This is a genomic window from Cellulosimicrobium sp. NPDC057862, from assembly GCF_042797035.1.
Lineage (GTDB): Bacteria > Actinomycetota > Actinomycetes > Actinomycetales > Cellulomonadaceae > Cellulosimicrobium.
In genome coordinates, this window is sequence record NZ_JBHVMH010000011.1 from 57,672 (window position 1) to 115,342 (window position 57,671).

The 57,671-nt window shown below is 73.1% G+C and carries 49 protein-coding genes and 1 tRNA gene (1 of these 50 only partly in view); 6 read left to right on the forward strand and 44 right to left on the reverse strand.

What is annotated here, in order from left to right; translation table 11 throughout:
* The 3 genes from nrdE to nrdH all read right to left on the reverse strand — a co-directional run.
* On the reverse strand, positions 1-2,136 hold the 5' portion of the coding sequence (nrdE, locus tag ACFVN3_RS14320) for a class 1b ribonucleoside-diphosphate reductase subunit alpha (RefSeq protein ID WP_378233569.1). The gene continues 24 nt to the left of window position 1, outside the view; 2,136 of the gene's 2,160 nt are visible here — the first part of the coding sequence; its start codon is at positions 2,134-2,136; the stop codon falls past the left edge of the window.
* Positions 2,133-2,564, reverse strand: coding sequence for a class Ib ribonucleoside-diphosphate reductase assembly flavoprotein NrdI (gene nrdI / locus ACFVN3_RS14325; protein WP_378233570.1), 432 nt, complete (start codon positions 2,562-2,564; stop codon positions 2,133-2,135). Before nrdI ends, nrdE begins: the two co-directional genes overlap by 4 nt.
* 79 nt (positions 2,565-2,643) lie before the next feature.
* On the reverse strand, positions 2,644-2,889 hold the full coding sequence (gene nrdH, locus ACFVN3_RS14330; RefSeq protein WP_047232913.1) for a glutaredoxin-like protein NrdH: 246 nt from the start codon (positions 2,887-2,889) through the stop codon (positions 2,644-2,646).
* Positions 2,890-3,603: 714 nt separating this feature from the next.
* Between nrdH and ACFVN3_RS14335 the strand changes: the two genes are divergently transcribed.
* Positions 3,604-5,088 (forward strand): APC family permease, encoded by a 1,485-nt coding sequence (locus ACFVN3_RS14335; protein ID WP_378233571.1) that lies wholly within the window; start codon positions 3,604-3,606, stop codon positions 5,086-5,088.
* Entirely contained in the window at positions 5,085-5,531 is a 447-nt protein-coding gene (locus ACFVN3_RS14340; protein WP_378233572.1) for a hypothetical protein, read from the forward strand. Before ACFVN3_RS14335 ends, ACFVN3_RS14340 begins: the two co-directional genes overlap by 4 nt.
* A gap of 46 nt (positions 5,532-5,577) precedes the next feature.
* Here the strand turns inward: ACFVN3_RS14340 and ACFVN3_RS14345 are convergent, their stop codons facing one another.
* The 11 genes from ACFVN3_RS14345 to ACFVN3_RS14395 form a co-directional block, all read right to left on the reverse strand.
* A complete protein-coding gene (locus tag ACFVN3_RS14345; protein ID WP_378233573.1) occupies positions 5,578-7,080 on the reverse strand; it encodes an MFS transporter in 1,503 nt (500 codons plus the stop codon).
* Between the two features lie 144 nt (positions 7,081-7,224).
* A complete protein-coding gene (locus tag ACFVN3_RS14350; RefSeq protein WP_378233574.1) occupies positions 7,225-8,715 on the reverse strand; it encodes a GH1 family beta-glucosidase in 1,491 nt (496 codons plus the stop codon).
* A gap of 159 nt (positions 8,716-8,874) precedes the next feature.
* A complete protein-coding gene (yicI, locus tag ACFVN3_RS14355; protein ID WP_378233575.1) occupies positions 8,875-11,172 on the reverse strand; it encodes an alpha-xylosidase in 2,298 nt (765 codons plus the stop codon).
* 89 nt (positions 11,173-11,261) lie between these two features.
* On the reverse strand, positions 11,262-12,191 hold the full coding sequence (locus ACFVN3_RS14360; protein WP_378233576.1) for a carbohydrate ABC transporter permease: 930 nt from the start codon (positions 12,189-12,191) through the stop codon (positions 11,262-11,264).
* On the reverse strand, positions 12,191-13,180 hold the full coding sequence (locus tag ACFVN3_RS14365; RefSeq protein WP_378233578.1) for a carbohydrate ABC transporter permease: 990 nt from the start codon (positions 13,178-13,180) through the stop codon (positions 12,191-12,193). Before ACFVN3_RS14365 ends, ACFVN3_RS14360 begins: the two co-directional genes overlap by 1 nt.
* Before the next feature lie 94 nt (positions 13,181-13,274).
* Positions 13,275-14,576 (reverse strand): ABC transporter substrate-binding protein, encoded by a 1,302-nt coding sequence (locus tag ACFVN3_RS14370; RefSeq protein ID WP_378233579.1) that lies wholly within the window; start codon positions 14,574-14,576, stop codon positions 13,275-13,277.
* Between the two features lie 71 nt (positions 14,577-14,647).
* Positions 14,648-15,703, reverse strand: a complete 1,056-nt coding sequence (locus ACFVN3_RS14375; protein WP_378233581.1) for a LacI family DNA-binding transcriptional regulator — start codon at positions 15,701-15,703, stop codon at positions 14,648-14,650.
* Positions 15,704-16,080: 377 nt separating this feature from the next.
* On the reverse strand, positions 16,081-17,358 hold the full coding sequence (locus ACFVN3_RS14380) for an N-acetylglucosamine-6-phosphate deacetylase (RefSeq protein ID WP_378233582.1): 1,278 nt from the start codon (positions 17,356-17,358) through the stop codon (positions 16,081-16,083).
* 80 nt (positions 17,359-17,438) lie between these two features.
* Positions 17,439-17,960, reverse strand: coding sequence for a DUF1990 family protein (locus tag ACFVN3_RS14385; RefSeq protein ID WP_378233583.1), 522 nt, complete (start codon positions 17,958-17,960; stop codon positions 17,439-17,441).
* Positions 17,957-18,973 (reverse strand): YndJ family protein, encoded by a 1,017-nt coding sequence (locus tag ACFVN3_RS14390; protein ID WP_378233584.1) that lies wholly within the window; start codon positions 18,971-18,973, stop codon positions 17,957-17,959. The genes ACFVN3_RS14385 and ACFVN3_RS14390 overlap by 4 nt, the downstream gene beginning before the upstream one ends.
* On the reverse strand, positions 18,970-19,701 hold the full coding sequence (locus ACFVN3_RS14395; RefSeq protein WP_378233585.1) for a TetR family transcriptional regulator: 732 nt from the start codon (positions 19,699-19,701) through the stop codon (positions 18,970-18,972). The genes ACFVN3_RS14390 and ACFVN3_RS14395 overlap by 4 nt, the downstream gene beginning before the upstream one ends.
* Positions 19,702-19,890: 189 nt before the next feature.
* On the opposite strand from ACFVN3_RS14395, the gene ACFVN3_RS14400 reads away from it, so the two are divergent.
* Positions 19,891-23,271, forward strand: a complete 3,381-nt coding sequence (locus ACFVN3_RS14400) for a glycosyl hydrolase family 65 protein (RefSeq protein ID WP_378233586.1) — start codon at positions 19,891-19,893, stop codon at positions 23,269-23,271.
* A gap of 107 nt (positions 23,272-23,378) precedes the next feature.
* Here ACFVN3_RS14400 and nucS read toward each other — a convergent pair whose 3' ends face one another.
* From nucS to argS, 29 genes are all read right to left on the reverse strand, one after another.
* Positions 23,379-24,074 (reverse strand): endonuclease NucS, encoded by a 696-nt coding sequence (gene nucS, locus ACFVN3_RS14405; RefSeq protein ID WP_378233587.1) that lies wholly within the window; start codon positions 24,072-24,074, stop codon positions 23,379-23,381.
* A gap of 64 nt (positions 24,075-24,138) precedes the next feature.
* Entirely contained in the window at positions 24,139-24,555 is a 417-nt protein-coding gene (locus tag ACFVN3_RS14410) for a DUF2550 domain-containing protein (RefSeq protein ID WP_047232904.1), read from the reverse strand.
* 13 nt (positions 24,556-24,568) lie between these two features.
* Positions 24,569-24,835 carry a F0F1 ATP synthase subunit epsilon gene (locus tag ACFVN3_RS14415; RefSeq protein ID WP_047232903.1) on the reverse strand — a complete coding sequence of 89 codons (267 nt, stop codon included), beginning with the start codon at positions 24,833-24,835 and terminating at the stop codon, positions 24,569-24,571.
* Positions 24,836-24,937: 102 nt separating this feature from the next.
* Complete coding sequence (gene atpD, locus ACFVN3_RS14420; RefSeq protein WP_378233588.1) at positions 24,938-26,419, reverse strand: F0F1 ATP synthase subunit beta; 1,482 nt, start codon at positions 26,417-26,419, stop codon at positions 24,938-24,940.
* Positions 26,420-26,510: 91 nt separating this feature from the next.
* Entirely contained in the window at positions 26,511-27,407 is an 897-nt protein-coding gene (locus tag ACFVN3_RS14425) for a F0F1 ATP synthase subunit gamma (protein WP_047232901.1), read from the reverse strand.
* 2 nt (positions 27,408-27,409) lie between these two features.
* Positions 27,410-29,041, reverse strand: coding sequence for a F0F1 ATP synthase subunit alpha (gene atpA / locus ACFVN3_RS14430; RefSeq protein WP_378233589.1), 1,632 nt, complete (start codon positions 29,039-29,041; stop codon positions 27,410-27,412).
* Between the two features lie 109 nt (positions 29,042-29,150).
* Positions 29,151-29,966 (reverse strand): F0F1 ATP synthase subunit delta, encoded by an 816-nt coding sequence (locus ACFVN3_RS14435; protein ID WP_378233590.1) that lies wholly within the window; start codon positions 29,964-29,966, stop codon positions 29,151-29,153.
* Positions 29,966-30,568 (reverse strand): F0F1 ATP synthase subunit B, encoded by a 603-nt coding sequence (locus ACFVN3_RS14440; protein WP_378233639.1) that lies wholly within the window; start codon positions 30,566-30,568, stop codon positions 29,966-29,968. The genes ACFVN3_RS14435 and ACFVN3_RS14440 overlap by 1 nt, the downstream gene beginning before the upstream one ends.
* A complete protein-coding gene (locus ACFVN3_RS14445) occupies positions 30,568-30,801 on the reverse strand; it encodes an ATP synthase F0 subunit C (RefSeq protein ID WP_141389322.1) in 234 nt (77 codons plus the stop codon). The genes ACFVN3_RS14440 and ACFVN3_RS14445 overlap by 1 nt, the downstream gene beginning before the upstream one ends.
* 108 nt (positions 30,802-30,909) lie before the next feature.
* Complete coding sequence (gene atpB / locus ACFVN3_RS14450; RefSeq protein ID WP_378233640.1) at positions 30,910-31,767, reverse strand: F0F1 ATP synthase subunit A; 858 nt, start codon at positions 31,765-31,767, stop codon at positions 30,910-30,912.
* A gap of 166 nt (positions 31,768-31,933) precedes the next feature.
* Positions 31,934-32,428, reverse strand: a complete 495-nt coding sequence (locus ACFVN3_RS14455; protein WP_378233591.1) for a hypothetical protein — start codon at positions 32,426-32,428, stop codon at positions 31,934-31,936.
* The gene (locus ACFVN3_RS14460) at positions 32,425-33,681 is read right to left on the reverse strand and encodes an MraY family glycosyltransferase (RefSeq protein ID WP_378233592.1); all 1,257 of its coding nucleotides are present in this window, start codon (positions 33,679-33,681) and stop codon (positions 32,425-32,427) included. The genes ACFVN3_RS14455 and ACFVN3_RS14460 overlap by 4 nt, the downstream gene beginning before the upstream one ends.
* Positions 33,678-34,406, reverse strand: coding sequence for an L-threonylcarbamoyladenylate synthase (locus ACFVN3_RS14465; protein WP_378233594.1), 729 nt, complete (start codon positions 34,404-34,406; stop codon positions 33,678-33,680). The genes ACFVN3_RS14460 and ACFVN3_RS14465 overlap by 4 nt, the downstream gene beginning before the upstream one ends.
* Entirely contained in the window at positions 34,403-35,371 is a 969-nt protein-coding gene (gene prmC, locus ACFVN3_RS14470) for a peptide chain release factor N(5)-glutamine methyltransferase (protein ID WP_378233641.1), read from the reverse strand. Before prmC ends, ACFVN3_RS14465 begins: the two co-directional genes overlap by 4 nt.
* A gap of 76 nt (positions 35,372-35,447) precedes the next feature.
* Complete coding sequence (prfA, locus tag ACFVN3_RS14475; protein ID WP_378233595.1) at positions 35,448-36,551, reverse strand: peptide chain release factor 1; 1,104 nt, start codon at positions 36,549-36,551, stop codon at positions 35,448-35,450.
* Positions 36,552-36,714: 163 nt separating this feature from the next.
* Positions 36,715-36,933 (reverse strand): 50S ribosomal protein L31, encoded by a 219-nt coding sequence (rpmE, locus tag ACFVN3_RS14480; protein WP_047232891.1) that lies wholly within the window; start codon positions 36,931-36,933, stop codon positions 36,715-36,717.
* Positions 36,934-37,099: 166 nt separating this feature from the next.
* A complete protein-coding gene (rho, locus tag ACFVN3_RS14485; protein ID WP_378233597.1) occupies positions 37,100-39,238 on the reverse strand; it encodes a transcription termination factor Rho in 2,139 nt (712 codons plus the stop codon).
* Between the two features lie 262 nt (positions 39,239-39,500).
* On the reverse strand, positions 39,501-40,427 hold the full coding sequence (thrB, locus tag ACFVN3_RS14490) for a homoserine kinase (RefSeq protein WP_378233598.1): 927 nt from the start codon (positions 40,425-40,427) through the stop codon (positions 39,501-39,503).
* Positions 40,427-41,530, reverse strand: coding sequence for a threonine synthase (thrC, locus tag ACFVN3_RS14495; RefSeq protein ID WP_378233599.1), 1,104 nt, complete (start codon positions 41,528-41,530; stop codon positions 40,427-40,429). Before thrC ends, thrB begins: the two co-directional genes overlap by 1 nt.
* Positions 41,530-42,885, reverse strand: coding sequence for a homoserine dehydrogenase (locus ACFVN3_RS14500; protein ID WP_378233600.1), 1,356 nt, complete (start codon positions 42,883-42,885; stop codon positions 41,530-41,532). The genes thrC and ACFVN3_RS14500 overlap by 1 nt, the downstream gene beginning before the upstream one ends.
* A gap of 176 nt (positions 42,886-43,061) precedes the next feature.
* A complete protein-coding gene (locus tag ACFVN3_RS14505; RefSeq protein WP_378233601.1) occupies positions 43,062-44,342 on the reverse strand; it encodes a WxL protein peptidoglycan domain-containing protein in 1,281 nt (426 codons plus the stop codon).
* Positions 44,343-44,350: 8 nt separating this feature from the next.
* Positions 44,351-45,733 (reverse strand): hypothetical protein, encoded by a 1,383-nt coding sequence (locus ACFVN3_RS14510; protein ID WP_378233602.1) that lies wholly within the window; start codon positions 45,731-45,733, stop codon positions 44,351-44,353.
* Between the two features lie 165 nt (positions 45,734-45,898).
* Positions 45,899-47,269, reverse strand: coding sequence for a hypothetical protein (locus ACFVN3_RS14515; RefSeq protein WP_378233603.1), 1,371 nt, complete (start codon positions 47,267-47,269; stop codon positions 45,899-45,901).
* Entirely contained in the window at positions 47,266-48,651 is a 1,386-nt protein-coding gene (locus ACFVN3_RS14520) for a hypothetical protein (RefSeq protein WP_378233604.1), read from the reverse strand. Before ACFVN3_RS14520 ends, ACFVN3_RS14515 begins: the two co-directional genes overlap by 4 nt.
* Complete coding sequence (locus ACFVN3_RS14525) at positions 48,648-49,469, reverse strand: heme ABC transporter ATP-binding protein (protein WP_378233605.1); 822 nt, start codon at positions 49,467-49,469, stop codon at positions 48,648-48,650. The genes ACFVN3_RS14520 and ACFVN3_RS14525 overlap by 4 nt, the downstream gene beginning before the upstream one ends.
* Positions 49,466-50,539, reverse strand: coding sequence for a FecCD family ABC transporter permease (locus tag ACFVN3_RS14530; protein WP_378233642.1), 1,074 nt, complete (start codon positions 50,537-50,539; stop codon positions 49,466-49,468). The genes ACFVN3_RS14525 and ACFVN3_RS14530 overlap by 4 nt, the downstream gene beginning before the upstream one ends.
* Before the next feature lie 65 nt (positions 50,540-50,604).
* On the reverse strand, positions 50,605-51,687 hold the full coding sequence (locus tag ACFVN3_RS14535; protein WP_378233606.1) for a hemin ABC transporter substrate-binding protein: 1,083 nt from the start codon (positions 51,685-51,687) through the stop codon (positions 50,605-50,607).
* A 307-nt stretch (positions 51,688-51,994) separates the two neighbouring features.
* Positions 51,995-53,383, reverse strand: coding sequence for a diaminopimelate decarboxylase (gene lysA / locus ACFVN3_RS14540; RefSeq protein WP_378233608.1), 1,389 nt, complete (start codon positions 53,381-53,383; stop codon positions 51,995-51,997).
* Positions 53,380-55,065: an arginine--tRNA ligase gene (gene argS / locus ACFVN3_RS14545; RefSeq protein ID WP_378233609.1), complete on the reverse strand. Its 1,686-nt coding sequence runs from the start codon at positions 55,063-55,065 to the stop codon at positions 53,380-53,382. Before argS ends, lysA begins: the two co-directional genes overlap by 4 nt.
* A gap of 202 nt (positions 55,066-55,267) precedes the next feature.
* Here argS and ACFVN3_RS14550 point away from each other — a divergent pair, with 202 nt between their 5' ends.
* The 3 genes from ACFVN3_RS14550 (at position 55,268) to ACFVN3_RS14560 (ending at position 56,987) form a co-directional block, all read left to right on the forward strand.
* Entirely contained in the window at positions 55,268-56,071 is an 804-nt protein-coding gene (locus ACFVN3_RS14550) for an oxaloacetate decarboxylase (protein ID WP_378233610.1), read from the forward strand.
* 101 nt (positions 56,072-56,172) lie between these two features.
* A tRNA-Arg gene (locus ACFVN3_RS14555) sits at positions 56,173-56,245 on the forward strand.
* A 109-nt stretch (positions 56,246-56,354) separates the two neighbouring features.
* Entirely contained in the window at positions 56,355-56,987 is a 633-nt protein-coding gene (locus tag ACFVN3_RS14560; protein WP_378233611.1) for a CYTH domain-containing protein, read from the forward strand.
* A gap of 70 nt (positions 56,988-57,057) precedes the next feature.
* Here ACFVN3_RS14560 and ACFVN3_RS14565 read toward each other — a convergent pair whose 3' ends face one another.
* The gene (locus ACFVN3_RS14565; RefSeq protein WP_378233613.1) at positions 57,058-57,621 is read right to left on the reverse strand and encodes a hypothetical protein; all 564 of its coding nucleotides are present in this window, start codon (positions 57,619-57,621) and stop codon (positions 57,058-57,060) included.
* Between the last annotated feature and the right edge of the window lie 50 nt (positions 57,622-57,671).

A 57,671-nucleotide genomic window follows, 5' to 3' on the forward strand; every position in this document is an offset into this window, starting at 1 on the left:
CTCGACCTCCGTGCCCTCCAGGGCCATCTGGCGGAGGCGGATGTAGTAGAGCGTCTTGATGCCCTTGCGCCACGCGTAGATCTGCGCGCGGTTGACGTCGCGCGTCGTGACCGTGTCCTTGAAGAACAGCGTGAGGCTCAGGCCCTGGTCGACGTGCTGCGTCGCGGCGGCGTACGTGTCGATGATCTTCTCGTAGCCGATCTCGTACGCGTCCTCGTAGTACTCGAGGTTGTCGTTCGTCAGGTAGGGCGCCGGGTAGTAGACGCGCCCGATCTTGCCCTCCTTGCGGATCTCGATCTTCGACGGCACCGGGTGGATCGACGACGTCGAGTTGTTGATGTAGGAGATCGAGCCCGTCGGCGGGACGGCCTGGAGGTTCTGGTTGTAGATCCCGTGCTCCATGACCGAGGCCTTGAGGGCCTTCCAGTCGTCCTGCGTCGGCACGTGCACGCCGGCGTCGGCGAAGAGCTGGCGCACGCGCTCCGTCTCGGGCTCCCACACCTGGTCGGTGTACTTGTCGAAGTACTCCCCCGACGCGTACTTCGAGTCCTCGAAGCCGCCGAACGCGCGCCCGCGCTCGATCGCGAGGCGGTTCGACGCCGCGATCGCGTGGTAGGCGACCGTGTAGAAGTAGATGTTGGTGAAGTCCACGCCCTCGGTGGACCCGTAGTGGATCCGCTCGCGCGCGAGGTAGCCGTGGAGGTTCATCTGGCCGAGGCCGATCGCGTGGCCCGCCTCGTTCGCCCGCTTGATCGACGGGACCGACTCGATGCTCGTCTGGTCCGAGACCGCGGTGAGCGCGCGGATCGCGGTGTCGATCGTCTTGGCGAAGTCGGGCGAGTCCATCGTCTTCGCGATGTTCAGCGAGCCGAGGTTGCAGGAGATGTCGCGGCCGACGTGGTCGTACGAGAGGTCCTCGTTGAACGTCGACGGCGTCGAGACCTGGAGGATCTCCGAGCACAGGTTCGAGTGGGTGATGCGGCCCTTGATCGGGTTCGCCTTGTTCACCGTGTCCTCGAACATGATGTACGGGTAGCCGGACTCGAACTGGAGCTCGGCGATCGTCTGGAAGAAGTCGCGCGCCTTGATCTTCGTCTTGCGGATGCGCGAGTCGTCGACCATCTCGTCGTACTTCTCGGTGACCGAGATGTCGGCGAACGGCTTGCCGTAGACGCGCTCGACGTCGTACGGCGAGAAGAGGTACATGTCCTCGTTCTTCTTGGCGAGCTCGAACGTGATGTCCGGGATCACGACGCCGAGCGACAGCGTCTTGATGCGGATCTTCTCGTCCGCGTTCTCGCGCTTGGTGTCGAGGAACCGCAGGATGTCCGGGTGGTGCGCGTGCAGGTACACCGCGCCGGCACCCTGGCGCGCGCCGAGCTGGTTCGCGTAGGAGAACGAGTCCTCGAGGAGCTTCATCACGGGGATGACGCCCGACGACTGGTTCTCGATGTGCTTGATGGGCGCGCCGTGCTCGCGGATGTTCGAGAGCAGGAGCGCCACGCCGCCGCCGCGCTTGGAGAGCTGGAGCGCGGAGTTGATGCCGCGCGCGATGGACTCCATGTTGTCCTCGATGCGCAGCAGGAAGCAGGACACGGGCTCGCCGCGCTGCGCCTTGCCGACGTTGAGGAACGTGGGCGTCGCGGGCTGGAAGCGGCCCGAGATGACCTCCTCGACGATGTCGAGCGCAGCCTGCTCGTTCCCGTCCGCGAGGCCGAGCGCGACCATGCACACGCGGTCCTCAAAGCGCTCCAGGTACCGCTTCCCGTCGAACGTCTTGAGCGTGTACGACGTGTAGTACTTGAACGCGCCGAGGAACGTCTCGAACCGGAACTTCTTGGCGTACGCGAACTCGAACAGCGACTTCACGAACGCGCGGTCGTACTTCGCCAGCACGGCCGGGTCGTAGTACTTGTTCTCGACGAGGTAGTCGAACTTCTCCTGCAGGTCGTGGAAGAACACCGTGTTCTGGTTGACGTGCTGGAGGAAGTACGCACGCGCGGCCTCGCGGTCCTTGTCGAACTGGATCTCGCCGTTCGGGCCGTAGAGGTTCAGCATCGCGTTGAGCGCGTGGAAGTCGAGCTGCGCGCTCGCCAGGGGCACCTGGGCGACCGTGCCGCCCCCTGCGACGCTCACGCCGGAATCCGTGACTGTCGTTGCCAAAATCGTCCCAATCCGTCGCGGACGCGCGTGGCGTCCTCGGCTGTTCCCAGGAGTTCGAAGGCGTACAGGTAGGGCACCTGGCACTTCGCGGAGATGATGTCGCCGGCGATGCAGTAGGCCTCGCCGAAGTTGGTGTTGCCCGCGGCGATGACGCCGCGGATCAACGACCGGTTGTGCACGTCGTTGAGGAACTTCACGACCTGGCGCGGGACGGCACCGCCCTCGTTGCCGCCCCCGTAGGTCGGGACCATGAGCACGTACGGCTCCTCGACGCGCAGGAAGCCCTCGGTCGGACGCAGCGGGATGCGCTGCACGTCCATGCCGAGGGCCGGCAGGTCGAGCCGCTGGACGAACCGGTGCGTGTTCTCGCTGACGCTGGAGAAGTACACGAGCGACCCCACGGGGACGCACCTCCGTCCTGCCCTGCTCCGCCTGCTTCCGTACGTGGTCGGGGCGCCTCACGGCGCCCCGGGAGGCCGGTCAGGCGACGACCGGCGAGACCTTCTGCGCGAGGGCGTTGATCTGGTCGGGACGGAACCCGGACCAGTGCTCGTCCCCGGCGACCACCACGGGCGCCTGCAGGTAGCCGAGCCCGCGGACGAGCTCGAGCGCCTCGGCGTCCTGGCTGATGTCCACGACGGAGTACTCGATGCCCTTCTTGTCCAGAGCGCGGTACGTCGCGTCGCACTGAACGCAAGCCGGCTTGCTGTAGACCGTGACGCTCATGGGGTGACTCCTCGTCTCTCGCGCTCTGTCCGGGACGGTCCTCGGGGAGGGAGAAACGTCTCTGACCTCGAAGGACACCGGTGGAACTACGTCTGTGTGATTCACCAGAAGGCCTCCGGCCCCCTGGGTGTGCAACCACTATACCTAGTGGTCGACACCGCGCCACCGCACTAGATGTCGTGGTCGAACTTCACCCGTCGGCGTGTGCTAGGAGCCATGGATCCATGATCCCACCCCCCTCTGACACGCCTCGGGAGGGCGTCGTCCACAGCCCGTCGTCCACCGCCCGGAGGTGTCCGGAACGGCTCGTTCCCGCGCTCCGCGACGCGCCGTCCACAGGGTGGGGACGGCGTCGGTCCACACCCTGTGCGACCCGCGGCCGCCGCTCCGGGACGCCTGTCGAGCGTCGGGGGACCCGCGGACCTGGTGCGACAAAACATCTCAATACGGACGCGGAAGCTCGTGATTCTCTCGGCGTGTCGTGCCGTCGGCGTGTCGTACGCCATGTCCGGACGCAGTCGCCGAAACGCGCACCCGGCTCGCGCGCTTCGCCCCGGTATCGCCCGACTGCCAAGTCACCCGATGCAGGTGATCCGCCCGCGCGCCGCCCAGGTGGACGATCGCCTGGTCGGACGTCCCCGACTGCGCCGAGGAGGCGGTCGAGATGCACCCAGAGCACGCAGCAGTGCACCGCAGCGACGAGGAGCGGGCGGCATGAGCGCGGCAGACGCCGCCGCCGAAGGGCCTGCGGTTCCCGCCGCGACGTCCCGGGCGCGCACCGCCATCCCGGCGAGCAGCTACATCTCGTGGATCGCCCTCGCGATGATGACGACGAGCTCCGTGGCGAGCCTGCGCGCCGCACCCACGATGGCCGTCTACGGGCTGGCCTGCGTCTTCCTCTACCTCCTGCCCGCCGTGGTGTTCCTCCTCCCCACGTCGCTCGTCTCCGCCGAGCTGGCCTCCGGCTGGAGCGGCGGCGTCTACAAGTGGGTGTCCGAGGGGATCTCGAAGCCGATGGGCTTCCTCGCGGTCTGGTGCCAGTTCGCGATGACGATCTTCTACTACCCGAGCCTGCTCGGGTTCGTCGCGAGCACGCTGGCCTACGTCATCAACCCGAGCCTCGCGAGCAGCGGCGTGTGGACGGCGATCGTCATCGTCGTCGTCTACTGGTCCGGCGTGTGGGTGTCGTCGCGCGGCACCAAGGGCGTCGCGGGGCTCGCGAGCGGCGGGCTCATCATCGGCACGCTCATCCCGGGCGTGCTCCTCGTGACGCTCGGCGTCGTGTTCCTCGGGCAGGGCAACGCGTCCGCCGCGCCGATGGACGCCGAGCACCTGCTCCCCGCGTGGGCCGGCCTGTCGAGCCTCGTGCTGATCGTCAACAACTTCCTGTCGTACTCCGGCATGGAGATGAACGCGGTGCACGTCGGGTCGCTGCGCAACCCCGCACGCGAGTTCCCGCGCTCGATCTTCCTCGCCATGGGCATGGTGCTGCTGATCTTCATCCTCCCCGCGCTCGCGATCAGCTGGGTCGTCCCGGCTGAGCAGCTCTCCCTGACGGCGGGCATCATGCAGGCCTTCGACGCCGTGTTCGCCTACTTCGGCTCGCAGTGGCTCACGCCGATCATCGGGATCATGCTCGTCACGGCGTCCGTCGCCGGCATGCTCACGTGGTTGGCCGGCCCGTCCAAGGGCCTCCTGCTCATCTCGCGCCAGGAGGGCTACCTCCCGCCGTTCCTGCAGAAGCTCAACAAGAACGGCGTCCAGCAGAACATCCTCGTCACGCAGGGCGTCGTCACCACGGTGATCGCGCTCGGCTATGCGCTCATCCCGAGCGTCTCGAGCGCGTACTGGATCTTCTCGGTCATCACGACCCAGGTGTACCTGATCATGTACCTGCTCATGTTCGTCGCCGCGGTCCGCCTGCGCCGTCAGCAGCCCGACCACGCTCGCGGGTACCGGGCGCCGATGCTCGGCGCGCTGTGCGGGGTCGGCTTCGTCGCGTCGCTCGCCGCGCTGCTGGTCGGGTTCATCCCGCCGTCGCAGTTCGGGTCGGGGAGCCCCGGCTCCTACCTCGTCATCGTCGCCGGCGGGGCCCTCGGCCTGGGCCTCCTGGTGCCGTACCTGTTCTACCGGTTCCGCAAGCCGTCGTGGAGGCTCCCGGACGCGACGACGCAGGAGACGGAGGCGAGCGCGCCATGAGCGAGGTCACCGAGCGGCAGCCGCGCCGCGAGCGCGGGACCATCTACGTCGTCGCGGCCGTCGTGGTCGTCGCGCTGGTCGTGGTCGCGCTGCTGGTCCGCGGCGAGCGGCAGACGACGACGGAGGCCGAGCAGAAGGCGGAGCAGCTTCTCACCGCGCTCGCCGCCGCGGGCGCGCCGACACCGCAGGTGGACCAGGTCGTGCGGGTCCTCGGCGACGACGGCGGAGCCACGTGCGAGGACCCCGGGAGCGCGCTGAGCCGGGCGACCCTCCTGGGTCAGCTCGTCAACGGTGCCGCGGGTCCGGGCATCCGACCCGTCGTCGCGGACAACCGCGTCGTCCAGGGACAGCTCCTCGTCATCCAGATCTACTGCCCGGACGAGCTCGCCGGGTTCCAGGACCTCGTGGACGGTCTGAACCTCGACGACACGGTCAGGGGCTGACCCGCGCCCGGGCCGACACGGTACGGGGCCGGCGCGAGGGCGACGGTCAGTCCGTCGCCCTCGCGGCGACCGGTGTGGCCGACGTGGGCAGGGTGTGCGTCACCGCAGCGGCCGCCGACGCGGCGTCGTGCACCGTGCCGCGCTCGGCCCGATACCGCCGGCCCATGACGACCGCCATGACGACCCCGAGCGCGCTGGTCCCGGCCATGACCCAGGACGCGGTGCCGAGACCGGACGCGAGGGCGTCGGCCGTGGTCGCGCCCGCGGCGGTGCGGTCCGCGATCACGGCGGCGTAGATCGAGGCCACGACCGCCGTCGCGACCGCGGCGCCGACGTAGCGCGCCATGTTGGAGACGCCCGACGCCGCCCCCACCTCGTTCGCGGAGACGCACGCCGTGGAGGCCGAGGACGCCGGGCCGTTGGACAGCCCCATGCCGACCGCGATCGCGATGAGCGGGAGGACGAAGGCGCCGTACCGCCAGTCGGCCTGGACGACCCCGACGACGCCGAACCCGACGGCGGTGAGCAGGAATCCGAGCCCGATGACCTGCCGCCCGCCGATCTTCGCGGCGAACCGCGGCACGAGCGGGGCCACGATCACGAGACCCGCGGTCGCGGGGAGCGTCGCGAGCCCCGCCTCGAGCGGGCTCAGGCCCAGGGTGGCGGGGTCCTGGAAGTAGATGCTGAGGAGGTACATGAGCCCGTTGATCGTGCCGGAGCCGATGAGGATGGCCACGGTCGCGCCGACGAGCACGCGGTTGCGCAGGAGGGCGAGGTCGAGGAGCGGGACCGCGACGCGGCGCTCGACCACGACGAACAGGCAGCCTGCCACGACGGCGACCGCGAGGCTGCCGAGGGTCGCGAGCGAGCCCCACCCCCAGTCGCTGCCCTTGCTCAGCGCGAGGATGAGAGGAGCGAGGGTGAGCGCGACGAGCACGGTGCCCGCGTAGTCGATCGAGCGCGAGCGGTCGGGGTCGCGCGACTCGGACACGACGAAGAACGTCAGGACGACGCACGCCGCGGCGACGACGGCGTCGACCCAGAACAGGCCCTGCCAGCCGGTGAGGTTGACGAGCACCCCGCCGAGCAGAGGCCCCGCCGCGGCACCGACGGCGGACGCCGCACCCCACAACGAGACCGCCCGGAGCTGGGCGTCGCCGCTGTTGGCCACAGAGAGCAGGCTCAGCCCGCACGCCACGATGGTCGCCCCGGCCGCGCCCTGCACGAAGCGCCCGGCGATGACCATGCCGCCCGACGGGGCGAGCGCGATGAGCACGCAGGACGCGACGAAGAGCAGGAGCCCGAGCTGGAACACCCGCTTGCGGCCGAACACGTCGCCCAGGGCTCCCGAGGTGACGATCACCGCCGCCCCGACGAGCGAGTAGCCGGTGACTGCCCACTGGAGGGTCGTCACGCTCGTCCCCGTGTCCTCGCTGATCGCGGGGAGCAGGATGCTCACCGCCGACGTGTTCGCGTTGACGACCAGCGTCGACAGGCACGCGGCGGCGAGCACCCCGCCCGTCCTGGCCTTGACCTCGACATCGCTCATGGCTGCGAGGCTAGGGAAGGTCACCCGGGTCGCGCCTCACCCCGTCCGGGCGAGACCGGAGCCCGCCCGCACCCACTGCGGTGCACGGCGAGGGCCCGCCCGGTGCGACCGGACGGGCCCTCGCGCGGGCGACGAGCGGGCTCGTCAGGCGGTCTCGTCGACCGCGGGGAGCGCGTTCGACGTCGCGAGCCGGCGGTACCAGTGCGCCGAGTCCTTCCACGTGCGCTCGAGCGTGTCGTAGTCGACGCGGATGATGCCGAACCGGCGGTCGTAGCCGTAGCCCCACTCGAAGTTGTCGAGCAGCGACCACGCGAAGTACCCGCGCACGTCGGCGCCCGCGTCGATCGCGGCGCCGACGGCGTCGACGTGGTCGTGCAGGTAGGCGACGCGGCGGTCGTCGTGGACGCGGGCGGTCCCGTCGGCGTCGACCGTGACCTCGTCGGCGAACGCGGCGCCGTTCTCGGTCACCATCATCGGCTGGTGCGGGTAGGTCTTCGCGACGGACACGAGCAGCTCGGTCATGCCGGCCGGCTCGATGTTCCAGCCCATCGCGGTGTACGGGCCGGGCTGCTGGACGAACTCGACGTCGTCGACGCCGATCCACGGGCTGTGCTTCGACGCGCCGTGGCCGTCGTTCTCCGACCGCTCGCCGTCGCCGGAGAAGTGGCGCACGCGCACGGTCGAGTAGTAGTTGACGCCGAGGATCGACAGCGGCTGGCGCACCGTCTCGAGGTCGCCGTCCTGCACGAACGACCAGTCGCTCACGTGCGCGGTGTCGGCGAGCAGGTCGGCGGGGTACTCGCCGTCGAGCATGGGCGCGAGGAACGCACGGTTGGCGAGGGCGTCGATCTTCCGCACGGCGTCGAGGTCGCCCGCGGACGTCGGGTCGTCGGGCCGGATGACGTGGAGGTTGAGCGTGACGGACGTCTTCGCGTCCTCGCCCAGCTCGTCGCGGATCGCCTGGACGGCGAGGCCGTGCGCGAGGTTGAGGTGGTGCACGGCCGCGAGGGCCGCGGCCGGCTCGGTGCGGCCGGGCGCGTGCACGCCGGAGCCGTAGCCGAGGTAGGCGGAGCACCACGGCTCGTTGAGCGTCGTCCAGGTGTCGATCCGGTCGCCGAGCTCGCGCGCCATGTGGCGGGCGTACGCGGCGAACGCGTACGCCGTCTCGCGGTTCGCCCAGCCGCCGGCGTCCTCGAGCTCCTGCGGGAGGTCCCAGTGGTAGAGCGTGACGACGGGCTTGACGCCCTTCTCGAGGAGCGCGTCGACGAGGCGCGAGTAGAAGGCGACGCCCTCGGGGTTGAGCGGGCCCGTGCCGCCGGGCTGGACGCGGGACCACGAGACCGAGAAGCGGTACGCGCCGAGGCCGAGGTCGGTGATGTGCTGCACGTCCTCCTGCCACCGGTGGTAGTGGTCGTCGGCGACGTCGCCCGTGTCCCCGTTGAGCGTGCGGCCCGGCGTGTGGGAGTAGGTGTCCCAGATGGACGGCGTGCGGCCGTCCTCGGCGGCGGCGCCCTCGATCTGGTACGCGGCGGTGGCGGAGCCCCAGAGGAAGTCGGTCGGGAACGTCCGGCGGCCCGACGGCGCGGGCGCGGCCTGCGCGTCGACGGCGTCGGGTGCGGTGGTGTCGGTGGTCACGAGGGTCCTCGCTGCTCGGTCGTCGGACGACGCGGTCCGCGACGGGTGGTCGGTGGGTGCTCGTGCGTCTCGGTGGGTGCGAGCGGGGCACGCGCGGGAACTACGGGGGCGAGCATGCCATGGGAGCGCTTCCATGACATGCTCGCCCAGGATACGTCGTCAGCCGAGGTCGATCGTCACGCTCGTCGCACCGTGCGCCTCGGCCACCGCGGAGCCGGCCCGCACGGACCAGGCCGCCACGGCGTCGTCGGACGAGACCGTGAGCGTCGCGCCCGACCGGCGCACGCGGAACGTCGCCCCCGGCGCCCCGTCCGCCGGCGGGACGACCACGAGCTCGTCGTACCCCTCCGGCAGCTCGAACGCGTGCAGTGTGACGCCGTCGGCCCAGTCGTAGTCCGGCCGGTCGGTGCGGGCACCCACCGGGAGGACGGTGCCCGGGCGCACGAGCACCGGGAGCGAGTCGAACCCGTGGGTCTCGGTCACCCAGCGCGGGCCGGTCACGGTCTCGCTCAGGGCGGGGCCGTCGTCGGGCTGCACCAGGCGCGTCCACGTGCCCTCGGGCACGTAGTACTCGACGCGGCCGTCCGCGCGGAAGACCGGCGCGACGAGCAGCGCGTCGCCCAGCAGGTACTGCGTGTCCGCGGTGAACCCCGCGCGGTCGTGCGGCAGCTCGAGCGCGAGCGGGCGCATCATCGGCACGCCGTCGGTGTGCGCCTCCTCGGCCACGCGGCCGAGGTAGGGCATGAGCGACAGCTTGAGGTGCGTGAACTTGCGCGTGACGTCGACGGCCTCGTCGTCGAACGCCCACGGGACGCGGACCGAGCCCGAGCCGTGCAGGCGCGAGTGCGACGACAGCAGGCCGAACGCCGTCCAGCGCTTGAACACGCCCGGGTCGGGCGTGCCCTCGAAGCCGCCCATGTCGTGGCTCCAGTAGCCGAAGCCGGACATGGACATCGACAGGCCGCCACGCAGCGACTCGGCCATCGACGCGTACGTCGAGTCGCAGTCGCCGCCCCAGTGCACCGGGAACTGCTGGCCGCCCGCCGTCGCGGACCGCGCGAACAGCACCGCGTCGCCCTCGCCGCGCTTGCGCTCGAGCAGCCGGAAGACCGCCTCGTTGTAGAGCTGCGCGTAGTAGTTGTGCATCTTGCGCGGGTCGGACCCGTCGTGCCACGCGATGCCGTCGACGGGGATGCGCTCGCCGAAGTCGGTCTTGAAGCAGTCGACGCCCTGGTCGAGCAGCCCCTCGAGCTTGCCCACGTACCACGCCGTCGCGTCGGGGTTGGTGAAGTCCACCAGGCCCATGCCCGCCTGCCACAGGTCCCACTGCCACACGGACCCGTCCTCACGCTTGACCAGGAAGCCCTGCTCCGCGGCCTCCGCGAAGAGCGGCGAGCGCTGTGCGACGTACGGGTTGATCCACACGCACACCTTGAGCCCGCGGTCGTGCAGGCGGCGCAGCATGCCCTCGGGGTCGGGGAACGTGCGCGGGTCCCACTCGAAGTCGACCCACTGGTACTCGCGCATCCAGAAGCAGTCGAAGTGGAACACCGACAGCGGCAGGTCGCGCTCGGCCATGCCGTCGATGAAGCCGTTCACCGTCTGCTCGTCGTAGCTCGTCGTGAACGACGTCGTGAGCCACAGCCCGAACGACCACGCCGGGACGCGCGCGGGGCGGCCCGTGAGCGCGGTGTACCGGCGCAGCACGTCCTTGGGGGTCGGTCCATGGATGACCAGGTACTCCAGCGCCTGGCCCTCGACGGAGAACTGGACGCGCGTGTTCACCTCGGACGCGACCTCGAACGAGACCTTCTCCGGGTGCTCGACGAACACGCCGTAGCCCTTGGTCGTCAGGTAGAGCGGGACGGACTTGTACGCCTGCTCGCTCGACGTGCCGCCGTCCTCGTTCCAGATGTCGACGACCTGGCCGTTCTTGACGAACGGGCCGAACCGCTCCCCCAGCCCGTAGACGAGCTCGCCCGGCTCGAGCGCGAGCTGCTCGTGCGTCCAGGCGCGGCCGTCGTCGGCCGTGACGTGCCCGACCGACTTGGGCAGCGAGGAGGTCAGCACCTCGCCGTCCGCCTCGAAGTCGACGCGCCACCGGTCGCCGCGGTGCACGCGCACGGCGAGGTCCTTGGACCGCAGGACCGCGACGTCGTCGTGCACCTCGACCTCGGGCCGGAACCCGGGCTCGCCGGTCACCTGGAACGCCGGCCCGCGGCGCACCGCGCCCTGGTGGTGCTCGACGCGCACGCGGATCACGCCGGGCGCGGGCGAGGAGTACGTCGTCGTGAGCATCGGGCGGTTGAGCGTGTCGCCGCGACCGCGGATCTTCGCCGTCGGCGCGTACACGGTGAGCGTGCCGGCCGCCTCGTCCGCGCGGACGTCGTCGACCTCGACCGCGTAGAGCGGGTGCATCCCCGGTCGGACCTGCCAGTACCCGTCGGTGAACTTCATGGGTGGTGCTTCCTTCGTCGGTGCGTTCAGGAGTCTCGGTGACCGCCCGGGGACGGGCCCCGGGGCGGTGCGGCGTCACGCCGCAGGCGTCACTTCACGGCGCCGGCCGTGACGCCCCGGGTGAGCGTGCGCTGGAAGATGAGGAAGAAGATCAGCGCGGGGATGAGCGAGACGAGCGCGCCCGCGTTCGTCGTCGGGGCGTCCATCATCCGGTCGCCCTGGAGCGACGCGAGGGCGATGGGGATCGTCTGGGTGTCGTTGGTCGTCAGCATGACCAGCGGGATGAAGAACTCGTTCCACGTCCAGATGAAGAAGAAGATCATGAGGACGCCGAGCGTGGGCTTGACGATCGGGTAGACGACCTGCCACAGGATGCGCCAGCGGCCGGCGCCGTCGAGCTGGGCGGCCTCCAGCAGCGCGGGCGGGAACGTGCCGAGCACGGACGCGAGCAGGTACGTGCCGAACGCCGCCTGGATGACGGTGAAGATGATGATGATCGACCACTGCGAGTTCGACAGGCCCACCTTCTGCGCCATGTCGAACAGCGGGTAGATGAGCGCCTCCTGCGGCAGCATGTTGGCCACGAGGAAGAGGGTGACGATCCAGAGGCGGCCCTTGATGCGGCCGACGCCGATCGCGTAGGCGCTGAGCAGCGACAGGAGCGTCCCGAACACGGCGACGAGCGCCGAGATGAAGACGGAGTTCCAGAGCTTCTGCGGGAAGTTCGTCCGCGTCCAGAAGTTCTGCACCCCGTCGAGGTAGAGCTCCTTCGGGATGCTCAGCGGGCCGTCCTGGGAGTACTCGGCCGGCGACTTGAACGCGTTGAGCAGCATGATGACGAACGGCGACAGCATGAGCAGGGCGACGACGATCGCCGCGGCGAGCACGAACCAGCGGCCGACGCCGCGACGGTAGCGCTCGTCCTGGCGCGTGGCCCGCAGCGGGCGGCGCGACCCGGACGACGACGCGGGCGCCGTGGGCGTGCCGCCCGCGGTCGGGGTGGTGGTGACGGTGGACATCAGCGGCCCTCCTGCTCACGACGCTCGGCGCGGCTCTGCAGCGCGAGGATCACGACGGCGACGACGATGATGACGAGGGTGAGCACGGTCGCCACCGCGGCGCCGTAGCCGACCTTCGACTTGTCGAAGAAGTTGAGGTACGAGTAGTAGCTCGGGACGAGCGTCGAGCTCTCGGGCCCGCCGCGCGTGAGCACGTAGATGGGACCGAAGACCTTGAGCGCGGCGACGGTGCACGTGAGCGTGACGACGAACGTCTCCGGGCGGATCTGCGGGATCGTGATGGCCCCGAAGCGGCGCCACCAGCCCGCCCCGTCGAGCTCGGCCGCCTCGTACAGCTCGGGGTCCACGCGCTGGAGCGCGGACATGAAGATGACGACCGGGTAGCCGATCTGGACCCAGATGAGCACGAGCATGACGCTCGGCAGCGCGGTCGTCGTGTCGCCGAGCCAGTTGGGCGGGTTCTCGATGCCGATCCCGCGCAGGATCACGTTGAGCGCGCCGGTCTGGGCGTTGAGGATCCAGTTCCACAGCACGCCGGCGACGGCGACGGGCAGGATCTGCGGCAGGTAGTACGTCGCGCGCAGGAACGCCGCGACGCGCGGGCCGAACCGGCGGCCGAGGTAGTCGAACAGCACGGCCGCGAGGACGAGGCCGATGAGGGTCGGCGCGACGACCATCGCGAGGATCATCGCGATCGAGTTCTGGAACGAGGTCCAGAACGCCGAGTCGTTCATGAGGTCGGCGTAGTTGCCCAGCCCGTACCAGCGCATCGGCGCCATGCCGCCGCGCCACTTGAACAGGCTGTAGTAGACGTTCATCACGAACGGGTAGCCGATCACGACGACGAACGCCACCGCGCCGGGCAGGAGGTAGGGCAGGTACGGGAGCCAGGCGGGCCGGCGACGGCGGCGGGGCGCCGCGGTCGCGCGCGACGCCTCGCGCGCGGGGCCGGGCCCGGCCTCGGGCACGGTGTCGGTGCGGGTGGTCATGACGGTCTCTTTCGCGGGAGGTCCTCGGGTGGGGTGCCGGGCCGGCCGGGGCGATCGTGGGATCGGCCCCGACCGGCCGGGCGCGTGCGTCCGCTCAGCTGTCGAGCAGGTCCGCCTTGCCGTCCACGTACGCGGACTCGAGGCCGTCGAGCACCTCCGTCGGCGACTTCGACTGGTTGATGAGCGACTGCAGCTCGCTGACGATCACGTCGTAGTAGCCGGGCACGGGCCAGTCGGGGTAGAACGCCAGGCCGTCGTCGTCGAGGATCGCCTGGAAGTTCTCGGTGAGCTGCTGCGTGCGCTCGTCCGTGATGACGGACGCGTCACCGGCGACGGGCAGGCCGCCCTTCTCGGCGAGGATGTTCTGCACCTCGGGGCGCAGCGTGATGTCGATGAACTCCTCGGCGAGGTCGGGCGAGTCCGCGTTCGCGGGGACGACCCAGAGGTTGCCGGACGAGCCGACCTGGAGCGTGTTGCCGGGGAAGTTGAACTGGCCCCAGTCGGCGTCCATCTCCTCGACGATGCGGCCGAACCACCACGAGCCGGAGACCATCATCGGGTAGGTGCCGTTGATGAACGACACGCCCATGTCCTCGGCGGTCAGCGCGGCGGAGTCGGACGCGACGTAGCCGTCCTTGATCCAGGAGTCGAGCTTCTCGGTCGCCTGCGTCATCTCGGGGCCGTGGAAGTCCGGGTCGCCGTCGAAGAGCTGGTACTGGTCGATGAAGTCGCGCTCGGAGTTCGCGAGCACGAGCTCGTACCAGAGCTGGCCCATCGGGTACTCGGCGCCGGCCTCGGCCAGCGGGGTCACGCCCTGGTCCTTGAAGGCCTGCATGACGGTCTCGAGCTCCTCGAGCGTCGTCGGCACCTCGAGCCCGTACTGGGCGAACATGTCCTTGTTGTAGTAGACCTGCACGAACTCGCCGTAGTTCGGGACGCCGTACCACTCGCCCGAGCCCATGAGGCCCTGGTCGTCGTAGGTCGCGGTCGTCTGGAGCGAGCCGCTGAGCTTCTCGTCCCAGCCGCGCTCGGTCGCCGCGTCGGTGAGCGGGGTCAGCAGGCCCTGCGCCGCGAGCTGGCCGGCGGTCGCGTTGCCCTTGTTGTACTCCATGACGTCGGGCACGTCGTTGCCGGTGAGGACGATCTTGGCGTTCTTCTGGATCTGCTCGAACGTCTGCTTCTCGACGACGACGTCGACGTCCGGGTTCTCCTCCTCGAAGATCTCAATCGCCTTGGCCCACGCCTGGCCCATGGCGGAGTCCTCGTTCTCGTAGTGCCAGATCGTCAGGGTCTGGTCGTCGGACCCCCCGCTGCCGCCGGTGCCCCCGCACGCCGCCAGGGCGAGTGGGAGCGCTGCCACGGCAGCGACGAGCGAGATCTTCCGGGATCGCAGCATGTGCGTGTCCTCCTCATCGAGTTCCGGCGCTGGAGCCGGAGGGTGACCGGGGCATCGCCCGGCCGGTCGGTTCAGCGAGCCTCGGGCTCGCGGTCGTCGTCGTCCGGTGCCCGGCCGGCCGCGGGGGCGACGCTGCTGCCGGGTTCGAGGACGCACGGGATGAGCACGTTCGGCGTGCTCGGACGGGAGCCGTCCACGAGGGACAGCAGCTTCTGCACGCCCAGGCGGCCGAGCTCGGCCCCGGGCGCGTGCATCGTGGTCAGCGGCGGGTTGCTCATCTCCCCGACGCCGGGCGACGTGACGATCGACAGGATCGACATGTCGGCGGGGATCGCGACGCCGCGCTGCTGGAGCTCGGCGACGACGCCGAACGTCGCGATCTCGTTCATGGTGACGAACGCCGTGAGGCGCGGCTCGAGCTCCAGGAGCGTCGCGACGGCGTCGCGGCCCGCTCGCGGGGACTCGTCGACGCGCAGCGCGACCGGCTCGAGCCCGCGGCGACGCATGGCCGCCTCGAAACCCTCCTCGGCGCGGAACGTCGGCGCGTAGCCGTCGTCCGCCGTCGCCTGCGAGTGGTTCACGAGGGCGACGTGCCGGTGCCCGAGGTCCACGAGGTGCTGGACCGCGTCGTCCGTCGTGCGCTCGAAGTCGATGTCCACGGACGGCCGGTCCGTGACGTCGCGCGTCCGGCCGATCATCGTGTACGGGACCCCGGCCTCGTCGAGCACGTCGACCCGGTCGTCGTCGAGCGCGACCTCCATGAGCAGGACGCCGTCCGCCATCCCCTGGCGCACGAGGTCGCGGACCTCCGGCGCCTGGGTCGTGCGGAAGGGCCACAGCACGAGGTGGTAGCCGTTCTCGCGCGCCGTCTCCGCCGCGGACGAGACGAACTCGGCGACCGTGCCGCCGAGGCCCTTCTCCATCGCGGGGTAGATCAGCGCCAGTACGTGGCTCCGGCGCGACGCGAGACCGCGGGCCATCGCGTTGGGCTGGTAGCCCAGGTCGGCCATGGCGTCCTCGATGCGGCGCCGCGTGGCGTCGGAGACGGGACGGGTCCCGGACAGCGCGTAGGAGACCGTGCTCAACGAGACCTGCGCGCGTCGCGCCACGTCCTGCATCGTCGCCATCGTCACCACTCCCCTGTGGTCCGGTCCGGCGCCTCGTCCGTCGAAGCGCTTCGTCGAAACGCATCGTCGAAGCGCTTCGCTGTTACGAGTATTGGATGAACAAATGAGGAGAGTCAAGCCCGTGGAGCAAGAACACGCTCTCCCGTTCGAGGCTTGCGCCCCGACCTGCGGCGACGCCGGAGACGATCCGCCAGCCCTGCGAAGCGCCGAACCCGGGCATACCGGTGGGTTCGACCCGCAGATCGCCCGCAACCCCGGGTTCGCCGAGCTCCCCCGACCAGACGAACCCGGGGTCGCTCCTCATGGGACGGGCTGGGTGAGGAGCGACCCCGGGTTCGGCGGTGGGGTCGCGCGGTGCGACGGGTTGCGCGCGAGGCTCAGAGCGTGAGGTCGACCGGGTCGCCCGCTCGCAGGACCTCACGCACGCGCAGGTCGGCGTCCGTCACGACGACGTCGGCGCGGCGGCCCGCGACGAGGCCGCCGCGGTCGTCGAGGCCGAGCACGCCCGCGGGGGTCCACGACGCGGCACGGACGGCGTCGACCAGCGGCACACCCGCCTCGACCGTCTCGCGCACGACGTCGAGCAGGTGGTAGGTGCCCCCCGCGATGGCGCCGCCCTCGGTGAGCCGTGCGACGCCGTGCGCGACGGTGACGCGCATCGGCCCGAGCTCGTACGCGCCGTCGGCCATGCCCGCCGCGGCCATCGCGTCGGTGACGAGCGCGACGGCGTCCGGCCCCGCGACGGTGCCGTCGGCCCCGACGTGCGACCCGACGAGCTCCACGACGCTGCGGATCGTGCCGTGCGCGAGGTGCGTGCCGTCGGCCACGAGCTCGACGACGAGCTCGCCGCGCGCAGCGGCCGCGAGGCACGCCGCGATCGGGCCGGGCTCACGGTGGTGCAGGGGGCGCATGCCGTTGAACAGGTGCGTCGCGGTCAGTCGCGCCCCCGGCCGCCCGGCAGCCGCGAGCGCCGCGACGCCGGCCGCGATCGCCGCCTCGGTCTGCTCGGTGCTCGCGTCGGTGTGGCCGATCGACGGGAGCGCCCCGACCTCGACGAGCGTCTCGATCACTCCCCCGGTGCCGACGACGCCGGGCACCTCGGGCGCGACCGTCATGGTGCGCAGGTAGCCGCGGGCCGCCGCGGCGATCGCGCGGACGAGCTCGGGGTCGCCCTCGAGCATGTCGTGCGGGTTCTGGGCGCCGCACCGCACCTCGGAGAGGAAAGGCCCCTCGAGGTGGATGCCGACGATCTCGCCCGCGTCGGCGAGGTCCGCGAGGTTCGCGGTGCGCTCGAGCAGCACGTCGCGCGGGGCGGTGACGAGCGAGGCGACGAGGCTCGTCGTCCCGTGGCGGAGGTGCTCGCGCGCGGCGACGCGAGCCGCGTCGAGGGTCTCCGCGTCGGGGAAGCTCGACCCGCCGCCGCCGTGGTCGTGCACGTCGACGAGTCCCGGGAGCAGCGTCGCGCCGTCGCCGTCCGGCAGGTCGGCGTACCCGGCGGCCGCGGCGTCGGCCCGGGCGCCCACCCACGCGACCCGCCCGTCCTGCACGGCCACGACGCCGTCGTCGACCACTCCCGTCGGGGTGACGACGCGGCCCACGAGGACGCGCGCGGTACCGGGCTGCTGGTCGGGACGAGGGCTGCGGGCGTCGGTCATGGGCCCATTCTGGCGCACTTCGTACACCCGGCGTGCAAACTCGTGCGGCCGTGGACGCGGACGGGCCGGGAGGCGAGACGTCAGCGGTCGCGCGACGTGAGCAGCCGCCGCGCGCCGCGGCCGAGGTGCAGGGCGAAGAGCCGCTGGAACGTCGGCACGGCGAACGCGAGCGGGCGCACCCACCACAGCACCGGGCGGCTGAACACGTCGATGCTCCACCACAGGTCGCCCGCGTCGTCGCGCTCGACGGCGAAGCGCTCCTCCCCCACGAACGCGTGCCCGGGCAGGGTCCCGTACGCGAACGCGACCCGGTGCGGGGACCGCTCGACCCACACGACCTCGCACGGCTCGTGGAGCCGCACGCGCCCCACGCCGAGGAGGGTTGTGACGCGCACCCCCGCCTCAGCGACCGGGGCGTCGGTCTCGAGCCGCACGCGCGCCGCGGCGTGCACACGCCACGTGAGGAGCTGCTCGCCGAGCCACGCGAGGTCGTCGGACGTCCGGGGCCGGTCCGAGATCCGCCGGCGCACGTGCAGGTGGCGATACCCCGCGGGCCAGGTGTCCGTCCGGGTCGCGCCGACCTCCGGGTACGTGAACGTCATGCCGCACTCCCCTCCGGGGCCCGTCCGGGCCCGCGTGTCGTGTCTTGTCCTGCGTCACAGCGCTCCTCGTCCGCGCCCTCCACCTCGTGCGGGAGCGCCGACCGGGCCGCGAGGACCCGTAGCCCGAGGAGGGTGCAGAGCACGAACCCGAGCGCGTTCGCGACGCCGTGCGTCGCCGCCATGACGTCGAGGCTCGGGTGCGCGAGACCGAGCGCCTCGCCCGCGGCCCACCAGAGCGCGAGCAGCATCGACAGCCCGACGACGACCGCACCGGTGCCGAGCAGCGCACGGGCGCCCGCCTCGCTCGCCCAGCCCCCGGTAGCGGTCGGCTGCCCGCTGTCGGCCGGGTGCGCCGGACCGGTGGGCCGCACGAGCGACCGGACCGCCGCGACCGCCGTCGCCCACAGGGCGAGCGTGAGCACGCCCGCCCCGACGAGCTCGGCCACGTCGCCGAGGAAGTAGCCGACCAGCACGAGCACCGTCCCGAGCGGCACGCCCCATGCCCCGGCGGCCGCGAGCCGGTCGGTGGCCGCGAGGCGCGCGACCGTGCCCGCGACGAGTGCCGCGCCGAACCCGGCGTAGAGCATGTGCGGGACCGTGAGCGCGAGGTACGTCCCGGAGAACCCGAGGAACCCCCACCCGGCGCGCTCGGCGACCAGCGCGCTCGCGCCGACCGCCGGCATGACCAGCGCGGTCACGGTCGCCGCGCGCGACGCGCGACCCACCGCGAGGGCCCGTCCGTCGCGCACGTCGCGCGCCGTGCGCACCGCCAGACGTGCGCCGGCGCCGGCGAGCACGGCGGTCGCCGCCGCGAAGACGAGCGCGAGAAGGACGGACGCGGTGCCGTGCGGCAGCACGACCCCGGCGGCCCCCGCGGCCCCCGCGAGGGGCCATGCCACGCTGCGCGCTGCAGGGACGACGTCGGGTCCCAGGAGCCGGAGGCCGAGCGGCAGGACCACGACCATGCCGAGGATCACCAGGCCCGAGACGAGGGCCGCACCGGCGGGGCTCACGCGCCCACCTCCGGCTCGCCCGCGCGCTCGCGGGCCGCACCCTCCGGGACCGACGCCCAGGGCGCGCCCGGGTGGACCGCGCGCACGAGGCGCAGGACGTCGTCGACCACACCGCGCGCGACGGGCAACCGCGCGAGCCGGACGAGGCTGCCGACGAGCGCCGCCCCGCCGTCGACGAGCCGACGGGTGCGCGCGAACCCGGGCGAGGTGTCGTGGACCCAGTAGAGCGTGATGCCGAGCTGGGCGAGCCACAGGAGCTCGGGGAGCTGGGCGCGCAGCCGCTCGGGGACGCGCGTCGACGCCCCGGCGACGACCTCGTCGAAGAGCGCGCGGGAGAGGTCGCGCGACGCGGTGGAGGCCCCTGAGAAGGGGCTCGCGTCCGAGCCGGGTCGGATCGCCACGGACACGAACTCGCCGCCGAACGCGTGGAACGGGGCGAACGCGTCGACCGACGCCCCCCAGACGCCGCGCAGCCGGTCGGTGAGCGGGCCGCCCGCCGCGAGCACGGGAGCGGAGCGCTCGGCGTGCTCGCGCTGCACCTCGAGGTAGAGCTCCTGGACGAGCGCGTCCTTGGACGGGAAGTGGTAGTACGCGTTCCCGGTGCTCACGCCCGCCTCGGCGGCGACGGCGCGCATGGTCGTGCGCTCGTACCCGACGTCGCGCAGCATCCGGACGGCGACGTCGCGCAGGTGCGCGCGCGTGCGCTCGGACTTCGGCGTCGCACTCATGCGGGTACCGCATTTTTGAACATGTTCAAAAACTACCACGGGGCGACCGGCGCCCTGGCGCGCGACAGGCCACCCGCGGCCGCCTGTTGTTTTCTGTTTGCTCTTGTGGGAATCTGTGGCCGACAGCGCAGTCAGGTCCCCGCGCCCGTGACCCGCGCGGGACCCGCTCTTCGACGACGAAGGACACGCATGCGACGACCACGCTCGACGGGCGCCCTGGCGCTCGCCTCCGGCCTCCTGGCCCTCGCCCTCGCGGCACCGGCGGTCGCGGCGACGACGCCGGTTCCCGCGGCCGCCCCGGCCGCGTCCCCGGGCGCCACGACCGACGACCCGACGACGCCCCTCGACCGGCCCGAGGTCGGGCCGGGAACGTCGTTCGTCGACGTGGGCGAGAAGCTCGACGGCTACGCCGACCCCGACTGGTACGCGGCCAACGTCCCCGTCGTGGACCTCCCCGACGCGGACGCCGAGGCGGTGTACTACTACCGCTGGCGCGTGCTCAAGGAGCACCTGCGCTACACCGAGCCCGGCACCGGCTGGGTCCTCACGGAGTTCCTCGACTGCTGCGGCTACGCCGCGCCGTTCCAGGCCATCAACGCGGCGGCGGGCCACCAGCTCGCCGAGGGCCGCTGGCTGCGCGACCAGCGCTACCTCGACGACTACGAGGACTACTGGCTCACCGGGCCCGGCCAGATCGAGCCCGCGCAGAACCCCGAGGCCGCCGACTGGGCGCACCAGTACTCGTTCTGGGCCGTGTCCGCGATCGTCGAGCGCGCGAAGGTCACCGGGAACCTCGACCGCCTCCGCGCGCTCCAGCCCGAGCTGGAGAGCTTCGTCGAGGACTGGGGGAACCAGTTCGACGCCGACCTCGGGCTCTACTGGCAGACGCCCGAGTACGACGCCAAGGAGAGCTCGCCCGCGTCGTACGTGACCGACCGTGACTACGCGGGTCGCCACACCTTCCGGCCGTCCATCAACGCGTACCTCTACGGCGACATGCTCGCGCTCGTCGAGGTCGCGACGCTCAACGGCGACGAGGCGACGGCGACGGAGTACCGCGATCGTGCCGCGGCGCTGCGCGAGGCCGTGGACACCTACCTCTGGGACGACGACCGCGACTTCTTCTACGACGTCGTGGACTGGGAGAACCCGGACCACGAGCCGCTGCGCGACCGGCTCGACGTCGGGTTCGTCCCGTGGAAGTTCGGCCTCGCCTCGCCCGAGCAGGCCGTCGCGCTCGACCAGCTCCTCGACCCGCAGGGGTTCGCGGCGCCGTACGGCCCGACGGTGACCGAGCGCCGCTCCCCCGACTTCTGGCGCTCGTCCGACCAGGGCTGCTGCAAGTGGGACGGTCCGTCGTGGCCGTTCTCGACGTCGCTGACGCTCGACGGCGTCGCGACCGCGCTGCGCGACGACGCCGCGGGCGACCTCACGCGCGTGGACTACCTCGACCTGTTCGACACCTACGTCCGCACGCAGTTCCGCGACGGCGAGCCGTACGTCGCCGAGGCGCACCACCCCGACGAGGACCGCTGGATCTACGACGGGAACAACCACTCCGAGGACTACCTGCACTCCAGCTTCGTGGACCTCGTGCTCCAGGACGTCCTCGGCCTCCAGCCGCAGTCCGACGACTCGCTCGTGCTCGACCCGCTCGTGCCCGCCGACTGGGACTGGTTCGCCGCGGAGAACGTGCCGTACCACGGGCGCAACGTCACGGTCCTGTTCGACCGCGACGGCTCGCGCTACGGGGCGGGTGCGGGCCTGCGCGTCTACGTGGACGGCGAGCAGGTGCTGCACGCCGGCGCCGACGCGGTCGCCGCGGGTGCCGACCCGGTCGAGGTGCCGGTGCCGAGCGGCGACCCGCAGCGGCTCCCCCACGCCGTCAACACGTCGGCGAACCCCCTCAAGAACGCCTACCCGCGACCCGTCGCGTCGTACACGTGGCGCTACGACGACGCGTGGCGCGTCCTCGACGGCAAGGTCTGGTACGACGAGGTGCCGCAGAACACGCGCTGGTCGAACTACTCCTCCCCGAACGCCCGCGACTGGCTCGGGGTCGAGTTCGCCGGACCGACGACGATCGGCGACGTCCGCTTCCACGGCTACCAGGACGCCGACGCCGTCCAGCCCGCCGCCGGCTACGAGCTCGAGTACTGGGACGGCGCGGCCTGGCAGGTCGTCCCCGGCCAGACGCGCGTGCCCGAGCAGCCCGTGGGCAACGGCCTGAACCGCATCACGTTCCCGCCGCTCGAGACGACGAGCTACCGCGTCACGTTCGACGCCGCGCCCGGCAAGTCCGTCGGAGTGACCGAGCTCGAGTCGTGGAGCCCCGTGTCACGGGCCGTCTCGGCGCGGGTCGAGGCCGCGGAGCCCGCCGTCGGACGCGCCTCGCGCGTCGACGTGACGATCTCGTCGCGCGACGACGCCGTCGCCGGTGCCGAGGTCGCGCCCGACCTGCCGACCGGCTGGACGGCCGTCGCCGTGGGCGAGGCCGGCCCGCTCGACCTCGAGGCGTGGGACCGCGCGACCCGGTCGTGGGACGTCACGCCCGGGCCCGACGCCGTCCCCGGCAGCGAGGCGCGGATCGGCGCCGTCGTGCGCTGGGGCGGGTCGAGCTTCCCCGAGGAGGCACGCGCGACCACGACCGCCCGGCTCGCGTTCGACCCGGACTGGTACGACGACGTCGTGCTGCACGACGACTTCGACGCCGACACGACCGCGGACTACGCGACCTTGCGACCCTCCGGCGAGGCGCTGCCCGCCGTCGCGGCCGGGGACGGCGCGCTCGCCGCGACCGGCGACGCACGCTACTGGGGGCTGTACGGGCACCGCACGGCCCGCGCGACGCCGTCGTCCGTGGTGGTCGCGGAGATCGGCGCGTTCTCCGGCGCGGGCACGCAGGAGGACTCGCTGTTCCTCGGCCTCGCCGCGGCGGACCGCACCTACGCGCTCGCGTGGTTCAACCACACGAACGTCGCCTCGGGCCTCGACTACGTCGGGGGCGCGGACGGGTCGTCGCCCTACTTCGGCCTCCGGGGCTACGGCCCCGGCGACCGGGTCGCGCTCCAGGTGAACGGCGCGCGCGTCGACGTGTTCGCCGAGGAGGACGGCGAGTGGACCTGGTACGGCGGCACGACGACCGGCGGTGCGCTCGACACGTCCGACCCCGACGTGCTCGCCGGGCTCCTCCCGACGATCGGGTTCCGGGCCGACCGCGGCACGGTGAGCATCGCGTCGTTCGAGGTGCGCTCCCGCTCCGCCGGCGCGCCCACGCCCCAGGTCGACGTCACCGCGGTGCCGCGCTGCCTCGCCGGCACGGCGTACGTCGCGGTCCGGGCGTCGTACGTCGGCACGGGCGGCGCCGGGGCGGGCGACCCGGTGGACGTCGAGCTCGGCACGCCGCTCGGGTCGCGCACGGTCCCGGGCGTCGCGCCGGGTGCCAACGCCTACCAGTCGTTCTCCGCACGTGCCGCGTCGCTCGCGGCGGGCTCGGCGACGGTCCGGGTGACCGACGCCGCGGGGCGGGTCGCCGAGCACGCGGCGCCGTACGCGGCCCTCACGTGCTGATCGGTCGGCGAGGCCTCCGGAGCTGACTCCTCGACCGGGCGGTCGTGGCCCGTCCCCGCTGCGGGACGGCCACGGCCGCCTGCTCGTGCGGGTGGGCCGCGCGAGCGTCAGAAGAGGCGGGAGTCCACGTCGTCGACACCGCGCATCGCGTCGTAGTCGAGCACGAGGCAGCCGATCCCCCGGTCCGTCGCGAGCACGCGCGCCTGCGGCTTGATCTCCTGCGCGGCGAACACGCCGCGCACGGGGGCCAGGAGCGGGTCGCGGTTGAGCAGCTCGAGGTAGCGCGTGAGCTGCTCGACGCCGTCGATGTCGCCCCGACGCTTGATCTCGACGGCGACGGTCGCGCCGCTCGGGTCCTTGGCGAGGATGTCGACGGGGCCGATCGCGGTCGGGTACTCGCGGCGCACGAGCGTGTGCCCCGAGCCGAGGAGCTCGATCTGCGCGGCGAGCATCTCCTGGAGGTGCGCCTCCACGCCGTCCTTGACGAGGCCGGGGTCGACGCCCAGCTCGTGCGAGCTGTCGTGCTGGACCTCGTGGAGCTCGATCTCGAGGCGGTCGTCGCTCTTGGCGTGCTGCACGGCCCATACCTCGGTCACGCCGCGCTCGCGCGCCTCCTCGGAGGGCGCACGGACCGCGAGCGAGCACGGAGGGCTCATCCAGTTGAGGGGCTTGTACGAGCCGCCGTCGGAGTGCAGGAGCACGCTCCCGTCGGCCTTGACGATGAGCACGCGCGTCGCGAGCGGCAGGTGGGCCGAGAGACGGCCGGTGTAGCGGGCGGAGCAGCGGGCGACGACGAGACGCATGAGGCAGGTCCTCCGGGTCGGTGGTGGGCGGTCCGGGACACGGCGTCAGCCCACGGGCGACGCCTCAGACGACGACGTCGCGCCGACCGGGCGGCGCGGCCTCCAGCCAGGAGGCGAGCCCCTCGTACGCGGCGCGCGACATCGTGAGCTCGAAGTCCTGGCCGTGGTAGCGGCACCGGACGAGGTAGGTGTCGGGGCCGTCGCCGACGAACGGCTCGCGGCCCGCGATGACGAGGTCGTAGCGGGACCACGTCCGGGCGGGGCGGATCGACACCGACCACAGCCGCCACCAGTCGATGCGGCCGACGCCGTAGTGCGCGATGCCCGCGACCCAGGGCGCGCCGGCCGCCCCCGCCCGCCGTGCACCGCACTCGAACGAGCCGACGCGGTGGGACAGGGCGCGCAGACGCCACGCCCCCAGCCCGATCGCGAGAAGGACGAGGACGAGCAGTCCGATCGCGAGCCAGGCCAGGGGCGTCATGGTCGTGCGAGGGTCAGCGGGCCGGTACGGACTCGACCGAGTCCGCGACGATCGTGACCTGGTTGGAGTCGACGGAGAGGAACCCTCCGCTGACGCGCACGTCGAGGGTCTCACCCTCGGCCACGATGCGCACCGAGCCCTCGCGCAGCACGGAGAGCAGGGGCGAGTGGTCCGCGAGGATGCCGATCTCGCCGTCCGCCGCAGGGGCCGTGACCCGCTGCGCGCGGCCCGACCAGATCTTGCGGTCCGCCGCCACGAGGTCGACGTTCAGCTGTGCCACGGGAACTCCTTCATGGGCGGTTCATGCCCGGCGTGGTGTCCGGGTCCGGGTGCGACGCCCGCGGGGCCGGGCCGAGCGGCCCGGCCCCGCGCGTGCGTCGGATCAGGCGCCGTACTCCTGCTGGATGCGCGCCCAGTTGCGCTCGAGGTCCTCGAGGCCACCGATGTTGAAGAACGCCTGCTCGGCGACGTGGTCGAACTCGCCGTCAGCGATCTTCTTGAACGCCTCGATGGTCTCGCTCAGCGGCACCGTCGAGCCGACGACGCCCGTGAACTTCTCGGCCATGTAGGTGTTCTGGGAGAGGAACTGCTGGATGCGGCGCGCACGCGCGACGACCGTCTTGTCCTCCTCCGAGAGCTCGTCGACACCGAGGATCGCGATGATGTCCTGGAGCTCCTTGTTGCGCTGCAGGATCGACTTCACGCGCGTCGCGACGTCGTAGTGCTCCTGGCCCACGTAGCGCGGGTCGAGGATGCGGCTCGTCGACGCGAGCGGGTCCACCGCGGGGTAGAGACCGCGCGAGGCGATCTCACGGGAGAGCTCGGTCGTCGCGTCGAGGTGCGCGAACGTCGTCGCCGGCGCCGGGTCGGTGTAGTCGTCCGCCGGCACGTAGATCGCCTGGAGCGACGTGATCGAGTGACCACGCGTCGAGGTGATGCGCTCCTGGAGCAGGCCCATCTCGTCCGCCAGGTTCGGCTGGTAGCCCACCGCGGACGGCATGCGGCCGAGCAGCGTCGACACCTCGGAGCCCGCCTGCGTGAAGCGGAAGATGTTGTCGATGAACAGGAGGACGTCCTGCTTCTTCACGTCGCGGAAGTACTCCGCCATGGTCAGCGCGGAGAGCGCGACGCGAAGACGCGTGCCCGGGGGCTCGTCCATCTGGCCGAAGACGAGGGCGGTCTTGTCGAAGACGCCGGCCTCCTCCATCTCGACGATGAGGTCGTTGCCCTCACGCGTGCGCTCGCCGACGCCGGCGAACACGGACACGCCACCGTGGTCCTGCGCGACGCGCTGGATCATCTCCTGGATGAGGACGGTCTTGCCGACGCCCGCACCACCGAAGAGGCCGATCTTCCCACCCTGGACGTACGGGGTGAGGAGGTCGATGACCTTGATGCCCGTCTCGAACATCGTGGTCTTCGACTCGAGCTGGTCGAACGCCGGGGGCTTGCGGTGGATCGGCCAGCGCTCGGTGATCTCCACCGTCTCGCCGGGAGCCCCGTTGAGCACGTCGCCCGTGACGTTGAAGACCTTGCCCTTGGTGACGTCGCCGACGGGCACGCTGATCGGCGCGCCGGTGTCGGTGACCTGGGCACCGCGGACGAGGCCGTCCGTCGGCTTGAGGGCGATGGCGCGCACGAGCGAGTCACCCAGGTGCTGGGCGACCTCGAGCGTGAGCGTGAACGACTTCTCGCCCTCGCCCTGCGACGAGAGGTCGATCTCGACGGTCAACGCGTTGTAGATGTCGGGGATCGCGTCCGCCGGGAACTCGATGTCCACGACGGGGCCGATCACACGAGCGACCCGGCCCACGCCGGGACCGCTGGAGTGCTCGACCTGTGCTTCCACGGTGGTGGCGGTCATTGCTGGCCTCGCTTCGCAGTGCCGGAGTGGTCCCCGGCGGTGTCGGTCAGGATGTCGGTGATGGTGCTGGCCGCGCGGGCCGTGCGGCCCGTCATGACGCCGCCAGGGCGTCGGCACCCGAGACGATCTCGCTGATCTCCTGGGTGATGTCCGCCTGACGCGCCTGGTTCGCCAGCCGCGTGTAGTTGCGGATGAGGTCCTCCGCGTTGTCCGTCGCCGTGTGCATCGCGCGCTGACGTGCGGCGAGCTCGGACGCCGCCGCCTCGAGGAGGCAGCTGAAGATCCGGCTGCGCACGTAGCGCGGGAGCAGCTCGTCGAGCACGGCCTCGGGCGAGGGCTCGAAGTCGTACAGCGGGAGCACGTCGTGCTTGCCCGCCGGGGCGACACCCTCGACGACCTCGAGCGGGAGCATGCGCACGACGCGCGGACGCTGCGTGACCATGTTGACGAACTGCGTGTACACGATGTGCAGCTCGCTCACGCCGCCCTCGGCGGCCGGCGCGAGGAACGCCCCGAGCAGGGCGTCCGCGATCTCGCCCGCGACCTCGGAGTTGGGCGCGTCCGACCCGTACGACCACGACCCGGCGAGCTCGCGCCCGCGGAACGTGTAGTACGAGATGGCACGACGGCCGGCCCCGTAGAGCGCGACCTCCTTGCCCTCGGCCACGAGACGCTCGACGAGGCGCTCCGTCTCGCGGATGATCGACGCCGAGTAGGCGCCGGCCATGCCACGGTCGGAGGCCACGACGAGCACCGCCACGCGGTTGGTGTCCGTGCGCTCGCTCGTCAGCGGGTGCTTCGTCGACGTGTGCGTCGCGACGGCCGACACGGCCCGGGTGATCGCCCGGGCGTACGGCGACGCGGCGGCCGTGCGGTCGCGCGCCTTGCCGATCCGCGACGCGGCGATGAGCTCCTGCGCGCGGAACATCTTCTTGAGCGACTGCGTCGACTTGATCCGCTGCTTGTAGACGCGCTGGGATCCGGCCATCGTCAGGCCCTCTTCTGCCGGACGATCTGCTCCTGCTCGATCTCCGTCTCGGCCTCGTCCTCGGTGTCCCCACCGACGAGCGGCGTGCCGTCACCCGTGAGGAACCCGGAGCGGAACGCGTCGACCGCCGAGGAGAGCTGGGCCTCGGTCTCGTCCGACAGCTTGCCGGTCTCCGCGATCGTCGACAGGACGTCCGTGTTGCGGCGCAGGTGGTCGAGCAGCTCGGCCTCGAAGCGACGCACGTCCTCGACCGGGACGTCGTCGATCTTGCCCTTGGTGCCCGCCCAGATCGACGCGACCTGGTCCTCGACCGGGTACGGCGAGTACTGGCCCTGCTTGAGCAGCTCCATGAGGGCCGCGCCACGCTTCAGCTGGCCGCGCGACGCCGCGTCGAGGTCGGACGCGAACATCGCGAACGCCTCGAGCGAGCGGAACTGCGCGAGCTCGAGCTTCAGCGTGCCGGAGACCTGCTTCATCGCCTTGACCTGCGCGGCACCACCGACGCGGGACACCGAGATGCCCACGTCGACGGCCGGACGCTGGTCGGCGTTGAACAGGTCCGACTGGAGGAAGATCTGGCCGTCGGTGATGGAGATGACGTTCGTCGGGATGTACGCCGAGACGTCGTTCCCCTTGGTCTCGATGACCGGCAGGCCCGTCATCGATCCGGCGCCGAGCTCGTCCGAGAGCTTCGCGCAACGCTCGAGCAGGCGGGAGTGCAGGTAGAAGACGTCACCGGGGTACGCCTCGCGGCCCGGCGGGCGGCGCAGCAGGAGCGACACGGCACGGTAGGCCTCGGCCTGCTTCGACAGGTCGTCGAACACGATGAGGACGTGCTTGCCGCCGTACATCCAGTGCTGGCCGATGGCCGAGCCGGTGTACGGGGCGAGGTACTTGAAGCCCGCCGGGTCGGACGCGGGAGCCGCGACGATCGTCGTGTACTCGAGGGCGCCGGCCTCCTCGAGCGCGCCGCGCACCGACGCGATCGTGGAGCCCTTCTGGCCGATGGCGACGTAGATGCAGCGGACCTGCTTCTCGGGGTCGCCCGACTCCCAGTTGGCCTTCTGGTTGATGATCGTGTCGATCGCGATCGCTGTCTTGCCCGTCTGGCGGTCGCCGATGATCAGCTGGCGCTGGCCGCGGCCGATCGGGATCATCGAGTCGATCGCCTTGAGACCGGTCTGGAGCGGCTCGTGGACCGACTTGCGGTCCATGACGCCGGGCGCCTGGAGCTCGAGGGCGCGACGGCCCTCCGTGGCGACCTCGCCGAGGCCGTCGATCGGGTTGCCCAGCGGGTCGACGACGCGACCGAGGTAGCCGTCGCCGACGGCGACGGAGAGGACCTCGCCCGTCCGGCGGACCTCCTGGCCCTCCTCGATGCCGGTGAACTCGCCGAGGACGACGACACCGATCTCGCGGACGTCGAGGGTGAGGGCGAGACCCAGGGTCCCGTCCTCGAAGCGCAGCAGCTCGTTGGCCATCGCGCCCGGCAGACCCTCGACCTGGGCGATGCCGTCGGCGGCCAGGGTGACCCGGCCCACCTCCTCGGACACGGCGCCCTCGGGCTCGTAGGACTTCACGAAGCTGTCCAGAGCGGCCCGGATCTCCTCCGGCCGGATCGTCAGCTCAGCCATTGCTCTTCTCCTGTCGTGGCCGCACCTCGTGGTTCGGGTGCGGTCGAACGTTTGTCGGTTGTGCGGCCGGTGGCCGGCAGGACGGTCGTCGGTCGGAAGGGTCGGCTCGTCAGCTCACGAGGCGACGGCGTGCGTCGGCGAGCCGGGAGAGCACGGTGGAGTCCACGACGTCGGCACCCACCTGGACGCGCAGCCCGCCGAGCACCGTGGGGTCCACGGTGACGTTGAGCTGCACGGCGCGCCCGTAGGCCCGCTCGAGCAGCCCCGCGAGACGGTCGAGCTGCGCCTGCGTGAGCACCGCTGCCGACGTGACCGAGGCGACGAGGCGCTGGCGACGCTCGGCCGCGATCTCCCCGATCCACCCCAGCGTCGGGACGAACCGGCGACCGCGCAGCGCGCGCGTCGCGTGGACCGCGAGCACCTCGGTGACGCGGTCGACCTTGCCGTCGAGCAGCGTGTGCACGAACGCAGCACGACGCCCGGGGTCGGTCGTGTCGTCGGAGAGGACCTGCCGCGCCTCGCGCTGCCCGACGAGCGCGCGCGAGGTCCGGAACAGCTCGTCCTCGACCGTCTCCAGCGCACCGCGGGCCTCGGCCGACGCGAGGACCGCGTCCAGGCCCAGGCGCTCGGTCGCGTCCGCGAGGTCGCCCTCGCGGGTCCAGCGGGACCGGACCAGGCCGGACACGAGGTCCACGACCCGCTCGTCGAAGCCCGACGAGAGGACGGCGGACACGAGGGCCGCCTTGTCCGCGCCGGACCGCGACGGGTCCGCGAGCGAGCGCCGCAGCGGCGCCGACTCGTCGAACGCCGCGGTGACCGCGAAGAGCTGCTCGCCCAGCGCGAGCGCGCCCTCGCCCGCCGAGCGCAGGACCGGCTCGAACCGGTCCCGCGCCTGCGTCAGGGACTCGCCGCTCGTTCCGCGCATCAGCGCTCCTCGGATGCCGTGCCCGCCGCGCTCGCCGCCGCGGGACCCGCGGCCTCGAGCTCGTCGAGGAAGCGGTCGACGACGCGGCTCTGGCGCGCCGAGTCGGCGAGCGACTCGCCGACGATCTTCGAGGCGAGCTCCGTCGCGAGCAGACCGACGTCGTTGCGCAGCGAGACCGCGGCCTGCTGGCGCTCGGCCTCGATCTGGCGGTGCGCCGTCTCGACGATGCGCGCGGCGTCGTCGGACGCCTTGGTCCGCAGGTCGGCCACGATGGCGCCGCCCTCGGCACGCGCCTCCTCGCGGATCTTCGCGGCCTCGGCCCGAGCCTCCTGGAGCTGCTGGTGGTACTCGGCCAGCGCCGCCGCGGCCTCTGCCTGGGCGGACTCCGCCTTGGCGAGACCACCCTCGATCTTCGCGGTGCGCTCGTCGAGCACCGCCTGGAACTTGGGCAGGATCGCCTTGTAGAAGACGACCGCGATCACGATCATGATCACGGACGACCAGAGGATGTCGTACCCGGCGGGGAGGAACAGGTCGATGCCCTGCGGCTCCTCGCCCGTCTCCGCCGCGACGTTCAGCGCGGCGGTCGCCAGCGCCGACATCACGCCGTGAAGAGGAAGCCGGCGACGAGACCGAGCAGCGCGAGCACCTCGACGAACGCGACACCGATGAACATGGTGGCGCGAAGCTGGCCGGCGACCTCGGGCTGGCGGGCGATGCCCTCGATGGTCTTGCCGATGAGAATGCCGAGGCCGATGCCCGGGCCGATCGCGGCGAGGCCGTAACCGACCGTGCCGATGTTGCCGGTGACCTCAGCGAGAGTGGTGACGTCCACGATTGCTCGTTCCTTCCGTTGGGCGCCCGACCGGATGACCGGGCGTCGCGTTGGTACTGCGCTTGATGGGTGTGTCTGGTGGAGCGGAGTCGGTGCACGACCCGGAGGTCAGTGCTCCTCCTCGAGCGACATGTTGATGTAGACCGCCGCGAGGAGGGCGAAGATGTAGGCCTGCAGGAAGGCGACCAGGATCTCGAACAGCGTGATCGCGAAGCCGCCGACGAGGGTGAGCGCGCCGAAGGCCTTCATCGCGGGCACCGCCTCGAAGACGAAGTACTGCGTCGCGGCGAAGCACAGGACGAGCATGATGTGACCGGCGATCATGTTGGCCGCGAGTCGGATGGCCAACGAGGCCGGCCGGATGATGAGGATCTGCAGCAGCTCGATCGGCGTCACGATGAGGTAGATCGGCCACGGGATGCCGGGCGGGAAGAGGTTGTTCTTCAGGTAGCCGCCGAGGCCGTGCTTCTTGATGCCGACCGCCCAGTAGGTCGCGAAGACCCAGAGCGCGAGCACGATCGGAAGCCCGATGCGCGAGGTCCCGGCCAGGTTCAGGAACGGGATCACGCTCGTGATGTTGAAGGCCAGCACGGCGAAGAAGATCGTCGCGATCATCGGGACGAACCGCCGGGCGGTCTCCTTCCCCATGATCTCCTCGACGATCTGGACGCGCACGAAGTCGATGAGCATCTCGAGCGCGTTCTGGAGGCGCCCGGGGACGAGTCGCGCCCGACGTGCCCCGACGACGAAGATCGCCAGGAGGACGACGGTGGCGACGATGCGGATGATCCAGATCCGGTCGATCTGGAAGATCGTGTCCTCGAAGAGGATGGCCGGCGGGAAGAAGTCGGCGATCGACGGCGCGTGGAAGCCACTCTCGCCCTCGGAAGCAGCGAGGAGCACGGGGGTCGCAAGCGTGGACAGGGTGGACTCCCAATGGTCGTGTGGTCCCGGCAGCCAGCACATTGTTGTGGGCACGCCGTCGGACCTGGCCGTCATGGATTCGCCAGTAGCCTAACGTATGGATCGGCGTGCTCACGCCGATCTGGCGGTGCTTGTGACATTTTGCTCATGCGCTCCGGGCAACTGGTCCCTGGCCCGGGCGCCGCCCGCCTGGTAGAGGCGTGGTCGGTCAGCGGGCGCCGGGCTCGACGTACGGGATGCGCCCCCTGCTCACGGCCCGGTAGTCGAGCACCGCGGAGCCGATGACGCCGACGAGCAGGACTCCCGCGAAGACCCAGCGGTCGTAGAAGTCCATGCCGCGCAGGACGACGAGGATCACGATGAGCACGACCATCTTCGCGAGCCAGCTCCCCATGACGACCGCCGCGGTCGTCGTCGGGCTGGCGTCCACCGTGCGCAGCATCGCCCAGACCGTGGTGGCCGAGAAGAGCAGCGCCACGCCCACCCCGAGGAGGGCCCCCCACACGCCCGGCAGACCGGCGACGAGCGCTCCGATCGCGACGCCGAGGACCGTGAGCCCACCGAGCAGGACGAGCACGTCCCGCAGCGCGGTCCGGAAGACCGCGCGGACAGCCTGCCCGTGCGGGCCGATCGTCTGCTCGGCGGGCTGCTCGGCGGGCTTCGCGCCGTCGGGCTGCGCGGGTTCGGGCAGGCTCGTGGTCATCGCAGTGCTTCCTTCGGCGGGGTCGTGACGGCGGGAGAGGACGGCGGGGCGACCTCTCCCGGGTCGTCGTCGGAGGTGGTGGTCGTGACGGGCACGGACGCCGTCGGGGTCGCGGCGTCGTCGTCGAGGAACCGGCCGCGCGTGCGCAGCGGGCCGAGCGTGAGGACCGCGGAGACCAGGATCGCGACCGCGAGGCCCACGGCCACGCCGTGCCAGTGCCACTGGACGAGCGCGACCGCGGCGAACGCGAACACCGCCGTCCAGACGTAGAGGATGAGCACGGCGCGCCGGTGCGAGTGCCCGATCGCGAGCATCCGGTGGTGCAGGTGCATGCGGTCCGGATGGAACGGCGACTTCCCACGTGCGACGCGGCGCACCACCGCCATGCCCATGTCGAGCAGGGGCAGGAGGATCACCGCGAGCGGCAGCAGGATCGGGATGAACGCCGGGATCTGCTGGGCGCCGGAGAGCGCGTCGGGATCGGTCTTGCCCGTCACGACGATCGCGGCCGCGGAGAAGACGAGCCCCAGGACCATGGAGCCCGAGTCCCCCATGAAGATGCGCGCCGGATGGAAGTTGTGCGGCAGGAACCCCACGCAGATGCCGACGAGCGCGGCGATCACGAGGGTCGCGAGGCTCGAGTAGTCGTCGGCGCTCGCCTTCTGCGTGAGCACGTAGGAGTAGACGAAGAACGCGGCACCGCCGATCGCGACGAGCCCGGCCGCGAGACCGTCGAGGCCGTCGACGAAGTTCACGGCGTTCATCGCGACGACGACCACGAGGATCGTCGCGGCGAGCTGGAGGCGCGAGGACCAGATGAGCTGCTGCTCGCCGATCCCGAGGGGGAGCGTGAAGAGGACCACTCCCTGGGCCGCCATGAACCCCGCGGCGAGCACCTGCCCCGCGAGCTTCGTCATCCAGTCGAGGTCCCAGATGTCGTCGGCGATCCCGAGCAGGCAGACGATCGCGGCCGCACCGACGATCCCCCACGCCCGCGAGTCGGCCACGAGGCTGCCCGCGACCTCGCTGACGAACACGCTCTCGAGGAACGGCATCTGCGACGCGAAGACCACCGCCACCACGAGGCCCAGCAGCATGGCGAGCCCGCCGAGCCGGGGGGTCGGGATCGTGTGGACGTCGCGGTCGCGCACCGCGGTGATCGCGCCGGTGCGCAGCGCGACCCAGCGCGCGAAGGGCGTCGCGAGGAACGTCACCACCGCGGCGACGAGCATCACGAGCAGGTAGACCCTCACCCGCCGTTCGCCTCCGGCTCCCCGGCGTCGTCGGTGGCCTGAGCGTCGGTGGGAGCATCGGTGAGCGCGTCGGCGGGCGGGTCGTCCGGGCCCGCGACGTCCGCGACCTCACGGAGCCGGTCGAGCGTGACCGCCCCCTGGCGCACGACACGCAGCGTGTCGGACGTCGCGTCGACGATGGTCGACGCCACCCCGCCGGGCGCCGTGCCGCCGTCGAGGTAGACCGTCACCGCGTCGCCGAGCTGTGCCTGCGCGTCGTCGACGTCGAGGGCCGCGGGACGCCCGGTCGAGTTCGCCGACGACACCGCGAGCGGACCCGTGCGGCGCAGGAGCGCGAGCGCGGCCGGGTGGTCGGGCATGCGCAGCGCGACGGTCCCGTGCGTCTCCCCCAGGTCCCACGCGAGCGAGGGCTGGGCACGCAGGATGATGGTGAAGCCGCCGGGCCAGAAGGCCTCGACGAGGCGGCGCGCGGCGTCGGGCACGTCCGTGGCGAGGCCGTCGAGCGTGCGCGCGTCCGGCACGAGCACGGGCGGCGGCATGTGCCGGCCCCGGCCCTTGGCCGCGAGGAGCGCGGCGACGGCCTCGGCGTCGAAGGCGTCGGCGCCGATGCCGTAGACGGTGTCGGTGGGCAGCACGACGAGGCCACCGCGGGAGATCGCGTTGACCGCCTCGTCGATGCCGGCGCCCCAGGTGTTCGGGTCTGTCACGGGGTGGACGGAGCTCACGGGTCCATCCTTCCACGGTCGCGGGCCCGGACCGGCTCGTCCGGGACGTCGGCGCGCGCGTCGGCGCGCCGGGCGACGACCATGCGGTCGCGCCCTGTGAGGTCGGGCAGGGTCCGCACTCCGGCGAACGCGCCCGAGGCCCGGGCGATCTCGCGCACCGGGGCAGCCTGTACCTCCGCGTGCTCCATGACGAAGAGGCCACCGGGCCGCAGCAGGCGCGCCGCGGCGCGCACCACGGCGCGCGGGACCTCGAGGCCGTCGGCCCCGCGCCCGTAGAGCGCGAGGTCGGGGTCGTGGTCGCGGACCTCGGGGTCGACCGGCACGGCGTCCGGCGGGATGTAGGGCGGGTTGGACACGACGACGTCCACGGTCCCGTCGAGCTCGGCGAGCAGCGCCCGGTCCGCGACGTCGCCGACGAGCGTGCGCTGCGTGCGCGACCCCACGCGGGCGGCGTTCGCCGTCGTCGCGCGCACCGCCTCGGGCGAGAGGTCCACCGCCACGACCCGCGTGCCGGGGACCTCCACGTCGACGCTGATCCCGATGACGCCCGAGCCGCAGCAGAGGTCCACGACGAGCGGCGGCCGGTCGGCGCGGGCAGGGTCCGCGCGCAGGCGCGCGGCCTCGTCGATCGCGACCTGGGCGACGGTCTCGGTCTCGGGCCGGGGCACGAACACGTCGTCGGCTACCTCGACCGTCACGTGCCGGAACACGGTGTGCCCGACGATCCGCTGGAGCGGCTCACGCGTGCGCCGCCGCTCGACGACCTCGGCGTACTCCCCGAGGAAGTCGTCGGTCGACCCGCCGGGCAGCGCCGACGCGAGGTCCGCGTCACCCGCGGGGAGCCGGTACCACTCCAGGCGCGGGAGCCCGAGGCACCAGGCGGCGAGCGCCTCCGCGTCGTGCCGGGCGGACGGCACGCCCGCGTCCGCGAGGATCCCCTCCGCGGCGCGGACGGCGCGGCGCAGGTCGTCGGTCGTGAGGCCGGTACCGGCTTCCGGGGAGGACGAGCCCGTCGAGGCGTCCGCGCGCACGTCGGCCACGTCAGGCCTCGCCCGCGGCCGCGAGGCGCGCTGCCTCGTCGGCCTCGACCGCCGAGCGCACGACCGGGTCGAGATCGCCGTCGAGCACCTGGTCGAGGTTGTACGCCTTGTACCCGGTGCGGTGGTCCGCGATGCGGTTCTCCGGGAAGTTGTAGGTGCGGATGCGCTCGGAGCGGTCGACGGTGCGGACCTGCGAGCGGCGCAGGTCCGCGGCCTCGGCGGCCGCCGCCTCCTGCTGGGCGGCGAGCAGCCGCGCGCGCAGCACGCGCATCGCCTGCTCGCGGTTCTGGAGCTGCGACTTCTCGTTCTGCATCGACACGACGATGCCCGTCGGCAGGTGCGTGATGCGCACGGCCGAGTCGGTCGTGTTGACGGACTGCCCCCCGGGGCCCGACGAGCGGTAGACGTCGATGCGCAGGTCGTTCGGGTCGATCTCGACCTCGCCCGCGTCCTCGACCTCGGGGAACACGAGCACGCCAGCCGCCGAGGTGTGGATCCGTCCCTGCGACTCGGTCACGGGGACGCGCTGGACCCGGTGGACGCCGCCCTCGTACTTGAGGTTCGCCCAGACGCCGTCGGCCGGGTCGGACGGCGTGCTGCGCGCCTTGACCGCCACCTGGACGTCCTTGTAGCCGCCGAGGTCGGAGTCGGTCGACTCGAGGACCTCGGTCTTCCAGCCCCGGCGCTCCGCGTACCGCAGGTACATGCGCAGCAGGTCCCCCGCGAACAGCGCGGACTCCTCGCCGCCCTCGCCGGCCTTGATCTCGAGGATGACGTCGCGGCCGTCGTCGGGGTCGCGCGGCACCAGCACGCGGCGCAGGCGTTCGCGCGCCTCCTCCTCGGCGGCGCGCAGGCCCGGGAGCTCCGCGGCGAACGCGTCCCCGTCCTCTCCACCGAGCGCGGCCAGCTCGGCGGCGGCCTCGGCGTCGTCGCTCGCCTCGCGCCACCCGCGGTACGCGCCCACGACCTGGTTGAGCTCGGCGTAGCGTCGCCCGAGCGTGCGCGCGCGGCCGGCGTCGGCGTGGACGGCCGGGTCGGCGAGCTGGGCCTCGATGTCGGCGTGCTCGGCCAGCAACGGCTCGACGGCGGCGAACGACTCGGTCACGGGCTGCTCCTCGGTGGCGGGCTGGGTCGCGGCCGTCGCACCGGGGCGGTGACCGCGCGAGGATCGGAGGATCGCTCGGGCAAAGCAACAGCGCCGGTGGTCCGAGCTCGCCGACTGCCCCTGGAGAGGTTGTCGGGATCGGACCACCGGCGCTGCGGAGCGGCTACTTGCCGGCGTCCTTCTTGCCGTAGCGCGCCTGGAAGCGGGCCACGCGGCCACCGGTGTCGAGGATCTTCTGCTTGCCCGTGTAGAACGGGTGGCAGGCGCTGCACACGTCGGAGCTGATCTTGCCCGACGCCTCGGTGCTGCGCGTCACGAACGTGTTCCCGCAGGTGCACGTCACCTCGGTGACGACGTACTCGGGGTGGATACCAGACTTCACGGTTTTCTCCTTGGGGTGACGTCTCCGGGTCAGGTGCGGCTTCCGCACCTGTGAACCGGCGACAGGCGGCCTGACGAGCGCAGGCCGACGAACCATTGTGCCAGAACGCGCGGGCGCCCCGAGAACTTCCCGGGGCGGCCCGCCGTCGAGGCCTGACCGACGACCGTCAGATCGTGCGGCCGACGTTGTCGTCGTCCGCAAGACCGCCGGGCGTGGTCTTCTGGACGTGGAGCAGGAACTCGACGTTCGTCTGCGTCTTCTTGAGCTGGCCGAGCAGCAGCTCGATCGCCTGCTGCTGGTCGAGGGCGCCCATGACACGACGGAGCTTGTAGACGATCTTCAGCTCGTCCTGCGACAGGAGGATCTCCTCGCGGCGCGTGCCGGACGCGTTGACGTCCACGGCCGGGAAGATGCGCTTGTCCGCGAGGTTGCGCGACAGGCGGAGCTCCATGTTCCCCGTGCCCTTGAACTCCTCGAAGATGACCTCGTCCATCTTCGAGCCCGTCTCGACGAGCGCCGAGGCCAGGATCGTCAGCGAGCCGCCGTTCTCGATGTTGCGGGCCGCGCCGAAGAACCGCTTGGGCGGGTAGAGCGCGGACGCGTCCACACCACCGGACAGGATGCGGCCCGACGCGGGCGCCGCGAGGTTGTACGCGCGCGACAGGCGGGTGAGCGAGTCGAGGAGCACGACGACGTCCTGGCCGAGCTCGACCAGGCGCTTCGCGCGCTCGATCGCCAGCTCGGCGACGATCGTGTGGTCGGACGCGGGGCGGTCGAACGTCGAGGCGATGACCTCGCCCTTCACCGTCCGCTCCATGTCCGTGACCTCTTCGGGCCGCTCGTCCACGAGCACCACCATGAGGTGGACCTCGGGGTTGTTGGCCGTGATCGCGTTGGCGATCTGCTGCATGATGATCGTCTTGCCGGCCTTGGGCGGGGCGACGATGAGGCCGCGCTGGCCCTTGCCGATCGGCGCGACGATGTCGATCACGCGCGGCGTCAGGCGCGTCGCCTCGGTGTTCTCCAGGCGCAGGCGGTCCTGCGGGTACAGCGGCGTGAGCTTGGTGAACTCGGGGCGCTGGCGCGCCTCGTCGGGCGACATGCCGTTGACGGTGTCCAGGCGCACGAGCGCGTTGAACTTCTGGCGCGCCGTGCTGCCCTGGTTCTCGCCCTCGCGCGGCTGGCGCACGGCGCCCGTGACCGCGTCGCCGCGGCGCAGGCCGGCCTTCTTCACCTGGCCGAGCGAGACGTAGACGTCGTTCTGGCCCGGCAGGTACCCGCTGGTGCGGACGAACGCGTAGTTGTCGAGGATGTCGAGGATGCCCGCGACGGGGAGCAGGACGTCGTCCTCGCTCACCTCGATGTCGTCGAGACCCGCGACGTCCGGTCCCTGGCGGTTGCGGCCGCGCTTGCGGTCGCGCTCGCGGCCGCGGTCACGACCCCGGCGGCGGCGGCCGCCGCGCTCGTCGTCCAGCAGCTGACGGTCGTCCCGCCGGTCCGTCTGGCGCTCGCCGCGGGTCTGCTGGCCGCCGCTCTGCTGCTCGCGCTGCTGACCGCCCTGCTGCTCGCGCTGGCGCTCGCCGCCCTGCTGGTCGCGCTGACGGTCGGCGCGCGTCGCGTCGCCGTCACCCTCGCCGGTCCGGGGGGCGCCGGCGCCGCGGCCCGCGCGGCGCGAGCCCCGCTCGCCCGTGACGAGGCCGACCGCCGCGGCGGCGCGCGCGGCGCGTTCGTCGGCGGACTCGTTCGAGGTGTCGCGCGTGCGCACGCCCTGCTCGCCGAGCGCCTCGGCGACCGCGGCGGCGGCCTCCGAGCGGGAGTCGCGACGGCCGTCGCGACGCTCCCCCCGCTGCTCGGTGCGCTGCTCGTCGGCGCGCACGGGCAGGTCGAGCACGGGAGCGGCGGTGCGCTCCTCGCGGCTCGCGGCCGAGGGCGCGTCCTGACGCGCCGTCGCCGCGGTGTCGGTGGTGCCCGCCGGGCTCGCGGCAGGGCGCTCGGCGCGGCGGCTGCGGCCGCGGCCGGAGGCGGCGGGCGCCTCGCTCGTCTCACGGCCCGCGGCGTTCGCCCCGTCCGTGTCGCGCCGCGACGCGGCGGGGCGCTCGGACGCGCCCTGCTCGCCGGTACGGGCGCGGATGACGTCCACAAGATCGCCCTTGCGCATCTTGGACGTGCCCTTGACCCCGAGCTGCGAGGCGAGCGCCTGCAGCTCCGGGAGGCGCAGCGTGGAGAGCGCGCCGGTCCGGGCGTTCCCGCCGGCAGCGGCCGAACCGGTCGCGCTGCTCGTGGCGGTGTCGATGGTGTCTGTCACGAAGGACCCTTCCCCCTCGTTCGCGCCCGCCGCTCAGAGGGCGGGCCGCGGGTGGTCGACGCCCGACCGTGACGGCCGGTGCGCAGGTGTCGCCACGCGTCAGTGGTACGACGACGTCATCTGACGCGGGGCTGGATTGCCTTCTCTCGGACTGCTCGGTCGCAGCACACCCGGTGGGTGAGAGCGCGCTCCGCGTGCGGATGTACTGGTGCGAGAGCGTGACCGAAGGCTGACAATCATCCTAGCACCGGCGCGCCCGAGGTCAGAGCCGTTCGCCCACGACACCGCGCGTGTCGACGTCGAGGCGGTGCACCGCCCAGTCGACGGCCCCCCCGACGAGGGAGTCCGCGACGCGCGCGACCTCCTCCAGGCCGTCCGGCGTCGACAGCACCAGCACGGTCGGTCCCGCACCCGAGACGGTCGCGGCGAGACCGCGGGCCCGCAGCGCCTGGACGAGCTCGAACGACGACGGCATGACGTCGGCCCGGTACGCCTGGTGCAGGCGGTCGTCCGTCGCGTCGAGCAGCAGGTCGGGCCGTCGGGTGAGCGCCTCGACGAGGAGGGCCGCACGCCCCGCGTTGAAGGCGGCGTCGGCGTGCGGCACGTGCGTCGGGAGCACCCCCCGCGCCCGGCTCGTCGCGAGGCGGGCAGCGGGCACGAGCACCGTGGCCCGGACGTCGGGGTGCACGTCCAGCCGCGCGGCGCGGGGCCCGGCGCCCTGGCCCGCGTCCCACGCGACGGTCGCGCCGCCCAGGAGCGCGGGCGCCGCGTTGTCCGGGTGCCCCTCGATGGCGGTCGCGAGGCCGAGCGCCACGTCGTCGTCGAGGACCGACGGGTCGGCGACGAGCGCCCGCGCCGCCACGATGCCCGCGACGACGGCGGCCGCCGAGGAGCCCAAGCCCCGTCCGTGCGGGACGCGGTTGACGCAGGTCAGGTGCAACCCGGTCTGCGGTGCGCCGGCCACGTCGAGCGCGGCCCGCAGCGCCCGCACCACGAGGTGCGTCTCGTCGCCCGGCACCTCGCCGGCGCCCTCGCCCTCGACGTCGACCACGACCTCGTCGGTCGCGAGCGCGCGCACCTCCAGCACGTCGTGGAGCGCGAGCGCCAGACCCAGCGCGTCGAAACCGGGGCCGAGGTTCGCGCTCGTCGCCGGGACGCGCACCCGCACGTGGTCCGCGCCGAGCTGCATCAGTCGAGCCCGAGGGCGTCGGCGATGGACACGACGTCGGCGCTCACGCGCGTCGGCGTCACCTCGCTGCCGTCGAGCGTGCGCAGCGCCCACTGCGGGTCCTTGAGCCCGTGGCCGGTGACCGTGACGACGATGCGCGCGCCCGCGGGCACGAGCCCGCGCTCGGCGCGCGCCAGGATCCCGGCGACGCCGGCCGCCGAGGCGGGCTCGACGAACACGCCGACCTCGCTCGACAGGACCCGGTGCGCCGCGAGGATCTGCTCGTCCGTGACGGCCTCGATGACGCCGCCCGAGTCGTCGCGCGCCGACTCGGCGAGCTCCCACGACGCGGGGTTGCCGATGCGGATCGCGGTCGCGATCGTCTCCGGCTCGGTGATCGGGTGGCCCGCGACGATCGGTGCGGCGCCCGCGGCCTGGAAGCCCCACATCTGCGGCACGTGCGTCGCGACGGCCGGCAGGCCCTCCCCCGCGTGACCCGGGGCGCCCTGGCCGGCGTACTCCCGGAAGCCCTTCCAGTACGCCGTGATGTTCCCCGCGTTGCCGACGGGCAGCGCGTGGATGTCGGGCGCGTCCCCCAGCGCGTCGACGATCTCGAACGCGCCGGTCTTCTGGCCCTCGATGCGGTCGGGGTTCACGGAGTTGACGAGCTCGACCGGGTAGGAGTCGGCGAGCTTGCGTGCCGCGACGAGGCAGTCGTCGAAGTTCCCGTCGACCTGGAGCAGGCGCGCGCCGTGCGCGATCGCCTGGCTGAGCTTGCCCATCGCGATCTTGCCGTCCGGGACGAGGACCGCGCACGTCATGCCCGCCCGCACCGCGTAGGCCGCGGCCGACGCCGACGTGTTGCCCGTCGACGCGCACACGACCGCCTGCGCGCCGCGCCCCGCGGCGGCGGAGATCGCCGTCGTCATGCCGCGGTCCTTGAACGACCCTGTCGGGTTCATGCCCTCGACCTTGACGAAGACCTGCGCGCCCGTGCGCGCGGAGAGCGCCGGTGCCTCGACGAGCGGCGTGCCGCCCTCGCCGAGCGTGACGATCCGCTCGGCGACGTGCGCCGGCAGACGGTCGCGGTACTCGGAGATGATGCCTCTCCACTGGTGGGCCATCAGGCTCCCTCGACTCTCAGGACGGACGTGATCGTGCGGACGGGCTCGAGCTCGGCGACCGCCGCGACGGTTGCCGACAGCGCCGACTCCGGCGCCGCGTGCGTGGTGATGAGGAGCTCGGCGACCCCGGGCTCGGCGACGTCGGAGTCTCCCGGCGCCGTCGGCTGGCGGACCGCCTCGATGGAGACGCCGTGCTCGGCGAGCGCGTGCGCGACCTGCGCGAGGACGCCCGGGCGGTCGTCGACGTCGAGGCGCACCTGGTAGCGGGTCACGGCCGCGCTCGCGGGGAGGATGGCGAGCTCCGCGTAGGTGGACTCCTGCGGACCCTTGCCGCCGAGCACGCGGTGCCGCGCGGCCGAGACGACGTCGCCCAGGACGGCCGACGCCGTCGGGGCGCCGCCCGCGCCACGCCCGTAGAACATCAGCTCGCCCGCGGACTCCGCCTCGACGAACACCGCGTTGAACGACCCGCGGACGTTCGCGAGGGGGTGCGACGTGGGCACGAGCGCCGGGTGCACGCGCACGGAGACGCCGGCGGGCGCCTCGGCCGCGGAGGTACCTGCCGGGGTGGCGTCGCGCAGCTCCGCGATGGCGAGGAGCTTGATGACGTGGCCGGTCTGCGCGGCCCACGCGACGTCGTCGGCCGTGACGGACATGATGCCCTCGCGCGCGACGTCGTCGAGCGACACGCGCGTGTGGAACGCGAGGCTCGCGAGGATCGCGGCCTTCGCCGCGGCGTCGTACCCCTCGACGTCGGCGGTCGGGTCCGCCTCCGCGTAGCCGAGGTCCTGCGCCTCCTTGACGGCCTCCTCGAGGTCCATGCCCGTGGTGGCCATCTGGTCGAGGACGTAGTTGGTCGTCCCGTTGACGATGCCGAGCACGCGGCGCACGCGGTCGCCCGCGAGCGACTCGCGCACCGGGCGCACGATGGGGATGGCGCCCGCGACGGCGGCCTCGAAGTAGATGTCGACGCCAGCCGCGTCGGCGGCCTTGTAGAGCGTGGGCCCGTCCTCGGCGAGCAGCGCCTTGTTCGCCGTGACGACGGCGGCGCCGGCGTCGATGGCGCGCAGCAGGAGCGACCGCGCGGGCTCGGTGCCGCCCATGACCTCGACGACGACGTCCGCGCGCGCGACGAGGCCCTCGGCGTCGTCGGTGAGCAGCGAGCGGTCGATCGCGGCGTCGCGCGGGGCGGCCGTGTTCCGCACCGCGATCCCGACGAGCTCAAGGCGGGCGCCCACGCGCGAGGCGAGGTCGTCCGCCTGCTCCGTCAGCAGCCGCGCGACCTGGGTGCCGACGACGCCGCACCCCAGCAGGGCGACGCGCAGGGGCGGGTGGGACTCGGCGGCAGGGGGCACGACGGACCTTCCTCGGGGGACGGGCGGGCGAGCTCCCGGGCCCGGGACCGGTCACGGGTGACCGGTGCCGCGCCGTCGCGCGGGGCGACGGGTCGGGTGAGGGAGCGGCAGCGACAGGATACGTGGCCGCTCCTCGCGACGGCGCCGTCCGACCACGTGTCGGACCGCCGCGGGAGTCAGCCCTCCGGTTCGCCGCCGCCGCGCTCCGCGAGCGCCTGCGCGCGGCCCTCGGCGCGGGCGCGTTCCAGGGCCTCCTCGAGCTGGGCGGCGGTGAGCGGGGCCGGGTCCTGCGCGGCGGCACCCGCCTCCGGGGCGGAGCCCGCCGCCGAGCTCTTCGGGACCGCGGCCGAGGTCGCGGAGCCGGCCGCCCGCCCGCCGCCCGAGGCGGCCCGCGCGGCCCGACGACGGAGCGCGGCGAGGAGAGCCGGGCCGCGCAGCGCGGCGAGCAGCACCAGACCGAGGAGTGCGAGAGCGGCCCACGGGACCGCCCAGGCCTGCCCGGCGCCGTCGTCGCTCGCCGTCGCGCCGCCGCCGATCCCGACGGCGGTCGCGGCGACGTCCACGGTCGCGTCGGCGCGGCCGAGGGGTCGGACCCCGGTGACGACCACCTCGCGCTCGAGCGCCGAGCCGGGGAGCAGCTCCGGCAGCTCGCCGTCGCCGGCCGTGGTGGCCGCCCAGCCGAACGGCCCGGTCACGACGACGGACTCGGCCGGCACGACACGCGCGTTGCCCGTGTTGGTCAGGGTGTACCGCACGGTCGCCGACGACGTGCCGAAGGGGTTCACGACGTCGTGGTGGACCACCTCCACCTCGCTCACCTCGACCGCCGGGGCCAGGGCGCCCTCGACGCGCGCGTGCACCCGCAGCGCGAGGCGCCGGTCGAGCGCGACGGTGGACGCCGACGCCTGCTGGACGAGCGAGGTGATGACGCCGGCCGAGTGGTCGCCGGGCAAGGCGTCGGCGGGCACGGCGATCGTGAACGGGACGTCGAGCGACTGGCCGGGGTCGACGGTGACGGTGCCGGACCCGAGCGTGATCCATGCGCCGAGGTCCGTCGAGCCCTCCCCCGCGGGGAGCAGGTCGAGCTGGCCCGACGTCGTCGTGAACGCGTCGGCGGCGTAGGTGCGCAGCTCGAGGCGCTGCGCGGAGTGGTTGGTCACGACGACGGTGTCGGAGATCGTGTCACCGGGTCGCACGGCGTAGGAGAAGTTGGGCCGGTCGGTGCCGTGGTCGTCGTCGGCGGGCAGGAGGCCCCAGCTCAGGTCGTCCGTGGCGTCCCCCGCGAGGGTGGACGCCACGGGCACGGTGGGCGCCGTGGGCACCGACGGCACCACGCCGCCCGCCCGCGCCGTCCCCGCGGGGACGAGCGCGAGCAGGACGGCGAGCACGGCGACGAGCGCCGCCGCGCCCCGAGCGGGGCGGTGCGTACGGACGGGGGCGGCGGCGTCGCGGTCCATCGGTCCGGTCAGCCCACCGCGGTGAGCGTCAGGACGCCGGTGTAGTCCCCGGCCCCCGTGTCGAGCGGCAGGCGCAGGTCGATCGCGGCCTCGGCCTGGACCGAGCCCTTCGGGTGGCCGGCAGGAGCCGAGGCGAGCGTCGACGACGCCTTGAGGCCCTCGCCCTCGCCCGCGACGACGACGCGGCCGTTGCCTGCGCCCACCGTGTTGTCCCCGGCGAGCGCCGGGCCCCAGCCGAGGTACTTGCCGGAGAACGTCTTGCTGCCCGACGCGAAGTCGCTCACCGACCCGTTGATCGTCCAGGCCGGCTGGCCGGCGCGCGTGTCGGTGATCGTCACCTTCGGCAGGACGCCGCTGGCGACGAACGAGCCGTCGCGCACGGTCGCGGTGCCGAGGCTCACGGCGGGGGTGCCGCCCTCGATCGTCCAGACGAACTCGCCCGGCTCCTCGGGCTCCTCGACCTCGGGCACGGTCACGTCGATCGGCACGTCGCCCTCGCCGGGCTCCTCGGGCTCACCCGGACCACCCGGGTCGACGGGGCCCGCGTCGACCGTGTAGGTGACGTCGATCGGCAGGGCCGGCTTGAGGTCCTGCATGCCGCCGCAGCCGGTCGAGTAGAAGTGCGGGCGGACGCTGCCCGGCAGCGTGCTGACGAACTCGGGCGCCCACGAGCCCCACCAGCCCGTGGCGGTGCCCGACGCGACGCAGTTGCGCGTCTGCGGCGAGCTGTCGGCGGGGTCGACCTCGATGCCCTGGAAGTCGGGCGTGATGCGGACCGTGTCGGCGTCGACGACGTCGACCGAGCCCGGGGAGAACGTCACGAGGTCGAGCCGCCCGTAGCTCTGCTCGTCGACGGGGTTGCCGGACATGTCGATGCCCGCGCCGAGGGTGAGCTCGGCGCTGAACGCGCCGGAGCCGTCCGCCTCGACGACGAGCTGCGGGTTCGCGTAGATCTCGTCGGGCGCGCCGAACTGGGCGGGGTAGGCGTTGACCGTGTAGCTGCCGGCCCACGCGAGCGCGAGCTCGTGGGTGTCCGCGTCGTAGGTGCCGGAGCCGTTCGTGAACTTCACGGCGTTGGGCGTCTTGCCCGCGTGCTCGGCCGGGAACGACGTGGCCGGGACGGGGTCGACGACGTACTCCGACTGCGTCCCGCCGGAGACGCTCCCGACGAGCTGGGCGGCGTCTCCCGTGAGGTTCTTGTACGTCCAGGGGCCGAAGATGCCCTTCTGCGCGTAGCCGTTGAGGCCCCACACGAAGGAGGCCCCCTCGACGGTCTGCTCGGCGGCCTGGGCGGGCGCGGCGACCCAGACCGTGCCGAGGCCGATCGCCGCGGCGGCGGCGCCGGCGACCAGCCGGTGCGTGGGTCGCGTCCGGTGTCTGTGCGTGTGCATGATGTCCTCTCGTGCCGGCGGTGCCGGCTCCTGTGCTCCGTGAGTGGTGCTCTCGTGAGTGGTGGGTGCGCGCGCTGCCCGCGTGCGCGATGCCGGACGAGCCGGCGCGACCGCCCTGCCGTCGGGTCCGGGTGCCAGCCCGGGGTCCGACGGCGGGGCGGACCTCTATCCCCGGAACGGCAGGACGAGCCAGCCCTTCCGGAACCCGACGACCGTGCCCGCGGAGGCGAGCAGCAGCCCGGTGGTCATGAGCGCGAGCCGTTGCGACGGGTCGCGCAGGGCGTCCGCGAGCTCGGGCACGAGCCCGGTGCGTGCGGCGCCGATCGTGGCGGCGGGGCTCGCGAGGAACGCGACGGGCGCGGCCGTGTCCGTCGGCGGCCCGAGCGAGGACGGCGCCCGGGGGGCGGACGACCCGCTCCCTGTCCCCGCGCCGGGCCCGGGGCGGACGCCGGGGGGCGTGAGCACGGGGTTGGACACCGTCCCCGCCGGCGGCGTCGCCTCGCCGCCCGGCTCCTGCGGGACGGGCGCGTCGGCGTCGTAGCTCACGTACAGCGGCGCAGCGACCTTCGCCCAGTCGCGCTGGCCGCCCGACGTGTACCAGTAGGCGGCCTGTCCGGTGCGCACCTGGAACTCCACGAAGCTCGTCGGGAAGGCCCCCCAGTGGGCGGCGTTGTCGCTCGTCCGCGCCGCCTGCCGGACGGTGAGACCGGACGCGGCGGTCGTGACGCCGAGGTAGCGCGGCACCGCACGGAAGCCGGCGCGGTCACCCAGCAGGACCTTCTCGAGGTCGGCGAGCACGACCTGCGTCGCGGGCAGCCGCTCCCACCGGGTCATGTCTTCCATGGACGTGCCGAACCCGCCCGCGGTCGCGGTGAGCTCGCCCGTGCCGTCGGCCCGGACGGTGAGCACGGGGTCGCTGGCCCACCAGTAGGTCAGGCCGCCGTAGAAGACGGTCGTGAACGTGCCCTTCCAGCGGATCGTCGCGGTCCCTGCCTCGGGGTCCACGGTCCCGGCGCCGCCGTCGACGACGACCTGCCCGCCGGTGCTGAGGTTGTTCGCGAGCGACACCTGCTGCCCGTCGGGCGCCTGGCACCGCGTCGCGAAGGTCGCGGTGCGCTCCACGCCCGACGCGTCGGTCCGCACGACGCGCACGTCGCCCTCGCTCGCGCGGTAGAAGCCGTGCGCCTCGGTCCAGACCTTGCCGCCGTGGGTGTCGCCGTCGCTCCCGGGCACGCCCGCCATGAGGAAGTTGCAGCCGCCGAAGAACGCGGCGCTGCCCGCCTCGTGGTTGAGGCCCCAGCGGAGCTGGGCGTCGGACACGGTGAACGGGCCGCCGGCCACGTCCAGGGTCGGGACGGTCACCGTCACCGGCAGCCCTGCGGAGTCGGGCCTGCCGTCGTCGTCGACGCCGAGCCCTCCACCGGGGCCCGCCGCAGCCGTCGCCGGGACGACGCCACCCAGGACGGCGACCAGCGCGAGCCCCGCGAGCGCCACGAGCCGGACTCCCCCTCGCCGCGCGCGCGTCCGGGCGCTCATGCGTGCCGCCCCACCGGTTCGCCCTGCGGGACGACCACGGGCGGCAGGCTCTGGGTCGGCGCACCGTCGTGCGGGCCGTCGTACCGGGCCGGGACCGGCGGTGCCGCCGCTTCGCGCTCGGGTCCGACGTCCGCCGTCGCCTCCCGCGCGACCCCGGAACCGCCGGTCGCTCCCGTGTCCGCGCGAGCCGCACGCCGCCGGCGACGCGCGGAGACGAACGACGAGACGAGCACGAGGAGCAGCACGAGCGCAGCCACGCCGACGGCGATCTCGGCCGCCGAGTAGCCCTGCCCGGCGCTCGCGGCCGCCTCGGCCGCGGCCTCCTCCGCGGCCACCGCGGCGGGGTCCCTGCGGACCGTGATCTCGACCTCGGGCGCGAGGCCCGACCCCGCGCCCGTCAGGCGGAGGACGTGCGTCCCGACCCGCAGGTCCGCGGGCAGCTCGAGCAGGCCCGCGACCTCGCCCTGGTTCCCGGCCGTGAGCGGCCCGACGGCGAGCACGCCGTCGTCGAGGACCCCCACCACCTGCTCCCCCGACTGGAAGCCCTGCGCCACGAAGCTCAGCGCACGGCCGGCGACGGCGGTCGCCTGGTCGACACCGATGGTCGCCGTGCCGGCCGCGGCGGCCGGCGTGGGTGCGGTCTCGGCCTGTCCTGCCTGGACGCCGGCCGCCTCGTCCTCGGCGCCGGAGGTAGCGCCCGACGCCGTGCTCGACGTCGTGCCGCCGCCCCCGCCCGCCTGGGCGGCGGTGAACGCGACGGGCGTGAACGTCTCGTTGGTGGCGTTCGGCACGCCGTGCGCCCCGATCGTGATGACCCCGCACTGCACCTCGCGACAGTCGACGGTCACCGCGTTCCCGCCGCGGTCGAGCGCCTGGAAGGTCGGTCCCGGGACCACGAGCCGCGTCGACCACGTGCCGTCGGCGGCGATGACGCCGCCGTTCGCGGCGTACTCCGTGTCCGAGCCCGGGAACGCGACGAACCGCTGGAAGCCCTGGTTGTCGGCCTGCTCCGAGTCGGGCACGTACCGGTAGTCCGCCCCGGTGCTGCCGCCGCGGCTCGGCGCCCAGGCCCCGCCCGCGGGGTCGGACACCCAGCCGAAGAACACGTACACGCCGCCGAAGGCCCCCTGAATCGACTGGAACCCGGAGCCGCTGAGCGTGAGCGTCGTCGAGTAGTTCGGGTCGGCCTCGGCGCGGCCGTGGTCGTTCGTCACGGTCACGCGCGCTGCCGCCTGCGCGGGAGCGGCACCGACGGCCGTCCCCACGACGGTCGCGGACGCGGTCACGAGGAGGGCGAGCAGCGCGACGAGCGCCGTGCGTGCGCCGGAGCGCCGCCGGGCGCGGGCCGGGAGGTGCGTGGTCGGGATCGTCGGGGTGGTCATGGGAGGGACGGCTCCGGGGTCGACAAGGTGGCGGTGCGCGCCGGGAGCACGAGCAGCTCGCCCGTCTCGGGGTGGCGCAGCGTGCGCACGGGGTGGCGGTAGACGCGGGTCAGCAGGTCGTCGGTCAGCACCTCGTCGGGCGTCCCCACGCCGGCGACCCGGCCGCCGTCGAGCACGACGACGCGGTCCGCCCACGCGGCGGCGAGCGAGAGGTCGTGCAGCACGACGACGACGGCGTCGCCCGCCCGCGCGCGCTCCCTGGCCTGGGCGAGCACGTGCTCCTGGTGCCGGATGTCGAGGGCGGCGGTCGGCTCGTCGAGGAGCAGGAGCCGGGGCTCCTGGGCGAGGACGCGCGCGAACGACGCGCGGGCCTTCTCCCCTCCCGACAGGCTCGGGAACCGCCGGGCGGCGAGGTGCAGGACGTCGGCGGTCACGTGGGCGCGCGCCACGGCCTCGTCGTCGTGCTCCTCGCGCGCCGTGCCCCGCCACGGCGCACGGCCCATGCGGACGACGTCGACGACGCGGAACGGGAAGCTGAGGCGCGTCTCCTGGAGGAGCACCGCGCGGCGTCGGGCAAGCTCGGCGACACCGATCGCGGCGAGCGGCTCGCCCTCCCACGCGACGGTCCCGCTCGTCGGTGTCGTGTCGCCCGCGAGGACACCCAGCAGAGTCGACTTCCCCGCGCCGTTGGGCCCCACGAGCACGAGGACCTCACCTGCGTGGGCGTCGAGGTCGACGTCCGCGAGGATCGTCGCGCCGTCGATCCGCACGCCGACGCCGCGTGCGCTCAGCACGGGCCGCTCCGGGTTCGCGGTCATGCCCAGCCTCCCGCCGTGCGGCGCGTGCGGCGCAGGAGCCAGAAGAAGAACGGCCCGCCGACGAGCGCGGTGAGCATGCCCAGCGGCAGGTCCGCGTACGGCACCGCGGTGCGGGCGACCAGGTCGGCGCCGGTGAGCAGCACCGCGCCGCCGAGCGCGCTCGCGGGGACCAGCACGCGGTGCCCCGGCCCGACGACCATGCGCACGAGGTGCGGCACGACGAGCCCGACGAACGCGATGATCCCGCAGAACGCGACCGCCGCCCCCGTGAGCAGCGCGACGGCGACGATGCACACGACCCGCAGCCGCTCGACGTCGACACCGAGGTGGCGCGCGGCGCGCTCGCCGAGCGCGAGCAGGTCGAGCCGACGGGCGAGGACGACGGCCACCCCGATCCCGACGAGCACGAGCGGCAGGACGATCGCGACGTACGGCCACCGGGTGCCGTTGAGGCTGCCGAGCTGCCAGAAGACGATCTGCTCGCGCGCCTGCGTGTCACCGAGGAACGTGAGGAACGCCAGGCCTGCGCCGCACACGGCGTTCACCGCGACGCCCGTGAGCACGAGCGTCACGACCTCGGTGCGGCCCTGCGAGCGCGCGAGCGCGTAGACGAGGAGCGTCGTGAGCAGCCCGCCGACGAACGCCGCGACGGCGATGGTCCACGGGCCCAGCAGCGTGATGCCGAAGACGATGGTCGAGCACGCGGCGACGGCCGCCCCCGCCGAGACCCCCACGACACCCGGCTCGGCGAGCGGGTTGCCGAACACGCCCTGCATGACGGCGCCCGCCGTCGCGAGCGCCGCGCCCACGGTCATCGCCATGACGACGCGCGGGAACCGGATGGTCCACAGCGCCGCGTCGCCGTTGGGGTGCGACGGCAGCGGACCGAGGTCGAGCCCGAGGCGGTGCAGCACCGACCCGAGCACCTCGAGCGGCGCCACGTGGAGCTGCCCGACCCCGGCGGAGACCAGGCCGAGCACGACGAGCAGGACGCCCAGGGCGGCGAAGAGCGCGGTGACGCGCGCGGGCCGGGCCGGCGGCAGCGCGACCGGGCCGTCGAGGTCCCGCAGCGTCGCGACGGCGTCGTCGGTCGTGGCGTCCTCGGTGGTGGCGTCCCCCGGGGCGTGCGTCGTCGTCACGAGGCGTCCCCAGGAGCCGGCGCGTAGATCGCGCGGGCGAGGGCGTCGAGCACCCCTGCGGTGCTCGGGCCGTAGCTGAGGATCTCGGTGTCGGCCATGTCGACGATGCGCCGGTGCTGGCCCGCGGGCGTCTGGGCGATCGCGGGGAGCTGCTCGAGCAGGCCGTCCACGCCGTCGACGGACTCGAGGCCCTTCGTCATCATGAGGAGGAGGTCCGGCTGCATGGCGACGAGACCCTCGTCGTTCACGGGCCGCATCCCGTCCCAGCCGATCTCGGTCGCGACGTCGACCCCGCCCAGGGCGTTGACGAGCGAGTCGGCGCCCGAGCCGGAGCCGAACAGGTAGTACACCCCGGCCTGGCCGCGCACGTAGAGGAACGCGATGCGCAGGCGGTCCGCCGGGTCCTGCGGGACGAGCGCCGCGATCTCCGCGAGCTTCGCGTCGATCTCGGTCTGCGTGCGCTCCGCGAGCGCCGCGCCCTCCTCGGGGACGCCCAGCGCGTCCGCGACCTGCTGGATCAGCGTGCCGACGTTGTCCAGGTTCCGGTGGGAGTCCACGACGACGACGGGGATCCCCGCGTCGCGCATCTGGAGGACCACGTCCCAGGGCCCGAGCGTCGTGTCGGTGATGATCACCGTCGGCGCGAGCTCCAGGATGGCCTCGCCGCTCAGCTCGTGCCCGTTCGTGGTGACGAGCGGCTCGTCAGCGATCTCCTCGAACCCCGACGACAGGTCGCGACCGACGACGTTCTCCCCCAGGCCGAGCTCGAACACGATGCGCGCCGTGGAGCCGTAGAGGTCGACCGCGAGGATGCGGCTCGTGTCGGTGACGGTGACCTCGGTGCCCTGCGTGTCGGTCACCGTGGCGGGCAGGGTCGGCTGCGGGTCGTCCGCGACGGGGTCGACCGCGGAGTCCGCGAGGACCGCGGTCGACTCCCCCACGTACGACCGGGGGTCGTCCAGAGCGTCGAGCTCGGTGAGCGGCGTGGTGTCGACGGCCGCGGCGCCGACCCCGGTGCCGGCGGCGCCGGTCAGGGAGCAGGCGGTCAGGACGGCGAGCAGCGCACCGAGCACGACCACCGGGACAGGGCGGGCGCTGCGACGGGCGGGTCGTGAGGACGGGGCGGTGCGGGGCGGACGGGGAGAGTCCTGAGGCATGGGTGCGGTGCTCCGGTTCGGCACGCACACCAGGTGCGCGCTCGGACGTTGAGGTAAGCCGTGCCTTACCTTATTTAGCAAAGCCTAACCTGACAAGCATCTGACAGAGCGCCAGAACTGTGGCACCCGTCACGCCCGCCCTCCGCGAGTGCTCGGGTCCGCACGCACGACGACGGCCCGTGACCTGGCAGGTCACGGGCCGTCGGAGCAGGGTGCTTGGGTGGGCGGGTCAGCCCTCGTCGAGCGCGAGAAGGTCGTCCACGGTCTCGCGGCGGACGAGCACGCGGCTCGCGCCGTCGCGCACGGCGACCACGGGCGGGCGCGTCAGCAGGTTGTAGTTCGACGCCATCGAGCGGCCGTACGCACCGGTCGCGGGGACCGCGAGGAGGTCCCCCGCGCGCACGTCGCCCGGGAGCCGCACCTCGTGGACGACGATGTCGCCGCTCTCGCAGTGCTTGCCGACGACGCGCGCGAGCACGGGCTGCGCGGTCGACGCCCGGCCGACGACCTCCGCGTGGTACTGCGCCTCGTAGAGCGCCGGGCGGATGTTGTCGCTCATCCCGCCGTCGACGGACACGTACGTGCGCACACGGCCGTCGTCGAGCGTCACCGGCTTGACCGTGCCCACGGTGTAGAGCGTGAGGCCGGCCGGCCCGACGATCGCGCGACCCGGCTCGATCGAGAAACGCGGAAGGGGCGTGCCGAGCTCCGCCGCCACGGCGTCCACCGCGGCGGCGACGTCCTTCGCGACGCGCTCGGGGTCGAGCGCGACCTCCCCGGGGAGGTACGCGATGCCGTACCCGCCGCCGACGTCCACCTCGTCGACGAGCACGCCGGTGCGCGCCGCGAGCTCCGCGCGCAGCTCCAGCACCGCGCGCGCGGCGACCTCGAAGCCCGACGGGTCGAGGATCTGCGACCCGATGTGCGAGTGGATCCCCAGCAGGTGCAGCTCGGGGCGCGCGACCACGTCGAGCAGCGCGGTCATGGCCGGGGAGTCTCCGGACCGGTCACCGTCCGCCGTGCGTGGCGCGGCGATCGACAGGCCGAACTTCTGGTCCTCGTGCGCGGTCGAGATGTACTCGTGCCCGCCGGCGTGGACGCCCGTCGTGACGCGCACCATGACGGGCGCGACGACGCCGCGCTCCCCCGCGAGGCGCGCGACGCGCTCGACCTCGACGAGCGAGTCGACGATGATCCGACCGACGCCCTCGTCGAGCGCCCGGCCGATCTCGGCGTCGGACTTGTTGTTGCCGTGCAGGCCGATCTCGGCGCCCGGGACGCCCGCGCGCAGCGCGACCGCGAGCTCTCCCCCGCTCGCGGTGTCGACCCGCAGGCCCTCCTCGCGCGCCCAGCGCGCCACGGCCACCGTCAGCAGGGCCTTGCCCGCGTAGTAGACGTCCACGTCCGACCTGACGGCGCGGAACGCCGTCTCGAAGGCGGTGCGGTACGCCCGGGCGCGCGTGCGGAAGTCCGCCTCGTCGAGCACGTACGCGGGCGTGCCGTGCTCGGCCGCGAGGTCGTGGACGGCGACGCCCGCGACCTCGACCGCGCCGTCCTCCCGACGGCGCACGCCCCGCGACCACGGCTCGCCGGGGTGCCCCGGCAGACCCGTGCTCACATGCGCTCCGGTGCGGTCACGCCGAGCAGGCCGAGGCCGTTGGCGAGCACCTGGCGCACCGCGTCGTTGAGCCACAGGCGCGTGCGGTGCGTGTCCGTGACCTCCTCGTCCGGGTACGGCAGCACGCGCTGCGACTTCTGCTGGTACCACGTGTGGTAGTCCCCGGCGAGCGCCTCGAGGTAGCGCGCGACGCGGTGCGGCTCGCGCAGCTCCGCCGCCTGGGCCACGATGCGCGGGAACTCCGTGAGGCGCCCGATCAGCGCGGCCTCGCTCGGGTGGTCGAGCAGCGCGGGCTCGAACCCGTCGGCGCGCGCGACCCCGCGGTCGGCCGCGTTGCGGTCCACCGCCGCCGTGCGCGAGTGCGCGTACTGCACGTAGTAGACGGGGTTCTCGTTCGTCGCCCGCGCGAGCAGGTCGAGGTCGAGGTCGATGTTCTGGTCCGCGGACGAGCGCGCGAGCGAGTAGCGCGCGGCGTCGACGCCGACGGCGCCCACCAGGTCCTCGAGCGTCACGACCGTGCCGGCGCGCTTGGACATGCGCACGGGCTGGCCGTCCTTGACGAGGTTGACCATCTGCCCGATGAGGAGCTGGAGGTTCTTCCCCGGGGTGTCGCCGAAGGCCGCGCAGACCGCCATCATGCGGCCCACGTACCCGTGGTGGTCGGCGCCGAGCATGATGATGACCTCGTCGAAGCCGCGCTCGCGCTTGTCGAGGTAGTACGCGATGTCGCCCGCGATGTACGCGGCGTCGCCGTCCGACTTGATGACGACGCGGTCCTTGTCGTCGCCGAAGTCGGTCGTGCGCAGCCACGTCGCGCCGTCCTGCTCGAACATGTGGCCCGACTCGCGCAGGCGCTCGACGGCCCGCTCCACGGCACCCGACTCGTGCAGCGAGTCCTCGTGGAAGTACACGTCGAAGTCGACGCCGAAGTCGTGCAGCGACGCCTTGATCTCGCCGAACATGCGCTCGACGCCCCGCGCCCGGAAGACCTCCTGCGCCTCGGCGTCCGGGAGCGTGCGCGGGTCGGGGTCGCCGGCGGCGACCGCGTCCGCGATGACCGCCTCTGCGATCTCGCTGATGTACTCGCCGCCGTACCCGTCCTCGGGCGCCTCCAGGCCGCGGGCACGCGCGAGGAGCGAGCGCGCGAAGCGGTCGATCTGCGCGCCGTGGTCGTTGAAGTAGTACTCGCGCGTGACGTCGGCGCCGCTCGCCTCGAGCACGCGTGCGAGCGAGTCGCCGACGGCGGCCCAGCGGACGCCGCCGATGTGGATCGGGCCCGTCGGGTTCGCGGACACGAACTCGAGGTTGACCTTCTTGCCCGCCTCGGAGTCGCCGCGCCCGTACGCCGGGCCGGCCTCGACGATCGTGCGCGCGAGCTCGCCCGCGGCGGCCGCGTCGAGCGTGATGTTGAGGAAGCCCGGGCCGGCGACGTCCACGGCCTTGACGCCCGGGGTCGCGGCGAGCCGCGTCGCGAGGTCCTCGGCGAGCGCGCGCGGCGTCGTGCCCGCCTTCTTGGCGAGCTGCAGCGCGACGTTCGTGGCCCAGTCCCCGTGCTCGCGCTGGCGGGGTCGCTCCACGTGGACGCGCTCGGGGACCGCGGCGGGGTCCAGGGCGAGGGTGCCGTCGGCGACGGCGGCGGCCAGGGCAGCGCTCAGCGCTTCGGAGAGCTCGTCGGGGGTCACCGGGCGATTCTACCGAGGCACGAGCGCGCTCCGTCGCCGTGCCTCCGGATCCCGGACGGGGCCGGGGCCGCGGCTCGCGGCCGCACCCGGACGAGGCGAGGGGTTGTGGCGCCCCGGCGGTCGGGCGTCAGATGGAGGCAGGTGCGACGGCGACGAACGGCGTCGTGAGCGGCCGCACCGACCGCCGAGCCGAGGAGCCGTCATGGACGACCGCGTCGCCGAGTTCCACCGCCTGCACGAGGCCGGTTGCTTCGTGATGCCGAACCCGTGGGACGTCGGCAGCGCCCGCGTGCTGGAACAGCTCGGCTTCCCGGCCCTCGCCACGACGAGCGCCGGGTTCGCGTGGACCCGGGGGGCTCCGGACGCCGGGGTCGGGCTCGAGGACGTGCTCGACCACCTCGGCGTCGTCGCCGCAGCCGTCGGCGTACCGGTGAACGCCGACTTCGAGGGCGGCTACGCAACGGACCCGGACGGCGTGGCGGCCCATGTGACCCGGGCCGTGGCGACCGGCGTCGCGGGGCTGTCGATCGAGGACTCCACGGGGGACGCGGACCGGCCGCTGCACGACCTCGGCCTCGCCGCGGAGCGGGTCCGGGCGGCCCGGGAGGCGATCGACGCGAGCGGTACCGGCGTCCTGCTCACGGGGCGCTCGGAAGGGTTCGTCGTCGGGCACCCGGACATCGACGAGACGCTGCGCCGGCTCGTGGCCTACGCCGAAGCCGGTGCCGACTGCCTCTACGCGCCCCGGATCACCTCGCTCGAGCACGCCGCCGCGATCGTCGAGGCCGTAGCGCCCACGCCGGTGAACCTGCTGATCAACGCCCCGTTCACGACGGTCGCGGAGGCGGCCGCGGTCGGCGTCCGACGGGTCAGCGTCGGGGGCACCCTGGCCCGCACGGCCTGGGGCGGCTGGCTCGCCGCGGCCCGGGAGATCGCCGAGGCGGGCACGTTCACGCGGTTCGACGCCCTCCCGGACGTCGACGGGCTGCTCGCGCGGGGGGAGTAGCCCGCGCGCCGCTGGAGAGTCACGCCGGCCCGAGGAGGGTCCGCGCACCCCGGACGTGCTGGTAGTCTCGTGCATCGCGTCGACGGTCACCGTCGGCGCTCGCCCTCGTAGCTCAGTGGATAGAGCGTCTGCCTCCGGAGCAGAAGGTCGTAGGTTCGAATCCTATCGAGGGCACCTCGCTCCGCTCCGACGAGCCCGGCCCGCCTCCGGCGGCCGGGCTCGCGCCGTCTCCGGGCCCGCCCGTCCACCGCCGCACCTCCCGTCGTCCCGCTACGGTGGGGCCATGACCGACGGCGGCTACGGGGACTTCGAGTTCGAGCGCCGGTTCCTCGTGCGCGACCTGCCCGAGGACCTGCGCGACGCACCGGCGCTCATCGTGCAGAGCTACTACCTGGCGGACGAGGGCTACGCGCTGCGGCTGCGTGCCAAGGTGCCGACGGTCGACGCGACGATGGACGCGGAGACGGACCCGGTCCGCCTGCTCGACCGGTTCGCGCCCGCCGTCGACCTGTGCACGCTCACGGTGAAGGGGCCCATGGCGGGCGGGACGCGGTACGAGGCGGAGCGCGAGGTCGACGTCGCGGTGGGCGTGCAGATGATCCGGCGTGGCGGCGCGCGCGTGGTCAAGACGCGGTACTCGGTGTGGGTCGGGGCGGACGGCTGGGTCGTCGACGTGTTCGGCGGCGCGAACCACCCGCTCGTCGTCGCGGAGTGCGAGCGCACCGGCCCCGTCACGGACCTCCAGATCCCCGCGTTCTGCGTCACGGAGCTCACGGACGACCCCCGCTTCTCCAACGACGCCCTGGCCAACCGGCCCTACGGCTCGTGGCGCGAGGAGTTCGAGGCCGAGCTCGCGGCGTCCGGGCCGCGGTTCCTCCAGGACTTCGGGCACAACGAGCGGCTCGCGGGACCGTAGGTCCGGCGCCGTCGACGACCACCGCCCCGGGCGCGGGGTCGTCGTGCGAAGGAGCCGCGCACGGACGCCGTCAGCGCAGCGCGTCGGCCGCGTGGCACACGGCGGCGACGTCGAACCGGACCGTCCGACGGTCGACCGGCACCCACCCGGGCTCGTGCCCGAACAGCACGGCCCACGGGAGCGCGCCGGAGGAGACGTGCTCGCGCGCGTGGTTGTGCGCGCGGGCGTCAGCGACCTCCCGCTCGACGGCGTCCTCCAGCGCCACGAGCTCCGACCGCACGGCCTCGCCCTTCTCCGTGAGGCGGCGCGCCCGCCCGGTCTCGAGGTAGCCGTCGCGGCGCGCGGTCCGCACGACGTCGCGCGAGGCGGAGCGCACCCGGGCGCGGAGGCCCTCGTCCGCGGGGTCGAGCACGACGCGCGTCCCCCGCCCGGCGTCGTCGCCGAACATCGCACGGAGCGCGACGCGGTCGCGCGCGGAGACGGGCTCGGGGTCGAGGAGGACGAGAGCCGGGGGCGACCCGGGCGCCGTCGGCTCCACCCGGACGAGTCCGGAGAGGGCGAGGCTCAGCACCTGCGCGGCGAGCGCGTGCTCGGGACGGCGCAGGACGACCGCGGCGAGGAGCAGGTCGGCCACGGTTCCGACGATACGGCGGCGAGGGCCGTGGCGGAGGACGACCGGCCGCG

Coding starts and splice junctions, on each gene's coding strand:
- ACFVN3_RS14425 (WP_047232901.1), bottom strand. CDS start 27,407: ATGGCCGGATCCCAGCGCGTCTACAAGCAGCGGATCAAGTCGACGCAG.
- ACFVN3_RS14510 (WP_378233602.1), bottom strand. CDS start 45,733: ATGCACACGCACAGACACCGGACGCGACCCACGCACCGGCTGGTCGCC.
- ACFVN3_RS14560 (WP_378233611.1), top strand. CDS start 56,355: ATGACCGACGGCGGCTACGGGGACTTCGAGTTCGAGCGCCGGTTCCTC.
- ACFVN3_RS14335 (WP_378233571.1), top strand. CDS start 3,604: ATGAGCGCGGCAGACGCCGCCGCCGAAGGGCCTGCGGTTCCCGCCGCG.
- ACFVN3_RS14400 (WP_378233586.1), top strand. CDS start 19,891: ATGCGACGACCACGCTCGACGGGCGCCCTGGCGCTCGCCTCCGGCCTC.
- ACFVN3_RS14370 (WP_378233579.1), bottom strand. CDS start 14,576: ATGCTGCGATCCCGGAAGATCTCGCTCGTCGCTGCCGTGGCAGCGCTC.
- ACFVN3_RS14505 (WP_378233601.1), bottom strand. CDS start 44,342: ATGGACCGCGACGCCGCCGCCCCCGTCCGTACGCACCGCCCCGCTCGG.
- ACFVN3_RS14455 (WP_378233591.1), bottom strand. CDS start 32,428: ATGACCACGAGCCTGCCCGAACCCGCGCAGCCCGACGGCGCGAAGCCC.
- ACFVN3_RS14360 (WP_378233576.1), bottom strand. CDS start 12,191: ATGTCCACCGTCACCACCACCCCGACCGCGGGCGGCACGCCCACGGCG.
- atpB (WP_378233640.1), bottom strand. CDS start 31,767: ATGTGCTGGCTGCCGGGACCACACGACCATTGGGAGTCCACCCTGTCC.
- ACFVN3_RS14410 (WP_047232904.1), bottom strand. CDS start 24,555: ATGACGCCCCTGGCCTGGCTCGCGATCGGACTGCTCGTCCTCGTCCTT.
- atpA (WP_378233589.1), bottom strand. CDS start 29,041: ATGGCTGAGCTGACGATCCGGCCGGAGGAGATCCGGGCCGCTCTGGAC.
- ACFVN3_RS14365 (WP_378233578.1), bottom strand. CDS start 13,180: ATGACCACCCGCACCGACACCGTGCCCGAGGCCGGGCCCGGCCCCGCG.
- nrdH (WP_047232913.1), bottom strand. CDS start 2,889: ATGAGCGTCACGGTCTACAGCAAGCCGGCTTGCGTTCAGTGCGACGCG.
- ACFVN3_RS14340 (WP_378233572.1), top strand. CDS start 5,085: ATGAGCGAGGTCACCGAGCGGCAGCCGCGCCGCGAGCGCGGGACCATC.
- ACFVN3_RS14395 (WP_378233585.1), bottom strand. CDS start 19,701: ATGAGTGCGACGCCGAAGTCCGAGCGCACGCGCGCGCACCTGCGCGAC.
- ACFVN3_RS14550 (WP_378233610.1), top strand. CDS start 55,268: ATGGACGACCGCGTCGCCGAGTTCCACCGCCTGCACGAGGCCGGTTGC.
- thrB (WP_378233598.1), bottom strand. CDS start 40,427: ATGCAGCTCGGCGCGGACCACGTGCGGGTGCGCGTCCCGGCGACGAGC.
- ACFVN3_RS14375 (WP_378233581.1), bottom strand. CDS start 15,703: ATGGCGACGATGCAGGACGTGGCGCGACGCGCGCAGGTCTCGTTGAGC.
- ACFVN3_RS14435 (WP_378233590.1), bottom strand. CDS start 29,966: ATGCGCGGAACGAGCGGCGAGTCCCTGACGCAGGCGCGGGACCGGTTC.
- ACFVN3_RS14385 (WP_378233583.1), bottom strand. CDS start 17,960: ATGACGTTCACGTACCCGGAGGTCGGCGCGACCCGGACGGACACCTGG.
- ACFVN3_RS14525 (WP_378233605.1), bottom strand. CDS start 49,469: ATGACCGCGAACCCGGAGCGGCCCGTGCTGAGCGCACGCGGCGTCGGC.
- atpD (WP_378233588.1), bottom strand. CDS start 26,419: ATGACCGCCACCACCGTGGAAGCACAGGTCGAGCACTCCAGCGGTCCC.
- nucS (WP_378233587.1), bottom strand. CDS start 24,074: ATGCGTCTCGTCGTCGCCCGCTGCTCCGCCCGCTACACCGGCCGTCTC.
- ACFVN3_RS14520 (WP_378233604.1), bottom strand. CDS start 48,651: ATGACCACCCCGACGATCCCGACCACGCACCTCCCGGCCCGCGCCCGG.
- ACFVN3_RS14515 (WP_378233603.1), bottom strand. CDS start 47,269: ATGAGCGCCCGGACGCGCGCGCGGCGAGGGGGAGTCCGGCTCGTGGCG.
- ACFVN3_RS14380 (WP_378233582.1), bottom strand. CDS start 17,358: ATGACCGACGCCCGCAGCCCTCGTCCCGACCAGCAGCCCGGTACCGCG.
- thrC (WP_378233599.1), bottom strand. CDS start 41,530: ATGGCCCACCAGTGGAGAGGCATCATCTCCGAGTACCGCGACCGTCTG.
- ACFVN3_RS14345 (WP_378233573.1), bottom strand. CDS start 7,080: ATGAGCGATGTCGAGGTCAAGGCCAGGACGGGCGGGGTGCTCGCCGCC.
- yicI (WP_378233575.1), bottom strand. CDS start 11,172: ATGAAGTTCACCGACGGGTACTGGCAGGTCCGACCGGGGATGCACCCG.
- ACFVN3_RS14440 (WP_378233639.1), bottom strand. CDS start 30,568: ATGTCGGCGCTGGCGACCGCCGCGCTGAACGTCGCGGCGGAGACGGGC.